Genomic DNA, 57,671 nt, shown 5'->3' with positions numbered 1-57,671 from the left:
TAAAGTTAGCAATGCCTCCCAATGTTGGGATTTATAGGGGTAGCTTTGAGTCAACCAATCCTTAGACTAATCTTTAGCGTGCTCTGCATTATCAGTTTTTTTACGGTGCCCTCCACAGGCTTGGCATTACCTTTAAATGCGGCTAACACACAGCTGAAATTTGAACACATTCGTAGTGAAGACGGGTTAAACCAAAATACGATTACTAGCCTTTTTATGGACAGTGCTGGCATGCTGTGGATTGGCACTCAGGATGGTCTCCATAGCTATAACGGCTATAACTTCAATCTTTTTATCCACTCACCTAATGATCCTAAAAGCATTTCAGAAAGTTATGTATCGGATATTATCCAGGATGCAGAAGGTTATCTCTGGGTGGGGAGCTTTAGCCAAGGAATCAACAGGCTCGATTTAAAAACCGGCACCTTTAAACGTTTTGGAGTAGAGCAAGGCCTCACTGATCCCAGAGTGACGAAACTCAATATTGTCGGCAATACACTGTGGATTGGTACTCAAAGTGGGTTATTTTCATTCTCCACGAGAACGAATCGACTCACCAAAGTATCTCTGGGCACTAGCATTGAACCCTATATTACTAGCCTTGCTAACGTAGATAATACCTATTTACTCGCAGGAACGAAGGGCAGTGGCACCTTTGCCGTCAGTGCAAATACAATTACGCGGCTCAATATACCGCAGGATGCCATTGCCTATCAGGTTAAAGCCAATTCAAGTCGCGCAATAACTTTAGCCCTCGGCAATCAACTCTGGCACTATGATCTTGCTACTCAGCAGGGAAAAGCTCTCTGGCAAGCTGACAAAAATATCCCATATATCAAGGATTTTATTCAAACGCCCGAAGGGCAATTCTGGGTTGTAGGGCCAGAGGCGGGCTTAATCCAGTTAGAACGTGAAGCAGATAAATTCGTAGCGACTTATCATCAATACGATATGAAGCGCACAAACAGTATCAGCGAAAACAATATCTTAAGCCTTCTTGAAGATCCTTTCGGTAACCTGTGGCTTGGCGCAAGTTATTCTGGGTTGAATAAGATCAACACTCGACGCCAATATTTTCAGCATTTGTTTGAATATACGAACGAATTACCGCTGCAGAGCAACAATGTCCGCACCATTTACCGCAGCCAAGATCAGGCGCTATGGATAGGAACTGAAGGAGCAGGCCTTAAGCGCTTAGCCGTCAATAGCACGACATTTGAGCACTACACCTCCTTTTTTGCCAAAGCGTTAGGGCAACAGACTCAGCACTTAAATTTAATCCTGCGCTCGATTGTCCAAGATAAGCAAGGCATTCTCTGGTTTGCCAGTAATTATGGATTAGGGCGCCTCACTCCCAACGGTGAGTTTAACCTGCTTAATGTTGCTGATAGCCGAGACACTTCAGCAGAAGCTAACTATATCCGTAGTCTAGAGTTAGATAATCAAAATAGGCTGTGGGTGGCGACATCCCATGCGCTATACCGAAAATCCAGCGTAAATGATGAGTTCACCCCAGTGCCACTCACTGGAATTGAAAATTTCCATCCAATTCAAAACCTGTTGCTGACGCTTAAATCGGATAAAAATATCCTATGGATTGGCTCGCTTAATGGCCTAGTGAAATTGGATATGCAAACGGGACATGGCGAAGTTTTTTATCATGATCCCCATGATAAAAATAGCATTATCAACAATCGCATTAGAGACATTTTTGTCGCAAGTAATGGTGATACCTGGTTTGCTACCCATGGGGGCATTAGCAGGCTACCAGCTCAAGCCTTATCCCCTATTTTTAGCGACTATACCCGCGAGCAAGGCTTGCCCAGCGATACGATTTACGCCCTGTTGGAAGATGATGACAACCACATATGGTTCAGCAGCAATGCAGGAATTGGCAAGTTGAATCCTCATAATGGCAAAATCATCAATTTCAACGAACAGGAAGGCCTGCAGGCGCTGGAGTTTAACGGTGGCGTTAAACTTAAAGACAGTGATGGCGATCTTTGGTTTGGCGGGATTAATGGCATCAATCGCTTTAACCCTAAAACCTTACCTAATCAAAGAAGTGAAGCAAGGGTCGCACTCACTGCGTATAAAATTGCCGGTCAAAAACAGACTATCTTAGATCTCAGCCATCCTCCGCAAATCGTGATGAACTATGCAGATCAATTAATCAGCTTTGAAGTGACCTCACTGGATTTCAGCTACCCAGGAAAAAATCGCTTTAGTTATTTTCTCGAGGGATTTGATAACCAATGGCACGATTTACCCACAGGTAATGAAATCACCTTTACCAATATCGATCCAGGCAACTACCTACTGCACGTGCGTCACTCTCTAGAGTACAACAGCAAAGGTAACTATGCGCTTTTGGTCAATTTAACCGTCAAAGCCCCTTTTTATCGCACCCCATTTGCCTATGCGTTTTATGTCCTATTTACGCTGGTTTCAATGGGGTGGGCTTTGAGGTGGCGTAAGCAGAAACGCTCACAACAACAAGAGTTTGAAACCAGCATTCGCGCTTCGGAGGAGCGGCTTAAACTAGCCCTTTGGGCTTCTGGCGACGGGATGTGGGACTGGAATATCCAAGAGCAACAAGTGTATCGAACCAATACGGATATTGCGGTTCCGCAATGGAACGGCCACCAGCTGCTGCACGACAATGCTCACCCCGAGGATAGGGAAAGATTTAAGTATGAGCTGACCGAACACTTACAAGGCCGCTCTCCATTCTTTGAAGTCGAATACCGTATTGAGCATTCACCAGGTAAATGGGTTTGGATCCTTGAGCGGGGCAAAGTGGTCGAAACCAATGCACAGGAGCGCCCCATTCGGATGACGGGGACGACCCGTAATATTACCTCGCGCAAGTTGATCGAAAATGAACTGGTGCTCTCATCCCAAGTACTCAACAGCATGAACGAAGCTGTAGTCGTTGCAGGCTTAGACTATCGAATTCGCTCGGTCAATCCGGCCTTTAGCGCTATCACGGGTTATTCTGAGGGGCAAATCAGCGATAAATTCTTAATCCATCTAGCCTATAGCAGGCAACAACGGGATCTGTTTAATAGCATTGAGCAGCAGTTACTGCGCCATAAACATTGGGCGGGGGAAATTTGGATCCGCAATAAGGCTCGCCGGGCGATTCTCGTTTGGCTCGAGATTAACCAAGTTATCGACGTAAAAGGCGAAACCAGCCACTTTGTAGCGGTATTTACCGATATTACAGAACGTAAAAAGGCCGAGGAAGATTTACGCTTTCTTGCCAGCTTCGATACGCTCACAGGACTACCTAATCGCACCCTATTTCAAGACAGGCTTAACCACGCGATATCTCAAGCACATAGGTCGAATAATATTGTCGCCCTGCTGTTTTTAGATCTCGATCGTTTTAAGCATATCAACGACTCCATGGGACATCATATTGGCGATCTGCTGCTTAAAGCGGTTGCCCACAGACTGCAAAGTGCCGTCCGCGAAGGGGATACGGTTGCCCGCTTAGGAGGGGATGAATTTACCATTATTTTGGAAGGTGTGGCAAAAACCAAAGCCGCCACCTTGATCTCGGAGAAAGTGCTTAAAGCTTTCCAAGCGCCCTTTTTATTAGATGATAAATCGCTCAACATCTCCACTTCGATAGGTATTAGCCTGTATCCAAATGATGCAAAAGATGTAGATTCATTGATTAAATTTGCCGATACCGCCATGTACCACGCTAAGGCGCTCGGACGGAATAACTTCCAGTTTTATACCAATAAACTCAATGAGATGGCCACTCGCCATATGCAACTCGAAACCGGACTAAAACAAGCCATCTCACACAATGAGTTAAGCCTTGTATACCAACCTAAGTTTTGCCTACGCAACGGTTCTCTGACTGGGCTTGAAGCGCTACTGCGCTGGCAGCATTCAGAATTAGGTCCCATCTCACCTGCAGAGTTTATTCCACTGGCGGAAGAAACAGGCATGATCAATCAAATAGGCCATTGGGTGATTAACCAATCTTGCCAGCAGCTGGCTGAATGGAATGAGTTAGGTTTTAGCGATATCAGTATGGCCGTCAACCTGTCGGCTCGGCAGCTAAAGGCCGATATTATCTCGACCATTGAAGTGGCCCTTGCAGTATCAGGGCTGCCCGCCAAGGCGCTTGAGCTAGAGCTAACCGAATCGATGATCATGGGCAATCCGCAGGAGTCGGTGAATATTCTATCTAAACTCAAGGCGCTAGGTTTAACCATCGCAGTGGATGATTTTGGCACTGGCTACTCGAGCTTGAGTTACCTTAAACGTTTCCCTATCGATACCTTAAAAATTGACCGCGAGTTTGTGCGCGACATTACCAACGACCCCGATGATGCGGCCATTACCAGTGCAATTATCGCCCTCGCCCATAGTCTGGAGTTGAATGTGGTGGCAGAAGGGGTTGAAACCCAAGAACAGCTGAACTTCTTAGCGCTGCAAGGCTGCGATCAGGTGCAGGGCTTCCTGCTGAGTAAACCGCTCAGCGCCCAAGATTGCCAAACGCTATTACAACAACGCACAAAAGATCGGCAAGATGTAAAAAAATAAGGCTCCACAATGGAGCCTGATTCTTTCAATTTAGCCGCGATTAAGGCGCAACACGCTCGACGCGTTTGACCCATCCCTCAGGGCCTTGAACATGACCTTTTTGGATATCGGTATACAGTTTGTAGATGCGTTGAATATGCTCACCCACCTCGCCGTTGCCAACAGTCACCACTCGGCCATCTTCAAAAATATAAGAACCAACAGCAGACACTACGGCGGCAGTTCCAAAACCACCCGCCTCGATAATCTCACCGGATTCGATATCGGCAATAAACTTATCGAGCATCACCGTCTCTTGGCGCACTTCGCAGCCGAGTAGCTCACTGAGTTCCATAATAGATTGCGAGGTAATCGATTTTAAGATGGTGTCGGTGAATGTCGGGATAATCACAGTGCCATCTTTGAGAATGTGGAAGTGGTTCATAGCCCCAGCTTCTTCAATCTGCTGATTGTTGGCATCTAAATACAACACCTGTGAGGCCCCAAACTGTGCGGCAGCTTTACCCGCACGTAATGAGGCGGCATAGTTACCCGCCGCTTTAGAGGCGCCAGTACCACCCGATACAGCGCGATGGTAAGTCTTGCTGATCAGTAGACGAATGCCTTTATTCACACCCGCCGCGTAGTAAGCACCACTTGGGCTTAACACCACGCAGAATGTGTAGCGCGAACTTGGGCTTACAGACAGACGGTCTTCGGTCGCAAAAATAAAGGGGCGAATGTATAAACAGGCACCTTCTTGCATCGGGAACCAAAGACGATCCACATCGATCAAGGCGTTGATCGCATCGATTTGCATCTGCTCATCGATATTAGGAATACAGACAATATCCGCAGAACGATTCATACGCTCAGCGTTTTTATTAATACGGAACGTGTAAATTTCGCCATCTTCATGCATAAAGGCTTTTGCACCTTCGAAGATTGACTGGCCATAGTGCAGCGCCATTGCACCCGGAGCCATTTCAAATGGGCCATAGGGCACAATACGAGGATCGCGCCACTCACCATCGTGATAATCCATTAAAAACATATGATCGGTTCTGAGGCTACCGAAGCCCACATTTCCTTCGGGCTTGAATTGCTCAGTACGGCGTTCGGACGCAGGTTTTAAATCGTATTTTATTTCCATCGCATACCACCTTGATTACTGAACAAGCAGACTAGGTAGCAGCAAGAATAAAGTCAATAGGTGACATTCATCTTAAAGTCTTAGGCGATAAAATATCCTGATAATAAATGTGTTATCAGCTTGCCATTAGGGCATGAACCCTGCAAAAGATAAGGTTCGATAATCTTCAGACGGTTCGTTAAACTCAGCCTCTCCATCGCGCTTAAATATTTATGCGAGAAACAAGATGATATCTGACTATAAAATAATCCCCTGTGCCCACTACGACTACCTTGAACTGGCTTGCCTTCGCGGCTATTGGCTCAAAATTGAGTTGCAAGACGGTAGCCTTTGCTTAGCACGGGCAATCACCATCCAAACCCATGCCGATAAGAGTGAATGGCTGGCCATCGAACAAGAACATAAAGGCCTGCAAACACTGAGGCTAGATACGATTATCGCAATTACACCCACCGAGCTCGATGCCAGCTTTGGCCGTGTTATGATTGCGAGCCAATAGCAAAAGAGGATAAATAAATGGCAAGGATGATTCTATGGGTGGATTTAGGGGATTGGACTGGCGGTCACCATGGCCAATATCCCTATGTAGTGGAATTTGATAGCAAGCGACTCGACGCACCATTTAGCGCCAGTGAGGGCTGGGGCCATGGATTGGGCGGCGCTGCCTATTCATTAGCGCAGTTTGTCGAAACCGAGGCTTATACTCGACTCAAAAACCATGCACCTTGGGCGGTAACCATCATAGAACAAGGTTTAACAACACAGAATATCGAGGAAATTTCCCGAGCATTACAGGCACAGTATGAATCGCACATTCCCGCCATTCCGGCAAATTTAGCCCGCTATTTCTAATCACAGATTGAGTGCTAACCAAACTCTCGCGATAACTGCACCTAAGATTGTGGTGCGCCTAAAATAATTGCTCTGCCTTGGGGTATCACTGCGTATTTAGGACTGCAATCTATGGCATTAATAACCTGAAGACAAATAAAGCCAAGATCGACTCGGCTTTACTTCTTACATGGATGCAGATAGCAGTCTACGCCTTGGCTACCGCCGCAATCACTGAAACTTCAACCAGATATTCAGGCTCAGCAATCGCCGCCTGCACGCAGGCACGAGCTGGCGCATGACCCTTTGGCACCCATGCGTCCCAAACGGCATTCATAGCATCATAGTCATTCATATCTTTTAAATAGAGCGTTGCAGACAGCAAGTGCTCACGGGAACTGCCCGCTTGCGCCAACAAAGCATCCACCTCTTCTAACATGGTGGTCGTTTGTTCAGTGATGTTTTGATACTTATCCTTTGCGACCTGGCCACACAAGTACACAGTACCTTGATGGATCACTATGCTGCTCATACGTGTGCCGACATCTAAACGGGTAATGCTCATAGGGATAATCTCTTCAATCAAATGGTTAATTCTGCGGCCATGTTACCCCGAAAGGCTCAGTTTGTCTGTGAACGAGCCGCCACCCAAGGAGGATAAAAGCGCGCCATTAACACCAACAACCCAAGGGAGGTGCCGATAACACCAAGCCAAACAAACACAGTTGCCACGGATAAATTGACTAGCTGAAATCCCACCAATGCCGCAAAGGCAGCAATAAGTGCGAAGGGTAACTGAGTCACCACATGATCATGGGGCAAACAGCCTGAGCTGGTCGCGCTCAGCACACTGGTATCGGAAATTGGCGAGCAATGGTCGCCAAACACCGAGCCCGCCATCACCGCACTTAATACGGGTAACAGTAAGCTTGCATCCATATTATGGGCAATTTCACCGCCAATCGGGATCATAATCGCAAACGTCCCCCAGCTCGAACCTGTGGCAAAGGCCATGATGGCGCACAGTAAAAACATACCCGCCACCAGCAAACTGGGGGATAAATACCATTTTGCCCAATCGGCCAATAAACTCGCCACGCCGAGATCTTGGATCACCGCGCCAATCATCCAAGTACAGAGCAATATTGCAATCGCAAACGCGATCATACGGACCCCATGGGCTAGGTCACCCAATAACTTACCTATGCTTCGGCCTGACATTATTAACAAGCCAAGTGTCACCAAGGTCGATAACAAACACGCATCCCGCATCGCAGCACCAATATCAGCGCTGGCTAACCAGGCCGAAATATCCCATGCAGGCACCTGCTGCGCCCCCGACCACAGGGTTAACCCAACAGACGCACACAGCAAAGTCAGCATAGGAATCGCCAGCAACCAAGGATTACCTTGGGAGCTAGGCGGCGCAATGTCCATCTGAGTCACCTTACTCGGCTCTGCCGCCATTAGCACTGCACTCTCGATTGGGCGAAACCCCACTCCAAACCAAGCCACAATCAGCGATAACCCTAAGGTCGTAATCGCATAAAAATTGGATAAAGCCACCTCGATAAAGGCCTCAAGCGCAGAAACCGGTAAGAAACTTAATCCCGCCAGCAGCGCCATCACATAGGGCCCCCAACTAGAAAAAGGTAACAAGGAACAAAGTGGTGAGGCATTAGAGTCAACCAAATAAGCCAGTTGCTCCTGACGAATGCCGTAACGTTGGCTCAAAGGCTGGCACACATGGCCCACGGCAAGGCAACTAAAAATACCATCAATAAACACTAACCAACCTAGCAGCACGACACCAACACGCGCTTGGCGTCCCGTGCGAATACGGCGATACAACCAATCACCAAATAACCCTACTGCGCCGCTTCTGGCAAGTAGTTGCGTCATACTCCCCAACAGCAACATGGCCGTTAATACGTTTAAATGCCACCATTGCCACGCATCTTGGCTATAAAACTGTTTAACACCTATCTCGAGGAGATAACTCACGCTTTGCACGATATCGAAGTGAGCAATAATCAAGGCGCCAGAGAGTATTCCTACGCCTAACGCGACTAAAGTACGTCGCAACCAAAGGGCTAATACCAAGGTTAAAAACAGAGGAAGTATGGCGAGCAGATTCGACAACATGGGCCATTCCGACAATAAATAAAACCAAGAATACTAACGAGTTAATAACAAATGCAAAAAAACTTAAATTAGCACTCGGTTATCGGACATTTTTTAGCCAAACGACAAAGACTGCTATTCCTTATGCTCTTGGCACTGCTAGAATCACAGTCCCATCCAGAAACTATAGGACTCTCCAGATGAGCCTTGAATTACTGTCCAAACTGGAAACCAAGATCCAGGCTACACTCGAAACTATCGAGCTTCTAAAAATGGAGCTAGAGGAAGAGAAGCAAAAGACGTCGACCTTGAGTGAGCAAAACAATCAATTAATCGAGCAAAACCAACAATTGCAACAGGAACTGACTTCTTGGAACGAGAAAGTTACCGGACTTGTTGGCTTGCTCAATAGTGAAATCTAAGCTGTTTTAGTTTGATGATTCTGCGCTTCAATCAATTCGTTCAGCTCTAAGATAGCCTGCTTCACTTTTGGCAGGCTTTTTCTCGGCAATAAAAATCGCCCTTTTTCAAATTCTAATCGGCCTAAGTCTTTTACCCATATCACGCCAGTGAGAAAAATACGCGCATGCTTAACAATAAGCTTAGGTGCGTAGACAGGGAAAACTCTCATATAACCCCCTACATGCATTTTTGTTGTTATAGATCACAGTATTTGACCGAAAGATGACCTATTGAGTTTCATCCACAAAGGATTTTTTTCAGTATTTACAATATAAATAACTTAATCATTTGATTTTAATCAGTAATAAAATCATTCAATAGCACCTAAAAATATGTCAATATTTTGACTATTGACATTATTTTGACGCGCAACTAGAATCAACCACGTTACTCAGGGTAAAAATGAGCCCTATGGCTCAAGTCCGTACTCTCCATTATCGGAAGTACGGTTTTTTTTGCCAAAATTTTAATACGCATACTCCGCAATACTGGTTCAACGTATTTTGGGCGGGTCACTCGCCAATAAAAAAGGAGCACTAGGCTCCTTTTTATAATTCATTTATTATCAATAAATTAAATTACAGATAGATGACTAAATCACTGCAATCCGGTAATAATTACTTTCTCGCTAAGTAGTAAGCGATGTCTAATAGCTCGTCATAGGACTTAATCGCACCCGTTTCGACACGGTATTTGCCATTAACAACCAGAGCGGGTACGCCTGTCAGTTTAGCGTTCTCGGTATCACGCTTCATTTTCGACATTTGGGCTTTGACCATAAATGAATCTGCAGCGGCATCAAAGGTTTTACCATCAACACCATTTGCCACAAACAAAGCACGAACATCATCACGGCTGGTGAAGTGTTGTTTCTTATCATGGATGGCGGTAAATAAAGCGGTATCGATTTTTTCATTCACATTGAGTTGATGAGCTACCGCAAAAGCACGTGACATTTCGATGCCCATTTCTTTACCAATAAAGTCAACGTGGGCTTGGTTAAATTCCACACCCGCTGGCTTCTCGGCCAAAATTTTAGGCACTACGGTTTTAGAAAAAGTGTAGCAATGTGGGCAATAGAAAGAGAAAAACTCGGTGATTTCTGGCTTAGCGGTCGCGGGACCATCATTAATCACCGTGTAATGTACGCCTTCTTTGTATTCAGCTGCCGAAACAGTTAATGGAGCCAATAACAGCGCTGCCGCCATAAGTAATGCTTTTTTCATGAATTTTCCTTAAATCAATTATCTAAAATAGCTGGAGCCTAATATATTTCTGTTTTTGAGTGTAACTCAAGCGAAGAGTTCAATCTGCCAAACAATTGAACCACTTAATCCGCGCCAGTTACACATCTAATAAGGGATCAAACTGAGCGGAGGTTCATCGAGCGCCGCGAGTTGCTCCTTAAATGCCAAAATCTGCTGCTCCCAATATTTTTCATCCCCAAACCATGGGAAATGCATCGGGAAAGCCGGATCTTGCCAACGTCTGCCAATCCACGCGTTATAGTGCACCATACGTAGCGCCCGCAGAGGCTCAATCAGCGCCAGTTGCCGCGTATCGAATTCACAAAACTCCTCATAAGCTTCGAGTAAAACTTCCAATTGCAGTTGCTGCTGCGCCCGGTCCCCGGTGAGCATCATCCATAGATCTTGAATGGCCGGCCCCATACGCGCATCATCTAAATCCACAAAACCTGGGCCATCGGGTGTCCACAAAATGTTCCCGGGATGCAAATCGCCATGTAAGCGAATCGGCTTGAAGCGTTGCTGGGCCCAAAGGGTATTAACCTTCGCCAATACTTGTTCAACCACAGTGAAAAAAGCCACTCGCAGCGAAGTTGGCACTAATTCAGACTGCTTCAACCATGCCAATGGCTCATCACCTAAGATTTGTGGATTGAGTGGCTCACGGGCCTGAAAAACCGACTGCGCACCATACTGATGCATACGACCGATAAAGCGCCCAACAAATTCCAGCTGCTCTAAATTATCCACTTCAAAGGCTCGCCCGCCAATAGAGGGAAACAGTGCAAACCGAAACCCTTGAAAGTGATGCAAGGTATGGCCTTGGACTGCCGTCGGCACGGCCATGGGAATTTCCTGCTCGGCAAGGGCGAGCGCAAAATCGTGTTCCTCCTGAATTTGCGCATCGCTCCAACGATCGGGGCGATAAAACTTAACCACATAGCGTTGCCCTTCATCGCTACGGAATTGATACACACGGTTTTCGTAGCTGTTGAGCGCTAATAACCCAGTTTCGGGATACACCCCAAGACTTTCGATCGCATCTAAAATCAAATCAGGTGTTAAGGCTTGAAAAGCAAAGGCGGCACCCGAATGAGTATCATCCGCGGCACTCTTTCGTAGGTCTAACTTCTCTTGGTTCATTGGGCTCTCTCATAAACATAAAATAGTGCTTTCAGAACACTCATAGGTGGGATGTTAGTAGTGTGGCTAAGTATTCTAGCACCTCAACATCAGCCTCTCGCTCCACACTGAGCCAACAGATATTGCCGTAAAACTCATAGTTAAGCCAAAGCGGTGTGCCTTCAAACTCCAATAACCATTGGTGACGATCGGCCCCCCATTGGCGCTCGCGCAAGCGGCAATCTAAGGCATAGGCTAACGGCTCTGCAAAGGCTTCGAAATGATCAAAGTCGATATCGCCGCTCACGCTTAAGCTTAAGGCGGATCTATCTAACTGAATGGCGTTTAATTTCATTGTGGCTTCCATCAACTGCTGCATGACATGATCAGCCCTTGCCCCCAATCGGGTGGACGCTTGGCCAGCTCCTCATGCTCAATTTGCTCGGTAAAAGGCTGGCGCAATACCTGATGTAAACGCTGTAGCTGCGCTAAATTGCCCTCATCTACCGCGATAATCGCCTCTTGGGCCAAATAGTTACGCAAAATATACTTGGGATTGACTCGATTACACTGCTGTTGCCACGCCTCGACATCGGTCACCTTTCCAAGCCGCGCCTGATACACCTGATACCAAGCATCAAACTCGTTGAGATCGATAAAATCATCCCGCAGGCTCGAGTGTAAACTACTGGGATCAAGCTGGCCGAAGCGACGCCAAGTATGGCTGTAATCGAGCTGATTTTTCTCCATCAACACGGTAAAGCGGCCAATGAGTTCTAAGTCCTGCTGATCCTGCTCTGCACTTGAATCAGCTTGCTGCACTAACCCCAACTTAGCGCGCATCAGCGCCAAATAATGCTGCACTAAGGCGTGTTGATATTGATTCAGGGCAGCGATTAAATCATCGGAGGCAATCACAGGTGTCAACGCCTGCGCTAAACGTTGCAAATTCCACAGACCAATACCGGGTTGCTGGCCAAAGGCGTAACGTCCATCGGGGTCTGAATGATTACAAATAAAGTCTTCTTGGAAGGTATCGAGGAAGGCAAAGGGGCCAAAATCGAAACTATCACCAAGAATCGACATATTATCGGTGTTCATTACCCCATGGGCAAAACCGATTGCCTGCCAATGGGCGATCATCTTGGCGGAATCTTGCACCACTTGTAAAAACCAGGCTTTATAACCCGCAGGATCACAGCTCAAATGCGGATAATGCTGCTTCAAGGTAAAGTTGAGCAGCTGCGTCAGCTTATCAGCTTGGCCACGCTCGCTATGGCTGAAAAATTCGAAATGACCGAAACGGATATGACTGCGTGCCAAACGTACGGTAATGGCTGCGGTTTCTTGGCTCTCGCGCCAAACGGGCATATCTGAGCCAATCACAGCCAAGGCACGGGTTGTCGGCACACCTAAATGATGCAGCGCTTCGGAGACTAAAAATTCACGCACCGCTGAGCGCATTACAGCCCGACCATCACCATGGCGAGAATAAGGCGTCGGACCGCCACCTTTAAGCGCCACATCCCACGCACCATTAGGGCCAATCGCTTCACCGAGGATAATTGAGCGGCCATCACCTAATCGAGGAGTGTAACCACCAAACTGATGCCCGCTATAAACCTGTGCATAATAGCTTGCACCTTCAACAGCCGCGTTACCCGATAAGCCCTGTAATAACTCATCTGTTGGCTGATGCAAACCAATTAACGCCGCAGCATCGTCACTCCAAGCAAGCCAATGGGGATTGCTAATCCCCTGCGGATAAACTTGGGAATAAAACTCAGGCAATTGGGTGAAAAAATCCTGTTTGAACTTCATCGGTGATTTCCCTATGGCGTCCTATTGAGTGAGTTGCTTACATATCAGCACTGACTGGTCGTTTAACTCACACTGCTGGCCACATTGGTAAACGCCGGCGCCATTACGATTAGCGTCAGAATCAAAGCCATTCATGCCGGAGCGAGTCAAACGTTGTAGGCCATGGGCTTTACTCTGACACTGTTCAAGCGTGTCGTAATAGCCATTAATTGTATCGGGTTGTAATGGTGCATCTGGCAGCACACTTAGTTCTGGGTAATAGAATAACGTCCACTCGGGCGTTTTAGTGCAACCACTTAATCCAAGGGTGAGACAAATAACCAACATTGCCAAGGAACACCTGACCTTGGCGGAGTGATAACAGGATTGAGCAATACCATTCATAAAAATAGCCCATAAAAAAAGCGAACCTTAGTTCGCCTTTTGCGCATTAAGTCTGTGAATTCTACACGGCTTTTAGCTGTTAAATAACCGCTTTTAGGTTAAGGGCTTTTGAGGCTTGAACTAACAAGCTTGTGCCTATCGCCCCTTCACGCTCTGTCAGGACAACATAGCGATTCACACTATCGCTATTACGCGGTTGCGGCTTTTGCCTGTGCCTTCTCAATACGGCTGATACGGCCTTCGTATCCAGTGACTGTGCCATCGGTTAATCCAAGCGCAATAGCCTCCTTACAGAGTTCAATTGCTTGATCAAAGGCTTGTGTATCATTTAGCAGTGTTGCTAACTGCAAAAATCCTGTAGTTTTAAGCTCAGTCTCTTTAGGTTTTGTGGCGCTCGCCCTGTGGAACAATTCGAGGAAAAGCGTAGCAAGTGCTGCCCCATACTCTACATATTCGGTTGATTTTCGCTGCTTATAACATTCTGCAATCACGTTCAGTAGGGCGTTATAGCGCGTCAATTCCGTCTCTGCACCTTGGTATTCTTCTACCGCACGCTGAAGTGTTACATTCGCCCATGGGCCAGGCGTCACAAGCTGCGGAACACTTTTCGCTGAATCTTGCTTCGCCCCATCAGAAAGACTCCCGCTACTCACCTCGACTGTAGCTGATGATGCAGCAGACTCTACTTTTACCACTGCCGCACTTGCCGCTAGGATAGCAGCCTGCGTGGATACAGGTGTTGTAACATCGTCGGCTTTCAGCGTTTCTTTGCTGGCATCGGCTAAGATAATCACGCTTTGTTCGTTCGTTTCGGCGGGAACATCCACATCGATAATATCTTCAACCATCTCGACACGCCCAAGGTTGGTCTCAGTCTGTCTTGGCATCAGCTCGGCTTCAAGGGATTTAGTATCAATTGAGGTATCTGTTTTAGAAGGGATGTCAACGCCTTGCGTAGGCTCGACTGCTTGTGGCGAAGTGGTCATATCCACTGCGTTATCAGAGGTTTTTTTCGCCATCATTGCCGCTTGCTCTTCCCTCGCTAAACGCTGGGCCCGAACAAATAAAAACACTCCGATTGCGATCAGTATAAAAACGACAATGACCTTCATTCTTCTTCACCTTTTATGGCAGCTTCCAGTCTGAAGCTATTTCTGTTGGCTTGCCACACCGGGGGAGTTATCTATGGTTGGCAAGAGGTTTTGTCCAAAAATCGAGCAGAGATTAATCGCTATTAAAGTCCATTGTGTCTGAATAAATCAAGTATTTATGCCGTTTTATCCGATCTTGCACGCAAATCTATATGATCAATTCGGCTAGACTATGAGGCGCTATCACTGTTTGCAAAATTAAGGAAAGCCTAATGCAAAAAATTCTTATTGTTGCCCATGCCAGTCCTTACGGTACAGAGAAACTGTTTAACAGCCTACGTATTGCCTTAGCACTCAAGGATCAAACTGACCAAGCTGTTGATCTAAAAATATTTTTAATGTCTGATGCCGTATTTGGTGCGCTTAAACATCAAACAACTCCTGATTTAAGCTATAACTTGCAACAAATGTTTGAGATCCTAAGTGCCCAACAAGTCCCTGTTTTACTATGCAAAACCTGCGCTCAAGCAAGGGGCGTCAGTACCGCAATGCTTATTGAAGGCACTCAAATTGGTACTTTGCAGGATCTTACCCGCTGGACACTTGATGCCGATAAGGTGATGCATATTTAAAGTCTTATTTTGTGCGCACCTTCATAAATTGATACTTACGTTTTGAACAAGCCTGCGCTGCTGCTTATGATGGGATTATCCGAGTCACAGACTAAGGTATTCCCATGAATTCAGCGACCCTACTCACAGGTAAACTGCGCTACGAGCATCAAACCATTAGCGCGATGGCCAAAATTTATTGTCAGGCCAAACACCAAGAACAAACGGAATCAGGTCTGTGCACCGATTGTGTTGCGCTATTAGACTATGCAGCCGTTCGTCTCGACCGCTGCCCCTACGGACAAGAGAAACCTACCTGCAATAAGTGCCCAGTGCACTGTTACAAGCCCGCGCAAAAAGCGCAGGTAAAACAGATCATGATTTTCGCAGGCCCGAGAATGCTGTTACCGCATCCCATTCGTGCAATCAAACACTTACTGGCAGAACGCCATCCCGTGCCAACATCTGTGCCCGAAGCGGCCTCAAACCGCCATCAACGCATCGCCATTTCACAGAAAAATACCTAGGAACGCTTTTTCGCCTCGAGTTTCCCTGCTATAACAGAACGTCGAGGTGACAAAATGAACCAATTTGATACGTTTTTTGCTCAAGCCTATTGGTGGTTATCCCTATTTGGTGGCTTACATTGCCTCGCGTTAGCTATTTATATTCGCTACTTCTATCATTCGGGCAGTAATCAAAAGCTGCTGGCGGGTTTTCTCAGTCTCGTCGCCTTTTATTTTCTGACTGGTATGCTCAACCACGAAAATACGCCAATTCCTATCCATGTGTTATTTAACCTGATCACCCCAATTTATTTTTTACTCATGCCATTACTCTATCTCTACTGCAAACGTAGCTTAGAGCAACGCACTGAACCTATTGGGTTTTCATGGCATTATTGGCCAGCTATCATCACGTTATTGCTCGCGGTGCTGGACATCATTTTACGGCTAAATTTACATAAAAATGCCGTTGAGTTTCAGACAGAATTCTTTAATTATCGGCAGGATATCGACCTCAGCCACTGGAGTTTAGTGCTGCCGTTACTGCTATTTATCCAAACAGCAGCCTACTTTGCCGCTCTCTGGCGGCTACTTAAACAATATAAATTACATCAACAGCTAATCAGCGATACGCCACAGGACGCCTTAAGAGTCATCCGCTTTCGCTGGTTATTCGGCCTCACTCTAGCCATGTTATTTAACTGGCTACTGCGCGTATTTCTGGTAGTACTGCCCTTTTATTTAGGGGACACCGTTTTACCCCTATCCCAAGCCCTACCGCGCTTAAGCTTACTGTTAAGCTTTTACCTGCTTGCTGCCTACGGTCTTAAGCAGATCACTCGCACCGCCTACTTAAAAGGGCATTTATCTGCACCACAGCCTAAGGCTGAAATTCAATCCTCGGTGATACTAACGCCAGAAGAGTTTGAGTTTATTCAAAAAGTACAGCAGGAATCGAACGATAGTTCAGATAAAATAGCCAATCCCCCTCCAGAGATTAAGAACTAAATCGCCACAGCGTTATCAAAACAAGCAGCATATGTCGCTGCATAAACTGAATCTGAGCTGACATTAACGCAGCTTTAGGCTGTCATTTGTGGCAACACAGGGTAGTCTGATAGAACGAGAAATTAAGGAAGGAACGCCATGAAATCATTTTTATCCCTTATAGCCGCATCAACCTGCTTGATTGCCAGCTTGATGACGCCAGCTGTGCAAGCGGATGACAGTTACACAGAGGCTTTAAAGAACTTTCACCAAGCCAAGGAAACCCGCAAGTTTTTTGATACCGCCTATGGTTATGCCATCTTTCCCACTGTTGGCAAGGGCGGGATTGGGATTGGTGCGGCCTATGGAAAAGGTCAGGTCTTTCAAGCTGGTCAATATATGGGAGACTCAAGCCTGACCCAGCTCTCCATTGGATTCCAATTAGGTGGACAAGCCTATAGTGAGATTATCTTCTTTAAGGATGCCAAATCCTACAATGAGTTCACCAGTGGCAGCTTTGAATTCGATGCCCAAGCTTCAGCCGTTGCCATTAATATGGGCGCCAATGCCAAAGCGGGTACCACAGGGAATTCCGCAGGGGCAGGTCAAGCCGGTGGCAATCAATCGGCCACCGCAGCCTATATCAATGGCATGGCGGTCTTCACGGTAGCGAAAGGCGGGTTGATGTTTGAGGCCGCACTGGCGGGACAATCCTTCAGCTTCGAGCCGAGGGGGAACTAAGTTTTTTGATCTACTAAGTTTTTTGATCTTTTCCTGATAAAAAAACCTCTGCTATCGAAAGATGCAGAGGTTTTGTATTAGTTTTAGTATCGGTTTAGCCTATTCATGCCCCCAAGGCGCTGGCGGTAAAGGCTGTGGTTGGCTTAGATCAAAATCCACCTGAAAATGGCGGTTTGCACGAGTTAGCAAGTAGCTAAATGTGCTGGGAGTAACCTCCATATGCCACACATTGGTGACTGACTGGTTTAGACCATTTTGGATAAAGTTGGCAATCGATTCTTGATCAATAGGAAATGATTGCTTTTGACTCGTACCCGCTGTCATGGTATCGCCGCCATACATAGTGACTTTATCTTCAGTCCCATCTTGATGGCGGTGATCATGCTTTAATCTTAAGCCCTGAGTCGTTTTCGTGATCACCCAAGTACGGGAGTGGTCATCACCCACATGGAAAGGAATTTTTAGCTCAGTATCACTGCACTCTCGCACATGCATCACTAATGATTTATCACGAAAAGCCGCATCAGCGCCGTCCTTTGAGACGACTTTACCCGCAAACGCTTTACCACAATGGGCGGCCAGCTGAGTAAAAAAGCTATCTTGCTCTTTTGCAAGTGAATGCTCAGGCGCAGGATTGGCCAATACTGGCGTGGCAATAAACAGGCTAAGGAGCCCGAATCGGGTAAGAAGAATGGGGGGCATGCTGTTTTCCATGGCAAATTTGATGAAAACACGCTAACACAGGGGAATAAATTTAAACTTAATTCCCCTGTGTTGGTATAGCAATTTTGTGAAGCATTACCAACCGATAAACAAGCGAGAACGGTTGCCTAAACGTTTTTTAATCAGGCGCGCCGTCATCATACTGCTCACCATAAGAAATAGGAAAATACCAAACGAAAACAATATGCTAGTAACCCATGAATCAGGAGGGAAACGATAACGGAATATTGTTGCAGTGGTATTAAACAGCATATCGAAGAGTGGATGAATAAAGAAAATCGCAAAACTCATCTCTGCGGTTTCGATAAGCCAAGGTAAGCGGCTACGTTGTGACAACCAATCACAGAAGTTAAGCACTAAGACGCACAGACTCAGTTTTTGGATAAACTGCCAGTCGATGCCGTTATATTCAAAGGGCGCTTTATGGTAATTACCTACGTGCTGCACTATGTAACTCTGTTCAACCAAACTCACAACGAGGAAAATCCCTGCTAACGCACTCAATATAGAGCCATAGCGCGTCACTATATGTTCATCTTGGGAGTATAAAATACCAATCAAATAGAAAGGTAAATAGTACACCACAGAATGGATAAAGTTGACGTTACCTATAGGCCTGTGAAGCAGGATAGCCACCACACAACTCAATACGAATAACGTCCAACGCATCTGCTGCGAACAACGGATAAACCACAAAAATACTGGTGAGAATAAAAATACCGCCATGATAAAAGGGATATACCAGTGCGGATACAAAATGTAACCGTTTCGCACGGTATAAAAAATGCTGAGCAGCACTTGTTCAAGCGATTGATGCTCCATAAAAACCCAGCGTAAACTCAAGCAGAATAGGCCTACTATGGAAACAAATAAGAAGGGATAAAGTACGTTTTGTACTTTATTCTTCATAAACTTACCGTAATCAAAGTCCTTATAAAAAATTCGATGGAAAAAATAACCTGAGATAAACACAAATAACGCAGTGCCCCCCCTCAGCAAATTTTCTAGTAGTACAGGAAACCCTTCCCCAGAGTTATAGATGCTATGACCAAGCACGATAAAAATAATCGCTATGCCACGCATGTAGGTAAATTCGAGCTGATTTTTTCTCATATTAATTCATCGCACAGTAGAGAGTTCTTCCCTCAACAACACTTGCAGAAACCCTTATTGTTCCATGGATTTCCGGCTCATTGAACACCAGATACTGACCTTCTCGTTGGAAGGTAAACCCCAAAGGTAACAGAGTTGCGGCTTCAATGCCCTCACAATAATTTTGCAAAGGCACATCCAACAAGGGACTGCCACTCACATTTAAGTTGCTAAATTGTGCGCTCATCCCTAAATAGGCCTGGGTCACATCCTCTTGATAGGGCACCACATAAAACCCAGAGCGAACTGCGCCCACATCAATAAAACTGCTGCTATCACTCACGCTCGGAATCACTAATAATGGCACTTTAGGATCCTGAACATCCTTGAGTAGTTGGGCCAACTTTTGTTGCGTTGCCGGATAGTAGGACAGCATGTCTTGCAGACGTTTCTTCTGCACCGAATCTTGTCCAACTGGCGCAATCGGCTTAATACGCCCGAGTAGCAAATCCACCGGCAACATGCCCGACATCACCGACTCTTTCCACACATTGGCATCTTGAGTGCTATCTAACAACACTCCCGCAAGCGCACCGATATTCTCGGCCTCAACCGTCCATCCGCCGAGCATTTGCTGCTGCTGATAGTAATCCTGTACATATCGCAGCAGTATCTGCTGGTAACCGAGGTAGGTTTGGTTTTGACTCAAAAAACGTGCCCCCGCAATTAACTCAACGTATTTTGCACTGCCTTCAATCAAGTCATTTACATAACTGATTTTATCTTCGTTAGGTGCCGTTTGACGCCATAACTGCAGCCAATAGGCAGCATGGCCTAAGTACAACGCCTGTTGCTCAGGTTGTTTTAAGGCCGAGATTAACGCATTGAATAACTGTAAACGGGAATAACGCGCATCCAGATTAAGCGGATACACCTCCCCCTCGTAACGGCGAGTATCTTCTAACACGCGCCACTCTGACTGGGCATAAAAATGAAACGCCTCATGCACACTGTTGCCAGCCCAAATCACAAAAGGTAAATCGGCGGTTTTGGTTGTGCTATCAAATTGAATCGTGGGAGACTCGAGCTGGATCAGCACACCTGCCTGCCCTTGATATTGGGGAAAACCAAAATTAATCGATAGGCCAGAGTGCAGATTAACTGACTCTAATACACTGTTATCTTGAACAATCTCACCGCCAGGCTGACGTAACCAAACGTTGCCCGCATAACTGAAGAGGTGCACTTTATCGTCGAGACGAAATCCCGGCCACAGAGCTTCACTTTGGCGACTGGTTTGAGCCATAAAATCGAGGTATAGACGAGCGAGTTGTTCTGGCGAGGCCTTATCGGCGAACACAGGAGTGGCGGCAGAGACTCCTAAACACCACAGGATCACCGCCATAATATTTTTCATTTCTTTGCCTAAACACACACAATGGGTTCACAAAACAGCGCTAGCATATAGCGCAATGCCGTAATAGTGAAACGTTTAACCAAAAATATTTTTCCCCTCAAAAAACTAGGCCAACGCCTGTTCATTATCCACGAATAAAATCATATTTTTAGCATTTAAGGCTCATTGCACTTCGGCATTAGGACTTAGGCGTAGTCGGCTCATCGCCAAACCACAGCGCTAACTTAGCCGCAGCTTGGGATTTTACCTCATCATCGATATAAAGCATTACCATGGTCAGCGCAGCGGCTAAAGCACCTAAATCATCGGTAAAGCCCACTAACGGCGTCAGATCAGGGATTGCATCTAAAGGTGAGATAAAGTACGCCAGCGCCCCAAAAATAACCGACTTAGCCCATTTGGGGGTATTGGGCTTTTGCGCCGCATAGTAAAGCCACAAGGCACGTTCAACTACCTCACGCCCTGCTTGGCGACCAAAAATTTTGATTTTGTTCCAAAAACCTGTTTCGGTAAATTGCTCTTCTGCCATATTTACTCCCCAATTTAGCGATAGTTACCGCTCACAGTGTACGGCGATATGCGGCAGGTGTCAGGCCAAAAGCTTGTTTAAAGCGTGCCGAGAATTTTTCTGCTGACAAGTAACCACAAGACAATGCGACTTGCAAAACTGAATCGCTAGAGTTTTGCAACAGCGCTAACCCCTGACACAAACGCACTTCGGCGAGCAATTGCCTAAAGCTGGTGTCTTCCTGCACCAGTTTACGCCTTAAGCTAGCACTGCTCATATGTAACTTTTCGGCGAGCTGTTCTTGCTGCCATTGAGCTGAAGGATGCTGGCTCAGTATCGCCAATACGGCTTGAGTGACACTCGATTGCTTATGCCCATAAAGCCAATTCACGCTACTTTGCTGCGGCAAACTTAACAGTAATGCGGCTAAATAGTGCATCTGCACCGATGTTGGCAACGCTAACGTTAGGCTATGCAATAACGCATTCCAAGCAAAATCAACCGAGCGCGAAATAGCTTGGGTAGGTTTAGACATTGTCCTATCGGTTGGCGCAAGTATCACGCCAGACGGTAACTCGTAGGGCAAGAGTAACTGCACCGCTCGATAGCGCCCGCCCATCGGACGATTCACAAAACTGATATGCGTACCAGCGGGCAATAACAGCAATTGGTCAGCATTGACTGATAGCGCATCATCTTGCCAAAGCAACGACTTCTCCCCTTGGATCACCCGAATAATCGAGGGCTGATGCACTGGTACCCGTGAAAGTGGTTGCGCCAGTTTCGAGTCATATTCAAACATGCGGATCATACATCAGCCCTGCAATATCAGCGGTGGTAGACAGCAGTCAACTTAGCGCTACCCAAAGCCTGCGCCCTGAGCATAAATCCCAACAGTGCGGGTGAGGCATCCTTTGGCAATTCCAATGGATTAGGTAATGCCCACACTGTGAACTCATATCGGTGCATTCCATGCCCCTGTGGCGGACAGGCGCCGCCAAAGTCGGTAGTGCCAAAATCATTCTTTAGCGCAATCGCCCCCTTAGGTAGGCCATTGTGCTTAGAGCCAGCACCTTGCGCTAATTGCTGTTGATCGCCACCAATATTGTAGACGGCCCAATGCCACCAGCCACTGCCCGTGGGCGCATCGGGATCATACGCCGTCACCGCATAGGCTTTCGTACCTTCAGGGGCATCACGCCAAGCAAGTTGGGGGGAAATATTCTCACCCGTGCAACCAAAGCCATTAAAAACAAATTGATTGGATAATAACTGACCTTCGCCAATATCTTTGCTCGATAAGGTCATGGCTTGAGCCGACCCTAATACCGCGGTAAATAAACCAATTCCTACTATCCACTTATGTAAATTCATCATCATTATCTCCTTTAGATAGGTAACAGGATTAATTTACGTCAGTCTTAAGTAACAAACCTGCCTCAAAACGCCAAGTTTCTTCCCTAAATGCTCAAATTTGAGAAAAAGAGTACGCTTTTTGCCATCTTTAAGCACTCAAGTGATTTTGTAAAGGCTATATCTGCATTTTTATGCAAACATGGCGTGCTTTATAAATTTCAAAATGAATTAACACAGTATTTAGAGAGTAATTAGATATTTATTATTTATTAATTTATGCATTTTTTAATTTAAAAGATAAACTGACAATATTTACTTTCGTTATTTAGGTAATGATACTTAAGGATGATTGACTGTATTTATTTTTATAAAAACATTGAAATAAATAATTACAGTTAATTAAAAATAAGACACGGATCATATTTTTATTGATAACACACAGATAAAATCCACCCCGTAATAAAAACCAATAATTTTCTCTACTTTCATAATGGAGTTGTATATGAAGAGGAAATCTAAGATCATGGCACATATCCGACGTACTAGACATATCATGATGCCTAGCCAACGTGACTATTTCGACCATTCATTTATCTTCCTTCGCTAATCTTCGCGTAGGTAGTAGGCCAATTAACAGGTCAAAAGTGGTATTGCCATTATAGGCTTATGCACTTACTTTACTGTTTTACAAGGCTTATTGTCTCGCATTCAAATCAAAGCATTTTTGTTAGTGCAGTAAAACTGCGGCTAAGTCACTCACTTGGAATAAATCTATTTATTTTATTCTAAAGCGACTTATTGCCTCATCATATCTGCACGCGGAATAGCCATATCTAATTTTAATGCCATTAATATATTTAATTAGGTATAGGCATTGTTGTATCCAAAGCTTTTTAAAGTAAAAAGGAAATTAACGATGAAATCATTAAAAGTTGCCGCAAGCTTATCTGTTAGATCTTGTTTTGATATAGACAGAGAAGTTGTCAATGTATTAACCACTGATTTTTGCGATGTGGGTGCGGCTGTAGTCTCTGTTGATGATGTTAAAGATGGTATTGTTGAAAAAATTAAAAATACCGGATTAAAACTGCCTATTTTCGTATCAGTTTGCTGCGAAGAAACCTTCCCAGATGATATTTGTTCCTCGATTACCGGGGTATTTGAACTCTGCGGTAGCAATACCGATTTCTATGGTAAGCAGGTCGAAACCGCTATCAAGAAATATGAGCAAGCTCTATTACCGCCCTTCTTTGGCACTCTGAAAAAATACGTCGAAATGGGTAACTCCACCTTTGCCTGCCCAGGCCATCAGGGCGGACAATTCTTTCGTAAACATCCCGTAGGTCGCCAATTTTTCGATTTCTTTGGCGAAACCATTTTCCGCTCCGACATGTGTAATGCTGACGTAAAACTCGGTGATCTGTTAATCCACGAAGGTGCACCACTGGATGCACAAAAATATGCGGCAAAAGTCTTTAACGCCGATAAAACCTACTTTGTGCTTAACGGCACTTCCTCCTCGAATAAAGTCGCCACCAATGCGCTGCTTGCTAAAGGTGATTTAGTATTATTCGACCGTAATAACCACAAATCCAACCACCATGGTGCGTTAATTCAAGCCGGCGCAACACCGATTTACTTAGAAACCGCCCGTAACCCCTTCGGCTTTATTGGCGGTATCGACGCCCACTGCTTCAAAGAAGCTTATTTAAGGGAACAAATTCGCGAAGTTGCACCAGAACGTGCCGATGAAAAACGCCCGTTCCGTTTAGCGATTATCCAACTCGGCACCTACGACGGCACCATCTACAATGCTCGCCAAGTGGTTGATCGTATTGGTCATCTATGTGATTACATCCTGTTTGACTCGGCTTGGGTTGGCTATGAACAGTTTATTCCTATGATGAATGACTGCTCGCCACTGCTGCTGGAACTGACGCCTGAAGATCCCGGTATTATCGTGACTCAATCAGTACATAAACAGCAGGCAGGTTTCTCACAAACGTCGCAAATCCATAAAAAAGATAAACATATCAAAGGCCAAGCGAGATATTGCAACCATAAACGTTTCAACAATGCCTTTATGATGCACGCCTCCACCAGCCACTTCTATCCACTGTTTGCCGCATTAGATGTGAACGCTAAGATGCACGAAGGTGCCAGCGGCCGTTATCTGTGGCGTGAAGCCGTCAAAGCCGGGATTGAAGCCCGTAAGTTACTGCTTAAAAAATGTAAGTATATCAAGCCATTTATCCCCAGCATGATCGATGGCCGCCAATGGCAGGATTACCCAACCGAGCAAATGGCCGATGATTTGCGCTTCTTTGAATTTGAACCAGGACAAAAATGGCACTCATTCGAGGGCTATGAAAAAGGCCAATATTTCGTTGACCCTTGTAAGTTCCTATTAACCACACCAGGTATTGATGCCGAAACCGGTAAATATACTGAGTTTGGTATTCCAGCGACTATTTTGGCTAACTTCTTACGTGAAAATAATATTATTCCCGAGAAGTGCGACTTAAATTCGATATTATTCCTAATGACACCTGCGGAAGATATGGCAAAAATGCAGCACTTAGTGTCGCAAATATCCCGCTTCGAGAAATTAGTCGATGAAGATGCGCCATTATCGGAAGTATTGCCAAACGTCTATAACGCCAATAAAGCCCGTTATAAAGACTACACCATTCGCCAACTCTGCCAAGAAATGCACAACCTTTATGTCAGCCATGACGTAAAACAACTGCAAAAAGAAATGTTCCGCCATGCTCACTTCCCAACCAAGGTGATGGACCCGCAGGAAGCCAATCTTGAATTTATTCGTGGCAATGTCGAATTAGTGCCACTGTCGCAAATCGAAGGTCGAATTGCCGCAGAAGGCGCCCTGCCATATCCACCAGGGGTGTTATGTATGGTGCCAGGTGAAATATGGGGTGGCGCAGTACAACGTTATTTCTTAGCTCTCGAAGAAGGCATCAACTTATTACCCGGATTCTCCCCTGAATTACAAGGTGTTTATCTCGAAAGCACCCCTGACGGAAAAATCCAAGCCTTAGGTTATGTGTTAAATAAATAATTGAACCTGACTGCAGAGTTAATAACCCCGCTCTGCAGTCAATTTCAACCTTCTATAATGAATTACATTATTAGGTCATTATTATGAGTAAATCAGAAAATAAAATTGGCGTTGTCCAATTAACGATTATCACCATAGTGAATATGATGGGCTCTGGGATTATCATGCTGCCCACCCAATTAGCACAAGTCGGTACTATCTCTGTGCTTTCTTGGCTTGTTACCGCTGCAGGCTCAACCGCGCTGGCCTTTGCATTTGCAAAATGCGGTATGTTCAGCAAAAAATCCGGTGGGATGGGCGGTTATGCCGAATATGCCTTTGGCCGCAGCGGTAACTTTATGGCGAACTACACCTATGCGGTTTCGCTACTTATCGCCAACGTCGCCATCGCCATCTCCGCTGTAGGTTACGCAGCCGTATTACTCGAAGTTAACTTAAGCCCTATGGCCATCTGTCTTGCCACTATTGGCGTCCTTTGGTTAGCCACAGTCGCAAACTTTGGCGGTGCTCGCATTACTGGCCGCGTGAGTAGCGTGACCGTGTGGGGGATTATTCTGCCAGTGATTGGCGTGTCATTGATCGGTTGGTTCTGGTTTGATATTGACCTCTATAAAGGTGCTTGGAACCCACATGATATGCCTTTCTTCAAAGCCTTAGGTGGTTCAATCGCGATGACCTTATGGGCATTTCTTGGCTTAGAATCTGCCTGCGCCAACTCAGAGGCTGTTGATAATCCAGAGAAAAATGTTCCTATCGCCGTAATGGGCGGAACCTTAGGTGCAGCACTTATCTATATTGTTTCCACTAACGTGATTGCCGGTATTGTACCCAACGCTGAACTTGCCAGCTCAAATGCTCCTTTTGGTTTAGCTTTCGCGCAAATGTTTAACCCAGTTGTGGGTAAAATCGTGATGGCCTGCGCCATTATCTCCTGTACTGGTTCGCTGCTCGGTTGGCAGTTTACTATTGCGCAAGTGTTTAAAGCCTCTGCCGATGAAGGTTTCTTCCCTAAAGTGTTCGCTAAAGTCAGCAAAGCCGATGCACCAATTTGGGGGATGACCATTATTGTTTCGATTCAAACCCTGCTGTCTTTGATGACTATCAGCCCATCACTGAGCAAACAGTTTGAAGCGCTCGTTAACCTTGCGGTGGTAACTAACATTGTGCCTTATATCCTGTCGATGGCAGCCCTAGGCGTAATGCAAAAACAACTGAAAGTGCCCGCAAACAAAGCCCGTGTCGCCAACGTGATTGCGGTTATCGGTGCCCTTTATAGCTTCTACGCCCTCTATAGTTCTGGTGAAACAGCTGTGATGTTAGGCGCTATCGCGACCTTCTTCGGCTGGACTATCTACGGGGTGATCTCAAATAAAACCCCAAGCGTCGAGATTAAAGCGGCGTGAGCACAATGCCCCTGCGAGTCTCACCCGTTAATACATAAGAAACTTAACAGCAATCCGTCATTAGGGACCTTAAGCCACAGAGCCTGAGGTCCCCAGACAAAACTTGCCTAATTTCGGTGGAATGATGAAAAAAACCTGCATCGCATTAATGCTTCCCATGCTGTTAGTGGCCATCAACAGCCAAGCGATTGAACTCTATAACGATCAAAAAAACTCATTAGATTTAAGCGGTTGGTTAGGATTCGCGGCACTCAACGACAGTCACGATACCTCAGTAATCGATGACTCCTCCCGAGTACGATTTAGCTTTGAACGCAGCGAGAGAAATGGCTGGACCGCCTTTGCCACCACGGAATGGGGCATTAACATGGTATCCAGCGATGACAGTTTAGTGATGCAAGGTGGTAAACTCGCCGCCGAAAAAACCGAAGACTTCCTCTACAACCGTTTAGGTTACGTCGGTATGTCCCACGATAAATGGGGTAGCCTCAGCTTTGGTAAACAATGGGGCGCTTACTACGATGTGGCAGGCACCACGGACTTACCGAACGTCTTCGCCGGATATAGTGTCGGCGCCTATGCCTTTAGCGATGGCGGTTTAACCGGAACAGGCCGCGCCGACTCCGCCTTTATTTACCGCAATAATTTTGGCCCTGTGCAAATCGCCCTGCAATACGCCGCCAAAACCAATGGTGATGTCACCTTGAAAAACGATGACGGCAGCGAGATGGTGAATTCAAAACTCAATTTCGACAGCAGTTACGGCGCTAGTCTAACCTACTCGCTAACCGACAAATTTAAATTGCTCGCCGGCGTTAACCGTGGCGACTTTGAAGGCCACCTAGGTAACACTCAAGTCGATGAAACCAATGAAATTGTCGGAATTGGTGCCATGTACGGTGACTATTATCACTATGCCGATAATCGTGAAGCGAGTGGTCTGTATGTCGGTTTTAACGCCCATAAAAGTAAAAACAATGAACTGGTCGGCGGCGATCTCTACGATGCCACGGGTGCCGAGCTGATGACGGCCTATCAATTCGACAATGGCTTTGTGCCCATGATTGTCCTGAGCTATCTCGACCTAGACACAGACGCCAATACGCCCATCCAAGGCAAATGGACCCGCCAATTCGCCATGTTAGGGCTGCATTATCGTTACAGTAACGACACTGTGATGTTTGCAGAAATGAAGTTGAATTTCAGTAACATGGATGATGCTGCGCTCGAAGCGCAGGAAGATAACGGCTTTGCCGTTGGGATTAACTACTTCTTTTAGGGATGGAAAATCTTAGGCGTACATTGAGGGCTAATAGCTCACGTTCCTCATACCCGTGAGCCCATTTGAGACCGGAGTGCGGCGCACGTTCCGTCTACAAACGCTCGCCACACACTCATTGGATGGTACCGCTGGTTTACCATCATCTCTGCGCCACTCCAAATCGGTTTACTGGAGTGGCATTTTTCGCTGACGAGCAACTTATTACTACTTGGCCTGCTGACGGCCAGAAGAGGCTTTACCCGCACGCCCTTGATGACCCGCCTTATTTTGACCCGCTTTCCCCTGCTCAGCTTTGCCCTTAAAGCCCGACTGACCAAATGGCGCCTTAGCTCCAGGACGGCTGGTTTTAGGCTGCTGACTTTGCGGCGCATTCGCCCCAGACTTTGGTCCCTTAGGCTTGCTTGCGCTCGGTTTGCCCTTGGCATCGCCTTTGCCTTTACGCTCATCAAACTGATTACCCGAGAAGCGTGTCAGGGCTTTTTGCCCTTGGTTGGCATCCTTCATCCATTTAGGGCCACGCTCGTTGCGCCCTTCTGGCGGCACGAGGTGATTCGGGCTGTTACCAATCAAATCTTCACGCCCCATGGCAATCAAGCCTTCACGGATAATCGGCCAACCTGCTGGATCGTGGTAACGCAGCAGCGCCTTATGCAAGCGGCGCTGGCGGCCCTTCTTCGGCACTGGCACCACTTCACTGGTGTGCTTAACGTTTTTCAGCGAGTTCAGCTCAGTGTGATAAATAGTCGTCGCATTCGCCATCGGTGATGGGTAGAAGTTTTGCACTTGGTCGAGCTTAAACTTACGTTCCTTCAACCAGAGCGCGAGGTTTAACATATCCTCATCGGTCGTGCCCGGATGCGCCGAAATAAAATAAGGGATCAGGAACTGCTCTTTACCCGCTTCCTTAGAAAACTTATCGAACAGCTCTTTAAACTTATCGTAGGCGCCCATGCCGGGTTTCATCATCTTGCTGAGCGGCCCTTCTTCGGTATGCTCAGGGGCGATTTTTAAATAGCCGCCCACATGGTGCTGGACTAACTCTTTGACATAAGCAGGATCTTCAATCGCTAAGTCGTAACGCACACCCGAAGCAATCAAGATTTTCTTAATGCCGGGCACAGCGCGAGCGGCGCGGTACAAGTCGATGGTATGTTTATGGTCTGTGCCTAAATGGCCGCAAATCGATGGATACACACAGGATAAACGGCGACAGGTTTTCTCCGCTTTTTCGCTAGTACAGCCAAGGCGATACATGTTGGCGGTAGGGCCACCTAAGTCAGAAATCACCCCAGTAAAACCGGGCACTTTATCCTGAATATCTTTGATTTCTTTGATAATCGATTCTTGCGAACGGCTCTGGATAATCCGGCCTTCGTGCTCGGTAATCGAGCAGAATGAACAGCCACCAAAGCAACCGCGCATGATGTTGATCGAGGTTTTGATCATGTCATAGGCGGGGATTTTTTCCTTACCGTAGGCAGGATGCGGCACCCGTTTATAGGGTAAATCGAACACGGCATCCATTTCGTCGGTATTGAGCGGCCAAGCTGGCGGGTTCACCCACACGCCACGGTCACCGTGGGGCTGGAACAACGCTCGCGCACAACCCGGGTTTTGCTCTTGGTGCAAAATCCGCGAGGCATGGGCATATAAGTATTTGTCTTCAGACACCTTTTCAAAGGCCGGCAGCAGCACATAGGTTTTATCCCATGGCTTAGGGCGCGGCGGCTGCACACTGATAGGCTTTGGCGCATCGTTATCGAAAATTTTTGCATCCGATGGGCCAGATAAATTGGCGCAGCCCACATCGTCGGCCCCATAGGGATTGGGGATAGGATCAATTTTGTGTAACTGATCGATTTTGCGTGAGTCCATCCCACGCCATTCGGGCATAGGTTCTTTACGGATCACCGCTGTACCGCGCACATCTTGGATATCCGCAATTGCTTCGCCCGCCGCTAAACGACGCGCCACTTCGGCCAACGGACGCTCGGCGTTGCCGTACATTAAAATGTCGGCCTTGGCATCGAAAATCACGCTGCGGCGGACTTTATCCGACCAATAATCATAGTGCGCGATACGGCGCAAACTCGCCTCGATGCCGCCGATAATCACGGGCACATCTTTAAAGGCTTCTTTGCAACGCTGGGTATAAACCGTGACTGCGCGGTCGGGACGCTTACCGCCCACATCGCCGGGAGTGTAGGCATCATCGCTGCGGATACGGCGATCAGCGGTGTAACGGTTGATCATTGAATCCATATTGCCGGCGGTAACGCCAAAAAATAGATTCGGACGACCCAGCTGCATAAAGGCATCTTTGCTCGACCAATCGGGCTGGGCAATAATCCCAACGCGGTAGCCTTGGGCTTCTAACATGCGGCCAATCACCGCCATGCCAAAACTGGGGTGATCCACATAGGCATCGCCAGTGACAATAATGATGTCACAACTATCCCAGCCCAATTTCTCCATCTCCTTGCGGGACATAGGTAAGAAAGGCGCTGTGCCAAAGCATTCGGCCCAATACTTGGGATGGCTAAACAATGTGGATTCAACTTGCATCGATTTTGACCCAAAAACGTAATGTCAAACAAAGGTGCGAGCAAAAAACAGACCGCACCGATTTAGGGACGCGGAGTATAGCAGGCAAACAGGGATAAGCGCGATTAAAAAAGCAGCAGCCGAGGTGTTTTTAGGGGTATTTGCGCCAATGCGCTTAATACCCCTAAAGTGCCTAAGGACATGGCGTAGACTGCGATTGCCCTATCCTTACGCTTACATACTTTGGGCAAAATGCACTAAGTTGACCAGCGCGAGCGAAAGAGTCACTAACCAAGTGAGTAATACTCCCCAAAAACGCCCGAAATGATAACCTCCTTTGCCTTGCGTGAGGCCGATAGCATGGAGCAAACGCGCCACAATCCACACGGTACCAAAGCAATGCAAATAGAAATGCGCTAAGCCACCCGCCTCAGCCACCAGCATTAAAATCAATACGATGGGCGCATTCTCAATCAGATTCGCATGCACTCTGTCCGCCAGCACCAAGGCATTGTTACCACCATCGCCGATGCCGATTTTTTGGCTTTTTCTTATTTTCACCACTCGATACGCTAAAGCGACGATCAACAATCCCGTCAAGCTGGCGTAAAATCCTGTAACAATTAACGGCATAGCAACTCCCTTTTAATTAACACAACTGCGGCATACACCGCACAAATTCAGCAATTTATTTGTATTAAGGTTAAAAGCCATTAACCTTTTAGTGACGAGATAGGTTAATATGCGCGCGCAATTTCTTACAACTTTTTATACAGTGAATACCCCGATTGGATAACGAACAGTTTCTCGAAAAGCGTAAATTTATCATTAAGCTAGGCAAGGCTTTACATAAGTTTGGCACCCCCGCTTATCGTCTTGAAACCCATCTACAAACCGTCTCTCGGACACTGGGCATCGAAGGGTATTTTTTAATCTCGCCAACCTCGATGACCTTCGTACTACAACACGATACCGATCAAGAATATAACCATGTTGCGCGGGTAAAACCCGGTGAGTTGGATTTAGGCTCCCTCGCCCGCACCGATGAACTGGTGGATGAACTCACCTCGGGCAAACGCACGCTCACCGAAGCCTTAGACAGGCTAGAGGAAATTGCCAATAAACCCAACCCCTATGGTCCAGTTTTAACGTGTTTTTCCTTTGGCACCTCGGCAGCGGCCTTTGCTATGCTGATGGGCACAGGGTGGAACGATGTCTTTTGGTCAGGCTTATTAGGCTTATTAGTTTATGGCTTTGTTTACCGCGCCGAACGTTCGAGCCGTATGGCTGAAGTGTTAGAGCCCTTTGCAACTATCGTCTGCGCCATTGTCGCCTGCGCGATTGCGCGTATTGATCCCAATATTAATATTCCAGTGGTGATCCTCTCCTCGATCATCATCTTTATTCCCGGTTTAGCCTTAACCTTGGGGCTTGCGGAGTTGGCCGCCCGCGACTTGATTTCGGGCACGGCGCGGATCATGGACGCCAGTATGCTGTTGTTTAAGCTGTATTTTGGTGCAGTGCTCGGCATGGCGATAGGTAAAGCGATGTTTGGCGAAGCGATTTATATCGAACCAGAAGGCTTGCCCCGCTGGGCGATTTGGTCGGCAGTCCCCATTCTCTCAATGGCCTTAGTGTTTATCTTTAAAGCGCGCATGCAAGATTCACCTTGGGGCGTGCTGGCAGGGATTGTCGCGTTTTTCTCTGCGATGTTAGGCGGACACTTTTTTGGGGATTCGGTTGGGATCTTTTTCGGCGCCTTAGCTGTGGGGGTTTACTCCAATCTTTATGCCCGCTGGATGAAGGCACCAGCCTCGATTGCGCTCCTGCAAGGGATCGTTATCTTAGTCCCCGGCAGTAAAACCTATATTGGCCTTAATGCGCTAATATCGGGTGAAACCATGCTTAACCAGTCCCATATTGGCTCGCAGATTTTTTTGATTTTTATGTCGCTTATCGCCGGACTGATTTTTGCTAACGTCGTGGTGCCACCAAGGCGTACGCTATAACCGCTCCCCCTAGGGCTGGCGCCAACTCCGGCCCGATTCTTAAAACAACCTTATGTAAAATCATAATCTTATTAAAATGTTTACTTGACTAATTGTCGTATCCCGTGTGTTATTAAATTGTGAAACGCAGCAGAGTCTTAGCCTGCTGCTATCCATTTTGCGGGAGTGGCTTTTATGCAAAAGTTTACCCAGTATGCGCTTATTCCTTGTTGCCTCTGTGGCCTCGTCAGCCTAGCCAGAGCGGATGAAGCTGTGCCCAAAACCACCACGGATAAAGCCCCTAAAAAGGTGAGTAAGATTGTGGTGGTGAGCAACCCAATCTTCGATGAATCCGACCCCGATGCGTTTTTTATCCACCGCTGGGCAAACTATTTACATATCAATACCAAGGAATATGTGGTTCGCGACAAACTGACCTTTAGTGAAAACGATACAGTCACCCAAAAAGATCTCGATGAATCACAACGTTTACTGCGCGCAGAACCCTATATTCGCGATGCAAAAGTCTATTTTAGCGAGAAAGATCCGCAGGCCGATGTGCAGCCCAACGACGAGTCCATCATTATCGAAACTTGGGATAACTGGTCGCTACTGCCAACCGCCAGTTTTGGTAGCTCAGGAGGTGATACTCGCTTTTCCTTTGGGGTAAAAGAAGACAACCTCTTCGGTACCGGTATTCGTACCCGCTTAAAGTATCAATCCGACGAGTCGCGCACGGGTTATAAATTTGCCTTTGAAGCCCCCGTCAGTTTTATCGATCACGGCATTGTTGCCGCCGAGTTTTACGATAATAGCGACGGCCAAGCTAAGCATGTGTACGTAAGTAAGCCTTTCTATTCATTGAATACTGAAACCATGTACTCGGCGGAATATTTAGATGACAGCCGCACCGACACCCTGCGACAAAATGGTGAAGACATAAACGAATATGCCCATGCAGTCGATTACCTTAAGCTGCAATATGGCTGGTTAATCAATCGCAATAATGATCATCTATCCCGCGTGATTACAGGCGTGACACAAGACAGACACGAATTTGCCCATTCAGCAATTTACCCTAACGCTGAATTACCGCAGGACCGGGATTTTATGTATCCCTGGGTTGCCTATGAATATGTTCAAGATGATTTCCACATACTCAATAACGTGCATCTGATCCGTAATAACGAAGACTTTAACTTAGGCTGGCACCACTACATTCAACTCGGTATCGAAACCAATGATATCCGCGACAATCAGCCCGTGGGTTACCATGTAAAATGGCAAACCAGCCGCGGTTATAAATTTGATGAACATCTCTGGCTACTGGCAATGGGCGCCACCAGCACCCTAGGCACCACTCAAAAAGACAGTTATCAAGCCAGCGTCCAAGCGGAATACTTCTATCAAATCAATCCTAAATGGACTGGCTATGGTAAAGCGTGGGCGAGCCTGTCGAACAATACTTACCTCGACCTCACCAAAGGGCTTGGGGATGAAACTGGTGTGCGCGGTTATCCCAACGAATATCAACAAGGAGATAATCAATGGTCATTGACCGCCGAAATCCGCAACTATCCCAATATCAACTTGTACCAATTAGCCGAACTCGGCTGGGCTGTCTTTACCGATATTGGCCAAGCCTCCGGTGGCCCGTTAGCGGCCAATAACGAGGTCAGCGGCCCGCTCGGTAGCATCGGCATTGGCGCACGAATTTATTCCTCCCGCTCCAGTTACGGCAACGTCGCCCATATCGACTTTTCAGTGCCTTACACGGGTGGAGATTCAGTCAACAGCTGGGAATGGCGCTTCTTAGTCAAACAAAGCTTTTAAGTGAAGTGGTTGGGTTAACAGACTATCGGCCTTAGCGATTCAACTCTTTGGCCGAATAGGCGCTCTCTTTGGCTCGCATTATCCGTTTTAGCCTATATTTCGCCACATTAGCTGGGCACACAATAGTAAGCCGTCTCTACTGACATTTTCTATTTCGCTAAGGATCTGCTGCACGAAAACAACCATACCTAGATAACGCAACGAACGCCAATGCCCTGCGGCATCTCCGAGGGGATAGTGTATTCCTTTGACTCTAATGTTATTGGCCAATTTTTTAAGGAAGAAAAGTTATGCCAGTCCGATCTTTTTTTCTAGTTCAACGATTAAGCACTGTCATTCCAGTGACACGCAGCAAGCACATCCCTGTGTGCTCGACCGTGACATCCATGTCACGGATGGTCACTTCCATGACAGTGCTTAATCTTGCCAACCCCTACAGTAATCTGAATCCCTTCTTACAAGCATGCACCGTGTAAATTTAACGATGGATGGCTCGTTAATTTAGGCTAATTGACTAGGGCGTGAAGTGCATGGCCAATGATGTTTCATACATCATACTGACATTGTCTATTTCGCTAGGGATCAGTTGCACGAAAACAACGACGCCTAGATTACGCAACAAACACTAATACCCCGCGGCTCTCCAAGGAGATGGCGTATTCCTTTGACTCTAATGTTATTGGCCAATTTTTTAAGGAAGAAAAGTTATGATTGTCCGATCTTTATCTCAATCAGCTATTTGCATAATAAAGTGTCAACAACCAGCATCGGGCTTGTTCAACACTTGGAATAAGGCCGCGGCTACACGGCCTATGCTTATTTGTTAGAGCGTATTGTCATACAGAACCTCTGGCAGCAATTTATCCGGAGCCCATATACCGGACATCGCCTTTACATATGACTGACATAGCGTGACAACCTTGTTTTCTGTTCCAAAGCGCAGAGATTTCCGCTGAATTTCTGTTAGTGACTCAATGGAGTTAGAACAATAACCATAAGTTGAAAGGTATAGGCCGCCATCAATTTGCTCGTTAATTATAACGTTTAGAAATTCAGTTATTGCTCCAGAACCAACACGTTGCCCTGAACGCCAGTGCTTTACTTCAACATAGTATGTATGATTTTTTGTTGCAACCTGGCAAGTTAGAATGATGTCCTTCCCACCATCTTTGCTACCCGGTGTAAGACGAACCGAAAAACCTAAACCTTCAAAAACCTCTGCGAGAAGCCGCTCCATTTCACGCCACTCAATTTCGTCCAAGTAACGAGGATTCTTTAAGATTAGCTCAATAAGCCTACGACTAAACTCACGCCTGATGATATTAACCTGAACTACATCAATTGATGGAACCTCCTCAATACGTCCAATCCAGGATCGCAGTGCATCAATGTCAAGAAGTTCAACACCAACAGGGGAGCTTCGACGGATTGCCTCACGTGCTGCATAGGTAAATCGGGAATTTGTAATGACCATTGCGCGTGACAAGCCCATACTCATAGCTGCACCAAGTACACGATGGACTACATCTAAACCAACAGCAGCTTTTCGATAGTGCTTGTATTCAATGGCTATTTCTTCTGGAAATTGCTCTTCGTGTTTGTCTTTGCGGGCAATAAAATCAACTCCAAAATCTCGCTGATCGCCAACCGCTTGAATGGAGTAACCATCCTCTGCTAGGAGTGGCACAAGAATTTCACCCATCAGGTACTCGGCCTCTTGTGGCGAAGCAGATTTTTCAAGGCTTCGAATTAGGTTTTTTAATTTTTCTTGCTGGATGTTATCCATGTATGAGCTCTAACAGTGTATTACCCGCACTTCTAATAAAACCCAAACCATATAGAGTTGGACACTGGAATAATACGAATAAATAATTCAATTATGCCAACAAGTTAGCATTAACCTCAGTGTGCTATCAACATTTTCATCTAGAAAAATCGAGACCTTATTTACCGAGAAGTTTATTGGGACACCCACTGTTAAATTTTTAAAAAGCTGGAATGTTAGTGCTCTTTTTAAATACTAAAAAACAACACAAAAACTACAGAAGTTCACCTTCCCCTGCGAAGTTGCTGAAGGGCGTTGAAGAAAATCGCGTGAGCGAGGCATGGATGCCTCGCTAGCTTTCGGGGTACAGGATGTACCATCGGAAGCGTTAGCGATTTTCGAATAAGCACGAAGCCACTAACCAATGCATGTAACTTCGCTAGGGGCGTCTTGGAGCATCCAAGGAGGATAGGACGAGCAGTCCTCCTTGGTCGGGTGTGGGGTGAAGCCCCACGACTTTGACTTTTCTTTTAAAAGCAGTGAGTTTATTAAAACACCTATTGTTAAATTCCAAAGACTCACTTGAATACCAGCAGCAAAAGTCTCAGTCGATGAAAAGAAAGCCCACTACAAGGGGTTAGCGGCATAAAGTACATAAGAATGTTCATGAAACGGTAACGCTAAAAGGGTGGCAGAAGACTGACATTTAGCTGGAAAGTTTAACGGTCATATAGGATACCCCTGTGAGCAAAGACAATACTCTAGCCGAACGTTTTTTAGTTTTCATTTTCGGCTAAACAATCTCACTCTACTCGTTGTTTTGATGCGATTCATTTATCGCTAAGGACGCAGTTTTAGCAGCAAACGCTTGTCAGCCACCGACAAAACGCATAGCGTTGCTTAGCGTTCAACGGGAATAAGGAACTAAAATGAAAAACTTCGCGGCAGGGTTCAACAATTTTTGGGTGGGATTGTTTACTGGGGTCATGCTGCCGATAATTATCATCGCGGTGTTGTTGTATGCCACTGTCGATAAATTCACTGGCCTTATACAAGACGCCGCCATCACTCCCTTAATTAGTCGTAGTGAACAAACCTTCGACAAAGTCGATAATCTATTAATCACCTTAGACAATAAAGTCGACGATGCGAATTTAAAAGATTTAGCATTATTCGCTCCACTAAAAAATGCGCAGTTATTCCCAGAGCTACAAGCCCTCGCCAGCGCTGTCGCCAACCTTAAACAGACAGTCACAGCTATAGATAAACAAGCTGTATTGGTAAACCTGCAGGAAAAACTACAAGCTTCATTGGCAACGAAATTCCCCGAAGATAAAGCAAAAGAGCTCGCTCAGAATCTCATCAATATTGCGCAGGTGCTTGCTAGTGAGCAGAAACTCACATCGATGGAGATGGGACAAATATCTAACAATTAAGCCTGCTATCGTACATAGGTCAGGCGAGTAGAATCACCATCTTATTGATAGATAAGATTCTATAAAACATGCCAAACAAAAAGCCCGCTTGTCATTACGACAAACGGGCTTTTTATTGAATGAGGTTGAGTTGGCCGATAAGCCGGGTCCTGTCGTGGACAGTCATTCATCTAGGCCTGCAATCGCTCACAGGCTCAAGCGACCTACCCGGTTCCAACGCGAGCCACGCCATACGGAACCCTATTTGGTCTTGCTTCGGGTGGAGTTTACCTTGCTACGGACTATTGCTAGCCGCACGGTGCGCTCTTACCGCACCCTTTCACCCTTACCACCTTAGCCGAGGCTATGATGGCGGTCTCCTCTCTGTTGCACTTGTCGTCGGTTCACACCGCCCAGGCGTTACCTGGCACCCTGCTCTTTGAAGCCCGGACTTTCCTCCCCGTTCTTGCGAACGCGGCGACTGTCTGGCCAACTCGGCGCGGATTATAGCCTAAGCCTTCTACCTGCACCACTGTTAATCCTGCCTGTGTGTGCCTATCTATTAGATCTGCTTATAAATCAGACTCTAAACCGAACTTATACAGGGCATTCTTTTTAAGACCGTGAATTTGCGCGGCAATGGCAGCGGCCTTTTTAAGGGGTAATTCTTCACAGAGTAACTTAAGTGTGTTGATGGCAACGGTTGGAATGGCTTCATCATCCTCGGCCGCACGGTGACCATGCACCATAAGGACAATCTCACCTTTTTGCTGGTTAAGATCGCTACTCACAGTGGCCAACACCTCAGCCACGGGGCCGCTGAGGAAGGTCTCGAAGGTTTTAGTCACTTCACGCGCCATCACCACTTGGCGATCGTCCCCTAACACTTGAGCCATGGTCGTTAGGCTATGTTCGATACGGTGGGGAGATTCATAAAAAATCAGCGTGCGCGGATCTTCTTTTAGTTCTAATAACTTATCGGCACGAGCTTTTTCTTTCGAGGGCAAAAAGCCTTCAAAGGAAAAACGATCCGACGGCAAACCCGAGGCACTTAACGCCGTAATCGCCGCACAGGGGCCCGGCAGCGGGATCACCTTAAAGCCAGATTGGCGCACATGGGAGACTAAGTGATAGCCGGGGTCGGAAATCAGCGGCGTGCCCGCATCGGAAATTAGCGCAATCGACTGCCCTGCGGCTAGTTGATCCACAATCCACTGGGCGCGAGCGCGTTCATTATGGTCGTGCAGTGCGATGGTCTTAGTTGAAATACCAAAATGACTCAATAACTTGCCGCTATGGCGGGTGTCTTCACAGGCAATTAATGCAACCTGGCTGAGCACGTCAATAGCACGTGGGCTCATGTCCCCCAAATTACCAATAGGAGTGGGAACGATGTAGAGTGCGACGCTTTGGTCCATATATACCTCTGTAATGACAGTGCCAAGACTTTCGTCAAGCGCAAGAGAAGGTTAAACTAGAGGCAGCATCTTACCAGAGTGAAGCCCAGTGTTAAAAAGCCTGAATACAACTAAGTTCGTTTCCGTGGCCATTTTATCCGCAGTGTTGGCGGGTTGCGGCAGTCAAGCGCCCACCTCAACGAATACTGCGCCCACCGTGGCCACCTCATTAGCCTCTGCCCCATTGGCGCCTAATGTGTATTTAGCACAGGCCGCCAATAGCAAAGATCCTCAGCAGCGTGATACTTATCTGCTGCTGGCGGCGCATTCCTATATTAATGCGAATGACTATGCGGCGGCGCAAAAGCTGCTCAAGCCGATGCTGCCAAGCCTGACTCAGATCCCGACGCTAGTGGCTGAGCATAAGTACCTAACTGCGCGGGTGCTAGAGCATACATCGACGCCGCTTGATGCACTGAAAACGCTAACGTACCCAAGCACTTGGGTATTACCCGGCTGGCAAATGGCTGCGTATCATCAATTGAGAGCGCATTTGTTCCAATTGAATAAGCAACCTATCGATCAAGTACGCGAATTAAGCTTATTGACCACCTATTTGCCTCCCGCTGAGGCGAGTGAAGTCAATAATCAGATCTGGCAAGTATTGCAGCCAATGCATGAGCAAACCTTGCTCGAATTCACTAAAGATGCCAAAAGCCCGGTTTTTGCAGGTTGGTTACAGCTGGCGTATATCGCTAAGCATTATGCGGTTGACCCTAATCAACTGGTCCGTTATTTAGGCGACTGGCAAAAACAAAACCCTTATCACCCTGCGGCGGCGAAGTTGCCCGCGGATTTAGATCATGCGTTAAACGCTAAACCTTATACCCCCAAAAATATTGCGGTACTCTTGCCGCTCACAGGCCAGCGCGCCAGTGCCGCCAATGCGATTCGCCAAGGCATTTTGGCCAGTTATTTAGCCAAACCGAATGAGCAAGTCTCGGTGAATTTTTACGATACCGCCAACGATGCCGTTTCCGCTTATCAGCAAGCGGTAAACGCCGGTGCTGAGTTTATTATTGGCCCGTTACTGCCAAACGAAATCGATCAATTATTGGCGTTAAACACCAGCGCAACACCTACTGCTACCGCGCCCGCTGCAAGCGCGCCGATCCCGCAGCTGTTTTTAAATCAAACTGACAAGTTTGCTCCAGATGCCAATAAGTTTTACTTTGCATTATCGCCAGCTCAAGAGGCGGCCGATGCTGCAACCCGTATGTACCAAGATGGTGTCACTATGCCACTGCTGCTCGCCAGCAACGATGCGATCGGCAAACGTATGGCAGAGAGCTTTATTCAAGCTTGGAAAAAGAAAAGCGATGCGCCCATCGAAGTCTATTACTACGATGGTGGCGATAAGATGAAAACGACTGTGCAAGATGCGCTCGGCGTACGTGATAGCCAAGCCCGCATTGCACGCATCAAAGAGCTGCTAGGCAACTCAGTACAGGCCGATTTTCGCTCTCGCCAAGATATAGATGCGATTTACATGATCTCGACGCCGCAGGAGTTAACCCTGCTCAAGGCCTTTATCGACGTCACCTTTAGCGTCTTTACTCAGCCTGTGCCACTGTACACCTCGAGCCGTAGCCGTATCGACAACGAATCGAGCCAAACCGCGCAGGATTTAAATAACCTAACCCTCAGTGACGCACCTTGGCTGATGCAAAATAGCGAAGAAAACCTGATGGTTAACACACTATGGCCTGGCTGGAACAACGGCCAAAAACGCCTGTTTGTGATGGGTTATGATGCGATGGATTTAATCAGCAAACTCGCGCAAATGCGCTCATTTACCGGTTACCAGTTCAATGGTCGTAGCGGCGTGTTATCCGTCAATCCCGATGGTGTGATTAACCGCCAATTAAGCTGGGGACGCTATCAAAGAGGCAGTTTCCGCCAACTATGACACTCGGACAGCAGGCAGAGTCGCTCGCCCAAAGTTACCTTGAACAACAAGGTTTGAGCTTTGTCGAGCGTAATGTCCGCTATCCCTTTGGTGAAATAGACTTAGTCATGCGCCACAAAAAATACTGGGTATTTGTTGAAGTAAAATACCGCTCTGCAAATCAATTTGGTGGCGCAATACAAGCACTTAGCAAAGCACAAATCGGCAGGATCCGCATGGCGGCCAGCCATTATTTACAGAGCCATAAACTGGATGTACCCTGTCGATTCGACGTTGTCGCCATCGAAGATACGCAAATCCAATGGTTGGTCGATGCCTTTTAAACGACGCACTCGACTCAGCTAATCGAATAATTTTTAACGCTTATGCCTCAACTCCACCGTGGAAATATGGCATCATAGCCACACTTTATCCTGAAAGGATGTATCCATGTTAGAACGCATTAAAGACAGCTTTACTGAATCTATCCAGACTAAAATCGATGCAGCCGAAGCACTGCCTGAATCCATTGCCAAAGCGGCGGAGATGATGGTGCAATGTCTTTTGGGTGGCAATAAAATTCTTGCCTGTGGTAATGGCGGAAGTGCGGGTGATGCTCAGCACTTTTCGGCTGAACTGTTAAACCGCTACGAAATTGAACGTCCACCATTGCCCGCGATTGCCCTGTCAACCGACACATCGACCATCACTGCGATTGCCAACGATTACAGCTACGATGAGATTTTCTCAAAGCAAATCTTAGCCTTAGGTCAGCCTGGTGATATTCTGTTAGCCATTTCCACCAGCGGTAACTCAGGTAACGTGATTAAAGCAATGGAAGCTGCCCTTAGCCGCGATATGACTATCGTTGCTCTAACCGGTAAAGACGGCGGCGCGATGGCAGGGCTGCTTAGCGTGGGTGACGTTGAAATCCGTGTACCATCCAACGTGACAGCTCGTATTCAAGAAGTGCACTTACTGGTGATCCACTGCCTGTGTGACAATATCGATCGCACACTCTTCCCACAGGACGAACAGCAATGAGATATGCTGCCCCACTGTTAATGGTTTGCATGCTGCTGCAGGGTTGCGCCGGTGCCGTTATGGTGGGCGCAGTCAGCGGCGCCATGATGGCCAACGACGAGCGTTCAGTGAAGACACAGCTCGATGATACTAATACCGATTTCAAGATCACCAGTGCGCTACTTGAGCATGAAGATCTTAAGAAACAAACCAATATCACAGGTGTGTCGGTAAACGGTAATGTGCTGATGATAGGCCAAGCCCCCAACTCAATGCTGAGGGATAAAGCAGTTAAAGTCGTACAAGACCTTAAGCTTGGCGGTAAAATCCACAATCAGATCCGCATCGGTAATCCAACGTCTTTCACGACTCGCAGTAACGACACTTGGGTAACAACCAAAGTAAAGGGCCGGATGCTCAACGAGAAAGCACTAGATGTGACACGGATTAAAGTGATCACTGAAAACGGTGAAGTCTTCCTGCTAGGACTTATTCACCGCTCACAGGCAGAACTGGCTGTCGACATCGCCCGTAATACCGCGGGCGTGCGCAAAGTCGTTAAAGTGTTCGAATATATCGAATAACCGATTGAGCCTAAACACTTAAGGTTTAGGCTCACTCTCTACCGCCGCATCAATCCCTAACGACTTCACCTGCAAGTTATCCATCACTTTGGGTGACTTCGCTACCCACATCCCTATCCAAGGTAAAAACAGCGAGGGCAATACAATCAGCGCCGCGCCCAACCAACTTAAGCTATCTAACCATTCATCGAACAACAGCCAGCCTAAGAAGACGATAAATAACAAACCAGTATATTCGGCAATCGCAATATCACTCGCCTGCGCCCGACGATAAGCCAGCACACATAACCAGTGATAAATCAGTAAGAAAGCATTGCTAAGTAGTGCAACCACAAGCAGTTCCCAACTCAGTCCCTCAAGCCCTTGAAAGGCCGCAATCACTAAGGTGGCGGGAATACCCAGCAGGTTATAAAGCATGAGGGTTAATACCGGATGCTCAGTACTGGGGACTTTTTTCAGCGTCAACTGATTGACTGCAAAAGTAAATGCAGAAAATAACACGGCAAGACCAAACCAGTTCATTTCACTCGGCCTTAGGATAATTAAGATACCCACGAAGCCTAACAATGTGCATATCACCTGCCCTGTGGTGATCCGCTCCTTTAAAAACCAGTATCCCATTAAAATAATCATTAGGGGGGCGGAATAAAACAACGAACTCACCGTAGCTAAAGGCAGTGCCATGAGTCCAATAATTAAAAAAAGCGCGCCAACCGAGCCTATGTTGGCACGCCAAAGGTGAACCGAAATATGTTCCGTCTGCGGTCGCTGCGAGTACAACCAAATCGGGGTTAACATGAGTACTGAAGTGATTTGTCTCACGAGCAGGAAAGTGGCCGCATTCGCATCCTCTGGCAGCCATTTGATCGATACATCGTAAAAAGCACTAAATAGATTACCCACTATCAATAAAATCAGACCGATAACAACTGGGCGCTGCATGTTTGACTATCCTCGAATCTCAATGCTCGCATGATAATGTCCACAAGACTTAAGCTAAAATGATGCTTTCTCATGCTAGATGAATTAAATTCATAATAAATCTTTTAAATGTTGAAAATTATGCGAAAGCTCCCTCCCTTACGTGCACTTCAAGTCTTTGAAACCGCAGCGAGGCAACAGCATTTTTCCAAGGCGGCCACTGAACTGTGCATTACCCAAAGCGCGGTTTCACACCAAGTGCGTGTATTGGAGGAGTACTTTGGCGAGCAGCTTTTTGATCGTCAGGGACGAAAACTACAACTCACTCCAAAAGGCCAGAGCTTATTTATTGAGTTAGAAAGGATTTTTAATGAGTTAAGCGATCTTAATCTCAAAATCCGCGACACGCCGAATCAACAACTCTGCTTAGCGGTATACAGCTCTTTTGCGGTCAAATGGCTGATCCCGAGGTTAGCGGATTTTCGACGCCAATATCCCAGCGTTAAAATTCGCCTCGAAATGATTACTCAGGACCCCGACCTAAGCACCAGCACAGCCGATATCTTTATTGCGGGTAAACTCAATCAACGGGGCTATTGGCAACAATTACTGCACAAAGAACGGCTAATCCCCGTATGCAGCCCCAATCTTTACCCCAAATGGCGTGAGATTAACTTGGGCAATTTTCAGCAACAAGCATTACTGATTGTGGATGAAGGTCCACTTGGACTCGATTGGCACAAATGGTCATCGGCCCATAAAATCCCCCTTAACAACGAACAACAACATCTTTTTAGCCATATCGTAATGGCAATTGAGGCGGCGATTGCCGGACAAGGTATCGCCCTCGCCCCCGATTTTATGGTGGCAGGCGATATCAGTACCGGGCGACTGGTGGCGGTAAATCTTCCCGATGTTCATACGGGTTTTGAATTTTGTTTTTTATGCAAACAGCGACGCCTAAATGAGCCTGCCATTGCTGCTTTTTCTTCTTGGTTAAAATCGCAGGCATAAACGCTTAGCTCTGTATCAAACAGCCCAATGAATAACAGACATAAAAAAGCCGACCTAAGAATAGGTCGGCTTAATTAAGTGCTATCTAACGTGCTTTTTAGGTCAAATTACACCAATAAACCAATCTTCTCGTATACCTTTTTCAAGGTGACTTCAGCACGAGCTTGAGCATTTTCAGCGCCCGCTCTCATCACTTGGTCGAGGTAAGCACGGTCGGCACGCAGCGCACGGTAACGCTCCTGCAGCGGCTCTAACATGCCAACTACCGCTTCACCCGCAGCCCCTTTTAAGTGGCCGTACATCTTACCTTCAAACTCAGCTTCGAGGCTGGCAATGCTTTGGCCTGTGATACCTGACATTAAGCTCAGCAGGTTAGATACACCAGGCTTATTCTCTATATCGAAACGCACCACTGGTGGCTCGTCACTGTCGGTCATGGCTTTTTTGAGCTTTTTCATTACCGCTTTTGGATCTTCAAGCAGACCAATCACGTTGTTACGGTTATCGTCTGACTTTGACATCTTCTTCAGCGGATCCTGTAGCGACATAACCTTCGCGCCATGCTCAGGGATAAAAGGCTCAGGGATGGTAAACGTCTCGCCGTACGCGTTGTTAAAGCGAGTGGCGATATCACGCGTTAATTCAAGATGTTGCTTCTGATCTTGACCAACAGGGATTTCATTCGCTTGATACAGCAGAATATCCGCCGCCATCAATACCGGATAACCAAACAGACCCACGTTAATATTGTTGGCGTGCTTTTGTGACTTATCCTTAAACTGCGTCATACGGCTCAGCTCACCCATTTGGGTATAGCAATTTAATGCCCAACCCAGCTGGGTGTGCTGCGGCACTTGAGATTGGATAAATACCGTGCTCTTTTTCGGGTCGACGCCGCAGGCTAAATACAGTGCAAGCGTATCTAAGCAGGCCTCACGCAATGCTTGAGGGTCTTGGCGCACGGTAATGGCGTGCAAGTCCACCACACAATATAGGCAATCGTGGCTATCTTGCATGGCAACCCATTGACGCAATGCACCCATGTAGTTACCTATGGTTAATTCGCCGGACGGCTGTGCACCGCTGAGTACTATGGGTTTGGTCATTACGTCATTGCTCCAAATAAAGATAAAAAGAATCGATTAAACTGCCTGGCCGACATTTAGCCAGCTAAGGATCTCGGCAAACTGCTCGCATACTGCGTCAGGGCCAGTGAGCCCAATATCTTCACCGTAGTTGTAGCCATAGGTCAAGCCGATTGATGCAACACCTGCTGCTTTCGCCGCTAAAATGTCATTTTTAGAATCGCCCACCATCAACAACTCACTTTTATCGAGTTGCCATTGCGCTAATAAATGCTCTAGCGGTAATGGATCCGGCTTCATCTTCGCCAGCGAATCACCGCCAAGCACTAAGCTAAAGAAGTCATTAATCTTAAAGGCTTCAAGCAGCGGCAAAGTAAAGCGGTAAGGTTTGTTCGTCACCACTGCCAGCTTAAATCCAGCGTCAAACAGGGTTTGTAGCACTTGGTGCACATCGGCATAGAGTGCGCTGTGCTTTTCAAGATTTTCTTGATAGTGGTGCATAAAAATCGGCATGGCGGCATCCAATGCCGTTTGCTCGACATCCGCGCCCAACGCATGGCTCATGGCGCGGCGCATTAACATCTCAGCCCCATTACCCACCCAGGTTCTCACCTGAGCTTCGGTACAGGTCGCCAAACCTAATTCGGCGAGTGCCGCCTGTGTCGCAACAGCCAGATCAGGCACACTGTCAATCAGCGTGCCGTCGAGATCAAAGGCAATCGCTTTAATCTGTGCTCGCATTATTTGGCCTCAACTTTTGCTAACTCGACGCGCATTTCATCTACCACGGCTTTATAGTCTGGCTTACCGAAAATGGCAGAACCTGCCACAAACATATCGGCACCTGCAGCAGCGATTTCGGCAATGTTATCCACTTTAACGCCACCATCGACTTCTAAGCGAATATCAAAACCGCTGGCATCGATACGCTCACGCACTTGGCGCAGTTTATCTAAGGTTGAAGGAATAAAAGATTGACCACCAAAACCAGGGTTAACCGACATCAGCAGGATCACATCTAACTTATCCATCACGTGGTCAAGATAATGCAGCGGTGTTGCGGGATTAAACACTAAACCCGCCTTACAACCGGATTCTTTAATCAGTTGCAAGGTACGGTCGATATGCTCAGAGGCCTCGGGATGGAAAGTAATAATAGAGGCGCCAGCCTTGGCAAAATCAGGCACGATGCGATCAACAGGCTTAACCATTAAATGCACATCGATATCGGCGGTAATGCCATAATCGCGTAGGGCTTTGCACACCATAGGGCCAATGGTTAAGTTCGGCACATAGTGGTTGTCCATCACATCAAAATGAACTACGTCAGCCCCTGCATCTAACACGGCTTTAACGTCATCCCCTAAACGGGCGAAATCGGCGGATAAAATCGATGGAGCAATTAAAAATGGACGCATAGGACACTCGCTGCTATTGAACAAAAAGTGCCTCATTTTACCCTTAGCTAGGCCACGCCTCTATAGCCAATGCCACATTTATCGCGATTGAAACTCTATTGAAACCTAATTCAAGCGCTGATAATGAACCGTATCTCTCAGAAAATACTGAAGCGTTAGAAAGATTTTAGTGAAGATTGATAAATTATTGTTCATAAACTAAGCGAGTTTGTTATACTCGGGTCGCTAGCGCGGATCATTAAATGATTTCAAAGGAAGTATCATGAAGGGGCGGTTAACTCAGTTTTCACACATTCTTGGTTCGGTGACATTTAAGTCATCGATGATGTTGGCATTTACCGCTGTGGTAGTCGCCTCATTAGCCTTTGGCGTGGAACAACTGACCGCAAGCAATGATTCCAGCGCCTGTGCTTGCAATAGTGAGACTCGCTATAACAGTAGCCTACCTAGCAGCCATCCCAATAACCGTTGTGCTGAACAAGCGCAAACTTTAAGTTGGAAAACTTGGCTCACGGGTAAAAATCGTTCAAGCCAATTCCATTTTGTCGACTTACTTGAACTACTGCATGGTCATCAAGATAAACCTATTGATGACATGAAGCCTGCCAATTCAAAACAGTCCTATTGATGCTTAGCCGGATCTGGCAAGTCTTTCACAGTACCATCGCCGCCTTCTTTGGGGTACAGTCAGATAAAAATCGCCAAAAAGACTTCCAAACCAATTCACCTTTACCGTACATTTTGATGGGAATCGCCTTAGCGGTTGTCTTAGTCGCCAGCCTTATTTTGCTGGTTAGCCAAGTCGTTAGCTAGGTCGCACAATATCTACAAACAAACAGCAGTAATCAGTCATCCTGCGGATCGTAAGTCTCATCGTATAAAGCAATCAGCTCGTCGACTTTATTGCGGCCACTGCCATTTTGGCTAATATTGCGCTGCACTTGGATCTTAGCAAGATGAGCACCGCGATACAGCTCACGCGTCAGCGGAATATCATGGTTACTAATCACAACAGGAATACGCTGTTCCAGTGCCATATGCCGAGAATAGCGCGCCAGCAATGCCTGATCATCCAAGCTAAACCCAGCACCGACATAGGTCGTAAAACTCGCCGTTGTCGATAGCGGCGCATAGGGCGGATCGCAATAAATCACATCACCAGCGCGGATTTGTTCGAAAGCTTTTTCATAGCTAATACACTTAAATTCGGCGCGCTGTGCTTTCTTTGAAAAGGCCAAAATCTCCTTCTCTGGGAAATAAGGTTTTTTGTAAGAACCAAAGGGCACATTAAAGCCGCCTTTGCGATTGTAACGGCACAAGCCATTAAAACCATGTCGATTTAAGTACAAGAAATAGACTGAGCGTAAGAAAGGGTCATTGGATTTGTTAAAGTCAGTCCGAACGCGATAGTAGGCTTCCTTTTGATTCATCTCATCAACAAACAGCTTCTTAGCAGCCGCGATATATTCCACGGGCCTTTCTTTGACTATGTTGTAGAGATTGATCAGATCTTGATTGATGTCGCAGAGTAAATAACGGGGATAGTCAGTATTCAAAAATACCGAACCAGCGCCAACAAAGGGCTCAACTAAACGCTCACCTGTCGGTAAGTAGTTCGCCAGTTCATCCACCAATTTAAATTTTCCGCCGGCCCATTTCAGGAAGGCTCTATGTTTTTTGATCATTTAACTTGATGAATGCCGACAAAAATAAAGGTCATGATTGTACTCTGTTTATTCTGAAATTTCACCGCTTGGGAGCGCATCTTGTAACTCATATCCCTTCAATTCACTCCACTTTCTTACCCAAGGTGAATCAATTCGATATTGTTTAGCCAACTGAGCTGCAGCTTCATGAGCCAACTTACTGCTTTCATAATGTCCCACTAATATCACCCAACGCCGCTTGTATTTAGCAATAGAGATATCTTGGACACCCTCTATCTGCGCTAAGGTAGAACGTAATGACTTGAGCTGCGCGACGCTCGCAAGCTGTATAGTGAAGCCTTGCATAGGTTTGACTTGAGTATTCAGATCCTTAGATTTGGCCGCACGCTCTGCGGCTGACGTCGATTGGGCTTGAGGACTATTGACTATAGGCTCTTGTGTTGATGCAGCTTGTGCTAGAGCATCTTCTGATTCTGCCTTCATTTCTCTTTCTGTAAGCAGTTGTTCTTCATTCATATCTTCAGCTTGAGGCGCTTCACCATGAAATGCTACCAATGGATCGGCTTGAATAGCCGCCTGCGCTAACAAAGCCTGTGCTAATGACTCCGCTCGTTGCTGGAAATACGGCGTTAATATTTGTTGGCCATGCGCCAGAAACTCATCGGAATCTAATGCCGGATAAGTAAGCGCTTCAGCCGAGGGCTCATCGGAAAAGGGTTGAGCCAATCCAAACCAAATCAAAAAGGTAATCAACAAACTGCAAAGTCCAAGCACTGCGACCTTATAGTGCGCCCAGACTGACTTCCTCTCACTCTGACCATGCAGCGCCAACTCCAATAAGGTTACAACCTCCTGAGGAGTACCGTTCTGCTTTTCAAGCTGTGCGCGCACAATGTCTCTTGGAGTAAATGGGTTTTGATCGCTGTATCTTAACAAGGTTTGATACAGCGCCTCCCGCTCCGGTAGACTTATCGGTTCAACACTCATCGGCAGGATTTGTCGTCTGAGAGACTCAGGCAATTGCGGCAATAAATCGGCTAAAAACGCTGGGGGAACCGATAAGGTCAACGCAATTCTCTGACCCGCGCACAAAACTTGATTAAGAATGATGCATTCTGCCCACAACTCCTTTGACAGCAAATGAGCATCATCGATGATGATATGTAATGGTTTACTTTGGTTAGGAGCAACACGCAGGATAGTTTCAGCGAGGGGGATCTCATCATCAAAAATGGGAGACGACATCAGCTGCACTAAAATCTTGCGACGAATCTCAGCGTTATCGGCATGCATTGGACAAATAACCAGCGCCGTATTAGAGTCATCAACGTCAGTGGCTAACGCAGTGAGCAGTGTTGTCTTGCCCGAACCTTGGGCGCCAACAAGCACCAGTAATTGGTCGCTATAACTGGCAACATGATGCAATCTTTGTATGAGGGCTTCCTGTGAGGGAAGCAAGACTTGCCCCTGAAATGTCACTCATCCACCACACAAGGTTTATGCGCAGCAGATAACCTGTTCTAGGGTAGATTCCGGGACTTGGCTAAATACTTCTGCTCGACCAATGGCCGTCGGAAGTACCAACCGGATCTGACCGCCTAACACTTTCTTATCGCGACGCATATGTTGAATAAAACTTTCGAAATCCATGGATTCCGGCGCTTTTACAGGAAGATCGAATGCTTGGAGCAATTGCACAATACGACAGACAATTGACTCATCAATCAATCCTAAAGACTTAGCCGTTTGTGCAGCAAGGACTGTGCCAGCCGCAACCGCTTCGCCGTGCAACCAATTACCATAGCCCATCTCAGCTTCAATGGCATGGCCGAAAGTATGTCCAAGATTCAAAAGCGCGCGCACGCCCTGCTCTGTTTCATCTTGGCTCACCACATCCGCTTTAATCTCACAACAGCGGGAGATGGCATAGACTAAGGCTTGAGTATCTAAGCTTTTCAGTGCCTGAACATTATTTTCAAGCCATTGAAAAAAATCAGCATCCCACATAATGCCATACTTAATGACTTCCGCCATCCCAGCCGCAAATTCACGCGCCGGCAATGTCTGTAAACATTCAGTATCGATAATGACAATTTGCGGTTGGTAAAAAGCCCCTATCATATTTTTGCCCAGAGGATGATTGACCGCCGTTTTGCCACCGACCGAAGAATCCACCTGAGATAATAGCGTTGTAGGGATTTGAATAAAATCGATACCACGTTGATAACATGCCGCGGCAAAGCCCGTCATATCACCAATTACCCCACCTCCGAGGGCCACCAGCACTGAATCACGGCCATAATTGCGTTGCAGCAAAGCCGTAAAAATTGAATCTAAGTGGGTTAAATCTTTAAACTGTTCGCCATCGGAAAGAATGACGCTAGATATCTCACCAAACGAAGCCATCGTGTCTTGCACCTGCTTTAGATACAAGGGCGCGACAGTTTCATTGGTGACGATAAGGATACGTTTTTTCAGCAGGTAGCGAGACAAGGTCTCGCTATCACTCATCAAACTCTGGCCAATGTAAATGGGGTAACTACGTTCACCTAAATCAACCTGAATTTGTTGTGCCATTCTGCCTAGAAACCTAATTTCTCTATGATTTGATTCGCAACTACCTTTGCACTTTGATCGTCAGTTTTAACGACCACATCAGCAATTTCTTCGTACAGAGGGTTACGGATTTCTGCGAGGCTCTCTAATACTTCTCGCGGATCATCTACTTGCAGTAATGGGCGGCGCTTGTCTCGTTGAGTTCGCGCTACCTGTTTGTCGATAGTGGTTTCGAGATAAACCACAATACCGCGAGCAGATAAATGATTACGGATATCTTTGCTCTGAACTGAACCACCACCAGTGGCAAGGACAATACCCTGTTTTTCAGACAGATCAGCAATAACCTGAGCCTCACGACGGCGGAAACCTTCTTCGCCTTCAACATCAAACACCCAAGCAATATCAGCGCCAGTGCGTTGCTCAATCTCTTGATCTGAATCGTGGAATTCTAAATGCAGCATTTGGGCCAGATGGCGACCAATTGTGCTTTTACCTGCGCCCATTGGGCCTACCAGAAAAATATTACGTTTTTCAGCCATTTCTTGTACGTCTGAATCTTAATGAAAAGTATGCCTATATCGACTCATGATCAAGCCGACCTACTGTATGTTACCTTGCTCTTATGAGACTTGACCGTGGATTATCTCAGTTTAATGTCTAGTCTGGCAAGTGATGCTCGCTATTTATGATAAGAATTGTATTGTTGATACAGTAAAGCCAGCAAGTTGTGCTGGCTTTATTTGAATGGCTACATAGCGTTAGAGTTTCTCGTTCACGATTTTTGGAGTCACGAAAATTAACAACTCTTGGCGCTCATTCTTATCCGTGGTGTTACGGAATAAGAAACCTACCAAAGGAATATCACCAAGAATAGGTACTTTACTGACACGGCTGATCAAATTCTGCTGGTAAATCCCCCCCAGCACAATGGTCTCGCCATTATCGACCAGAACTTGCGTACCAATGCGTTGTGTATCAATCGCAACCGCCGGCCCCGTAGGCGTATCCACGGTTTTACCCTGGGAATCTTGCGTAATCTCAAGATCCAAAATCACACGGTTATCCGGTGTAATTTGTGGCGTAACCCTTAATGATAATACCGCCTTTTTAAAGGTTACCGACGTTGCACCGCTGGATGTAGATTGCACATAGGGAATTTCCACCCCCTGTTCAATATACGCCGCTTTTTGGTTAGAGGTAGTGATACGAGGGCTAGCGATAATTTCACCTTTGTTTTCTTGCTCTAGTGCACTGAGCTCTAGATCCAAGATAGTACCATCGGCGAGCTTAGCAACATGGAAAGCAATGCTTGTAGGGTTAGTCACGGCCGCAGGTAAATTCACATTCAAGCGATTATCTAAACTCGGAACTTTGCCATTAGCAATATCACCCGCGCCCTCTAAAGAGCCAGAGGTCCCTTTATTACCCTGCTGATCAGTAACGCCCCAACGGATACCCAGATCTTCAGAAACGTCGTCTTTTACGGTAACCATACGTGATTCAATCAATACCTGCCGAATAGGAATATCAAGCACTTCCACCAAACGATGAATATTCTCTATAATTTCAGCGGTATCTTTTACGAGAACTGTGTTGGTGCGCTCGTCAACGGCCACTGAACCACGGGGAGACAATAAGCTTGAGTCGGCGCCTTTTAACAGCTCAGCAATATCGGTCGCCTTGGCATAGTTAATCTGTAGGTACTCAGAATAAAGTGGCGCCAGCTCTTTAACCTCTTGTTTATTTTTAAGGTTTTGGCTTTCACGAATCGCAAGCTCTTCACTCGGGGCCACCATCAAAATGTTCCCTTCAATGCGCTTATCGAGTCCTTTTGTTTGTAAAATTAAATCCAACGCTTGATCCCAAGGCACATCGTCAAGTCTGAGAGTAATATCTCCCTCGACGGAATCACTGGTCACTAAGTTAAAGTTGTTATAGTCAGCAATAATCTGTAATACCGTACGAACAGAAATATTCTGGAAGTTTAAAGAAAGAGTTTTACCGTTATACTTCTTAATGTCTTTAGTAGCTACAACCCGTTCAACCTTGTTAATAGAAAGGATAAAGAGATTATCTTCCTGCTTAAAATTGAACTCATAGTTGCCAGTCACATCGACTAAAATGCGAGCCGTTAAATCATCTTTAAAAGTTTCAAAGTTCTTAACTGGTGTAGAAAAATCCTGCACATCCATGACATATAACAAGTCGTTATTGATATCAGTGTTATAAAGCTGAACCTCAAGTTTGGCACCAATTTGCTCAACGTTAGCCGCAACGGAGCGATTATTGAGATAGACTAATAAATCTCCACCGCCATTTGAATTGCGACGAAAATCGATATTTTTAACACTATTCACGAAAGGATTATTGCTCGCTTGAGAACTTGCAACGCCATCATTAATCGTCAAACGGTAGGAGTTACCGACTACGCTACCTTGGTAAGGTTTTACTTTGGATAAACCTAAAGTGACTTTCAAACGGGCATCATGCTGCGAAGTTACAATATCCTTCACCCCGACTTGATTAATCGGTAAGCGATCTTTAGAAAGACCCGAAATACTGTTATCAAAGGTCAACACCAACTCGGCGGGTGAAGCATTAGAGTCAATTTTTGGGGCAGAAATTGCGTCCTCAAATACCAACTCAACCGCTAATTGATGGTCGACTAAGGCATGGTATTTCACATCGATGAGCCGATTTTCCGCAAAGCTCGATGGCAAAAATCCAAATAGTAATGCGATCCCAATAACAGACTTAACTAAGCCTGAAGTTAAAAACGATAACGGGATTTTTATCGCGGCAGAAGATTTCATTATTCCCTAATCCTTCGCTTGTTATTTTCCTGAAAGTTCAATGTTGTTTGTACGCTCTGACCAACAACCTGAACCATCGGGAATTAATTCTACAACTTCCACATTTTGTGGAGCCACTTTAGCTATACGTCCGTTAAACAACCCTAGATACTCACCCACACCCATCCGATATACACTGCCATCATTCGTTTCAATCAGAGCCCAGGTCAAATTTGCCTCACTTAAAGTGCCGCGCATTTTCAGGTTATCTAAAGCATAAGTTTCTAAACGTCCCTTACGACGTTTTAAATCAGGTTGTAAGCAGTTTTTACTGGTATCAACCACTTCTTCCGTTAATTCTCGAGAAGGAGGAACAAAGGGACTGCGCATCAATTCTGCCTGATAAGCAAAATGCTCAAACTTAGGTGGCTCTTTTAACGGGGGGATATGGGCCACATGTTGCGCTTTGGTTGTAGTAACAAATAGCTCTAAATCACTACGCTCGCCAATGCACCCCATTAAAAAAAGGCTTATCGCCAATAGAGGTAAGGTCTTCATTATTTACCTCCTTTATTTGGCTTTTCAGGAGGTAATTCTGCACCTTCTTTGAAACGGTAAGTCTTCGCAAGGATATCCATGGCTAAATTACCACTGTCATCACGCTTAATGGTAAAATCATGCAAGCTTACAATCCTTGGTAATTTAGCGACTCCGCTCACCATATTGCCAATCTGATGATAATCACCAGTGACAGACATCTTTATCGGGAATTCAATATAAAAATCCCGCCCAATTTCCGCTTCCCAATTTAAACTTTTTATCCGCAAGCCTGCGTCAGTTGCTGCGAAAGTTAAGTCATCGAGCAATCCTGGCATCTCGTTTTCTGAAGGTAACATTTTAAGCAATTCTGCAAATTGCCCTTCCATCACGGCTAATTGTTCACGATAAAGCTTTAAGTTTGCGGCCAGCTGATACTTGTTTTTAAAATCATCTCTTAACTGTAGCTCTTTGTCTTGCTCGCTACTGAATATATCAATAGCATCGGACAATACAACGAAATAACCCGCTGCAAATACGCAAAGCGCAAGCAAAATCGCGAAGAAAACTTTAACTTGGTTTGGCCAACCGCCAATATTCTCAAAATCGATATCGTTAAACTGACTTAGATCGAGCTTCATTTACTCGCTCCTTTTGCCGGTTTTGCAGGCTCTTCAGCGATGGCTCCTTTGATACTCACCCTTAAACTAAAGCGTTGTAGCTGCCTTAACTCATCATCTTGAGTCACAATGGATTGCATATTGGGATCAGTTAACCACTCAGAGGCCTTCACCTTACGCATCATGTTCGCCACGTTGTTGTTAGATTCACTTCGTCCTTCAATCAGCAATAAACTACCTTTTTTCTCAAGACTCGATAGATATATTCCAGGAGGAACAATGCGAACCAACTCATCTAATACGTGTGTCGGCAAATTACGGGATTGCTGAAGGTTCAAAATAATTTCAGTTCGACGTTCAATGTCTTTTTTACGTTCTGTGATCTTTTTGATTTCGGCAATTTGCGTTTCGAGCTGCTGAACCTCTGACTGTAAATAAGCATTTCGCTCACGCTGCTCATCGGTCATTATTTCGAGTAAAGAAAGCGCTACATAGACTAAGATCCCAGAGCCTAAAAATACCGCTGCCAATATCCCAATATAGTCGCGTTTCTGCTTTTCTCTCGCCTCTTCACGCCAAGGAAGCAGGTTTATGTTCGCCATTGACCGTAGCTCCTCAGCGCTAAGCCACAAGCAACCATATATTTGCTGATGCTAGGTTGCAGTATATTTTTAACGGACTCATCTGCATGCAGACACCCTTGGAAAGGATCGGCAATAATGGTGTGGACACCTAACTCATTGGTCAATAAGTTAGCCATACCTTCCAGTTTAGAGGTTCCACCGCATAAAACGAGATAATCAACTTTATCTTTGCCGCTCGAGGTGCAATAAATTTGCAGTGTTCGCTTAATTTGTTGCAGTAATTGCGTTTGGAAGGGAGATAACACTTCAAACATATAATTACGCGGTAAATCCCCCTCGATTTTGGCTTTTTCGGCTTGCTCGTAGGACATGCCGTAAAAAGAGAGAATCGACTGCGTAAATAACTCACCACCAAAGGCTTGCTCACGGATAAAGGTGGTTTCGCCGGACTCTACCACGCAGAAAGTCGTCATATTCGCACCGATATCAACCATTGCGACGGCTTTCTGTCTAGCTCCTTCGGGTAATTGCCCAAGGACTAACTCAACTGCTCGACCTAAAGCATAACCTTCAACATCAACGACTTTGGTTTCTAGCTCAACCTCATCGAGCGCATCGACTCTGGTATCGATATTGTCGGTACGACAAGCACTGAGTAGCACATCGACCTTAGATGGATCGGTGCTGTTGACGTTTAGCGTTTCAAAATCAATGCTGACTTCATCAAGGGAATAAGGGATCAGGTTATCGGCCTCAATCTCGATTTGCGCTTCCATTTCCTCTTCGCTAAGCGAAGCATCCATATAGATGACCTTGGTCATCACCGCTGAGCCAGAGACCGCAACAGCCGCATATTTTACCGATTTAGGCAAAATGCGCTTAATCTGTCTTAAACATTCAACAACGGCATCAGCATCACGAATATCATGATCATTAATTGCCCCCTTTTTTACGGGAACCGCTGCATGACTTAAAATTTTGTATCCATCAGCTGTCTTACCCAGCAAAATGGCCTTTACTTCATGGGAACCAATATCAATCCCGACCATTTGCGGAGCCTGACGCTTCCATAAATTTGAAAGCATAATCCGTTGTCACTTTATTATTTATATTTCAATAAGAGAGATTAGCACAAAATCAACCCGTTATACGTATTTGTATAGAATGTTTCAATGTTTTACAAACGCTATTTTAGGGCCGTCACGTTTTTGCTTCACCCAAACGTGCGCGCCTTATATACTGTCGCACTTAACTGAACATTAGGATCAATTTAGGTGAAGTGGTTAAAACGTATTGTTATAGCTCTATTCAGTCTAGCCCTTTTGGGCGTGGGCGCCATTGTTGCAGCATACTTTTATGTTTTGCCGGATCTGCCGGATGTTTCGACACTAAAAAATGTGCAATTACAAACACCTTTGCGCATTTACAGTAGCGATGGCAAACTCATCTCTCAGTTTGGTGAGAAACGACGAATTCCGCTAAAACTGGA

Annotated in this window: 56 protein-coding genes and 1 other RNA gene (1 of these 57 running past the window's edge); 23 read left to right on the top strand and 34 right to left on the bottom strand. The window is 46.3% G+C overall.

What is annotated here, in order from left to right:
* Window positions 1-21: 21 nt before the first annotated feature.
* A complete protein-coding gene (locus SO_RS01630) occupies window positions 22-4,569 on the top strand; it encodes an EAL domain-containing protein (protein ID WP_011070706.1) in 4,548 nt (1,515 codons plus the stop codon).
* 40 nt (window positions 4,570-4,609) lie between these two features.
* Here SO_RS01630 and SO_RS01625 read toward each other — a convergent pair whose 3' ends face one another.
* The gene (locus SO_RS01625) at window positions 4,610-5,701 is read right to left on the bottom strand and encodes a branched-chain amino acid aminotransferase (protein ID WP_011070705.1); all 1,092 of its coding nucleotides are present in this window, start codon (window positions 5,699-5,701) and stop codon (window positions 4,610-4,612) included.
* A gap of 229 nt (window positions 5,702-5,930) precedes the next feature.
* Between SO_RS01625 and SO_RS01620 the strand changes: the two genes are divergently transcribed.
* Together SO_RS01620 and SO_RS01615 are read left to right on the top strand one after the other, a co-directional pair.
* Window positions 5,931-6,200 (top strand): Rho-binding antiterminator, encoded by a 270-nt coding sequence (locus SO_RS01620; protein WP_164925808.1) that lies wholly within the window; start codon window positions 5,931-5,933, stop codon window positions 6,198-6,200.
* A 17-nt stretch (window positions 6,201-6,217) separates the two neighbouring features.
* Window positions 6,218-6,553: a hypothetical protein gene (locus SO_RS01615; protein WP_011070703.1), complete on the top strand. Its 336-nt coding sequence runs from the start codon at window positions 6,218-6,220 to the stop codon at window positions 6,551-6,553.
* Between the two features lie 187 nt (window positions 6,554-6,740).
* On the opposite strand, the gene SO_RS01610 is transcribed toward SO_RS01615, so the two are convergent.
* Together SO_RS01610 and SO_RS01605 are read right to left on the bottom strand one after the other, a co-directional pair.
* Entirely contained in the window at window positions 6,741-7,097 is a 357-nt protein-coding gene (locus SO_RS01610; protein WP_011070702.1) for a RidA family protein, read from the bottom strand.
* A 56-nt stretch (window positions 7,098-7,153) separates the two neighbouring features.
* Window positions 7,154-8,677, bottom strand: coding sequence for a Na+/H+ antiporter NhaC family protein (locus SO_RS01605; RefSeq protein WP_011070701.1), 1,524 nt, complete (start codon window positions 8,675-8,677; stop codon window positions 7,154-7,156).
* A 179-nt stretch (window positions 8,678-8,856) separates the two neighbouring features.
* Between SO_RS01605 and SO_RS01600 the strand changes: the two genes are divergently transcribed.
* Window positions 8,857-9,078 carry a cell division protein ZapB gene (locus SO_RS01600; RefSeq protein WP_011070700.1) on the top strand — a complete coding sequence of 74 codons (222 nt, stop codon included), beginning with the start codon at window positions 8,857-8,859 and terminating at the stop codon, window positions 9,076-9,078.
* Here SO_RS01600 and SO_RS01595 read toward each other — a convergent pair.
* The 7 genes from SO_RS01595 to SO_RS01565 all read right to left on the bottom strand — a co-directional run bounded on the left by SO_RS01595 (window position 9,075) and on the right by SO_RS01565 (window position 14,804).
* Window positions 9,075-9,287, bottom strand: a complete 213-nt coding sequence (locus SO_RS01595; RefSeq protein ID WP_011070699.1) for a DUF1107 domain-containing protein — start codon at window positions 9,285-9,287, stop codon at window positions 9,075-9,077. The two genes, SO_RS01600 and SO_RS01595, sit on opposite strands and share 4 nt — an antisense overlap.
* Window positions 9,288-9,735: 448 nt before the next feature.
* Window positions 9,736-10,344 (bottom strand): thiol:disulfide interchange protein DsbA/DsbL, encoded by a 609-nt coding sequence (locus tag SO_RS01590; protein ID WP_011070698.1) that lies wholly within the window; start codon window positions 10,342-10,344, stop codon window positions 9,736-9,738.
* Between the two features lie 126 nt (window positions 10,345-10,470).
* Complete coding sequence (locus SO_RS01585; protein ID WP_011070697.1) at window positions 10,471-11,508, bottom strand: serine/threonine protein kinase; 1,038 nt, start codon at window positions 11,506-11,508, stop codon at window positions 10,471-10,473.
* Window positions 11,509-11,548: 40 nt separating this feature from the next.
* Window positions 11,549-11,842, bottom strand: coding sequence for a DUF3630 family protein (locus SO_RS01580; RefSeq protein WP_011070696.1), 294 nt, complete (start codon window positions 11,840-11,842; stop codon window positions 11,549-11,551).
* Window positions 11,843-11,853: 11 nt separating this feature from the next.
* Window positions 11,854-13,308, bottom strand: a complete 1,455-nt coding sequence (locus SO_RS01575; protein WP_011070695.1) for a protein adenylyltransferase SelO — start codon at window positions 13,306-13,308, stop codon at window positions 11,854-11,856.
* Between the two features lie 21 nt (window positions 13,309-13,329).
* Entirely contained in the window at window positions 13,330-13,635 is a 306-nt protein-coding gene (locus SO_RS01570) for a hypothetical protein (RefSeq protein WP_164925590.1), read from the bottom strand.
* A gap of 245 nt (window positions 13,636-13,880) precedes the next feature.
* A complete protein-coding gene (locus tag SO_RS01565) occupies window positions 13,881-14,804 on the bottom strand; it encodes a hypothetical protein (RefSeq protein ID WP_011070693.1) in 924 nt (307 codons plus the stop codon).
* A 251-nt stretch (window positions 14,805-15,055) separates the two neighbouring features.
* Between SO_RS01565 and SO_RS01560 the strand changes: the two genes are divergently transcribed.
* The 4 genes from SO_RS01560 to SO_RS01545 all read left to right on the top strand — a co-directional run bounded on the left by SO_RS01560 (window position 15,056) and on the right by SO_RS01545 (window position 17,628).
* Window positions 15,056-15,415 carry a DsrE/DsrF/TusD sulfur relay family protein gene (locus tag SO_RS01560; RefSeq protein WP_011070692.1) on the top strand — a complete coding sequence of 120 codons (360 nt, stop codon included), beginning with the start codon at window positions 15,056-15,058 and terminating at the stop codon, window positions 15,413-15,415.
* A 104-nt stretch (window positions 15,416-15,519) separates the two neighbouring features.
* Entirely contained in the window at window positions 15,520-15,921 is a 402-nt protein-coding gene (locus SO_RS01555) for a nitrous oxide-stimulated promoter family protein (protein ID WP_011070691.1), read from the top strand.
* 54 nt (window positions 15,922-15,975) lie between these two features.
* Complete coding sequence (locus tag SO_RS01550) at window positions 15,976-16,908, top strand: hypothetical protein (RefSeq protein ID WP_011070690.1); 933 nt, start codon at window positions 15,976-15,978, stop codon at window positions 16,906-16,908.
* Between the two features lie 138 nt (window positions 16,909-17,046).
* The gene (locus tag SO_RS01545) at window positions 17,047-17,628 is read left to right on the top strand and encodes a YSC84-related protein (protein WP_011070689.1); all 582 of its coding nucleotides are present in this window, start codon (window positions 17,047-17,049) and stop codon (window positions 17,626-17,628) included.
* Window positions 17,629-17,727: 99 nt separating this feature from the next.
* Here SO_RS01545 and SO_RS01540 read toward each other — a convergent pair whose 3' ends face one another.
* From SO_RS01540 to SO_RS01515, 6 genes are all read right to left on the bottom strand, one after another.
* Window positions 17,728-18,342 (bottom strand): hypothetical protein, encoded by a 615-nt coding sequence (locus tag SO_RS01540; RefSeq protein WP_164925589.1) that lies wholly within the window; start codon window positions 18,340-18,342, stop codon window positions 17,728-17,730.
* A gap of 84 nt (window positions 18,343-18,426) precedes the next feature.
* Window positions 18,427-19,464, bottom strand: coding sequence for an acyltransferase family protein (locus SO_RS01535; protein WP_011070687.1), 1,038 nt, complete (start codon window positions 19,462-19,464; stop codon window positions 18,427-18,429).
* Window position 19,465: 1 nt separating this feature from the next.
* On the bottom strand, window positions 19,466-20,860 hold the full coding sequence (locus SO_RS01530) for a DUF1232 domain-containing protein (RefSeq protein WP_011070686.1): 1,395 nt from the start codon (window positions 20,858-20,860) through the stop codon (window positions 19,466-19,468).
* A 178-nt stretch (window positions 20,861-21,038) separates the two neighbouring features.
* A complete protein-coding gene (locus tag SO_RS01525) occupies window positions 21,039-21,389 on the bottom strand; it encodes a YkvA family protein (RefSeq protein ID WP_011070685.1) in 351 nt (116 codons plus the stop codon).
* A gap of 31 nt (window positions 21,390-21,420) precedes the next feature.
* On the bottom strand, window positions 21,421-22,179 hold the full coding sequence (locus SO_RS01520) for a helix-turn-helix transcriptional regulator (protein WP_011070684.1): 759 nt from the start codon (window positions 22,177-22,179) through the stop codon (window positions 21,421-21,423).
* Between the two features lie 17 nt (window positions 22,180-22,196).
* Window positions 22,197-22,745 carry a YbhB/YbcL family Raf kinase inhibitor-like protein gene (locus SO_RS01515; RefSeq protein ID WP_011070683.1) on the bottom strand — a complete coding sequence of 183 codons (549 nt, stop codon included), beginning with the start codon at window positions 22,743-22,745 and terminating at the stop codon, window positions 22,197-22,199.
* Window positions 22,746-23,214: 469 nt separating this feature from the next.
* On the opposite strand from SO_RS01515, the gene speFL reads away from it, so the two are divergent.
* From speFL to SO_RS01495, 4 genes are all read left to right on the top strand, one after another.
* Complete coding sequence (speFL, locus tag SO_RS23480; RefSeq protein WP_367303096.1) at window positions 23,215-23,331, top strand: leader peptide SpeFL; 117 nt, start codon at window positions 23,215-23,217, stop codon at window positions 23,329-23,331.
* Between the two features lie 309 nt (window positions 23,332-23,640).
* Window positions 23,641-25,803, top strand: a complete 2,163-nt coding sequence (gene speF, locus SO_RS01505; protein WP_011070682.1) for an ornithine decarboxylase SpeF — start codon at window positions 23,641-23,643, stop codon at window positions 25,801-25,803.
* 83 nt (window positions 25,804-25,886) lie between these two features.
* Window positions 25,887-27,206 (top strand): putrescine-ornithine antiporter, encoded by a 1,320-nt coding sequence (gene potE, locus SO_RS01500; RefSeq protein ID WP_011070681.1) that lies wholly within the window; start codon window positions 25,887-25,889, stop codon window positions 27,204-27,206.
* 124 nt (window positions 27,207-27,330) lie between these two features.
* The gene (locus tag SO_RS01495; RefSeq protein WP_011070680.1) at window positions 27,331-28,485 is read left to right on the top strand and encodes a porin; all 1,155 of its coding nucleotides are present in this window, start codon (window positions 27,331-27,333) and stop codon (window positions 28,483-28,485) included.
* Between the two features lie 207 nt (window positions 28,486-28,692).
* Here the strand turns inward: SO_RS01495 and SO_RS01490 are convergent, their stop codons facing one another.
* Together SO_RS01490 and SO_RS01485 are read right to left on the bottom strand one after the other, a co-directional pair.
* Complete coding sequence (locus SO_RS01490) at window positions 28,693-31,053, bottom strand: YgiQ family radical SAM protein (protein WP_011070679.1); 2,361 nt, start codon at window positions 31,051-31,053, stop codon at window positions 28,693-28,695.
* 213 nt (window positions 31,054-31,266) lie between these two features.
* Window positions 31,267-31,665, bottom strand: a complete 399-nt coding sequence (locus SO_RS01485; protein WP_011070678.1) for an MAPEG family protein — start codon at window positions 31,663-31,665, stop codon at window positions 31,267-31,269.
* 155 nt (window positions 31,666-31,820) lie between these two features.
* Here SO_RS01485 and SO_RS01480 point away from each other — a divergent pair, with 155 nt between their 5' ends.
* Window positions 31,821-33,041 (top strand): threonine/serine exporter family protein, encoded by a 1,221-nt coding sequence (locus SO_RS01480; RefSeq protein WP_011070677.1) that lies wholly within the window; start codon window positions 31,821-31,823, stop codon window positions 33,039-33,041.
* A 174-nt stretch (window positions 33,042-33,215) separates the two neighbouring features.
* A complete protein-coding gene (locus tag SO_RS01475; protein ID WP_011070676.1) occupies window positions 33,216-34,853 on the top strand; it encodes a BamA/TamA family outer membrane protein in 1,638 nt (545 codons plus the stop codon).
* A gap of 823 nt (window positions 34,854-35,676) precedes the next feature.
* On the opposite strand, the gene SO_RS01470 is transcribed toward SO_RS01475, so the two are convergent.
* Window positions 35,677-36,639 carry a restriction endonuclease gene (locus tag SO_RS01470; RefSeq protein ID WP_011070675.1) on the bottom strand — a complete coding sequence of 321 codons (963 nt, stop codon included), beginning with the start codon at window positions 36,637-36,639 and terminating at the stop codon, window positions 35,677-35,679.
* 908 nt (window positions 36,640-37,547) lie between these two features.
* On the opposite strand from SO_RS01470, the gene SO_RS01465 reads away from it, so the two are divergent.
* Window positions 37,548-38,054, top strand: coding sequence for a hypothetical protein (locus SO_RS01465; RefSeq protein ID WP_011070674.1), 507 nt, complete (start codon window positions 37,548-37,550; stop codon window positions 38,052-38,054).
* 122 nt (window positions 38,055-38,176) lie between these two features.
* On the opposite strand, the gene rnpB is transcribed toward SO_RS01465, so the two are convergent.
* Window positions 38,177-38,530: RNase P RNA component class A (gene rnpB, locus SO_RS01460), an RNA gene on the bottom strand.
* A 75-nt stretch (window positions 38,531-38,605) separates the two neighbouring features.
* Entirely contained in the window at window positions 38,606-39,451 is an 846-nt protein-coding gene (gene rsmI / locus SO_RS01455; RefSeq protein ID WP_011070673.1) for a 16S rRNA (cytidine(1402)-2'-O)-methyltransferase, read from the bottom strand.
* Between the two features lie 88 nt (window positions 39,452-39,539).
* On the opposite strand from rsmI, the gene SO_RS01450 reads away from it, so the two are divergent.
* From SO_RS01450 to dolP, 4 genes are all read left to right on the top strand, one after another.
* Window positions 39,540-41,399 (top strand): penicillin-binding protein activator, encoded by a 1,860-nt coding sequence (locus SO_RS01450; protein ID WP_011070672.1) that lies wholly within the window; start codon window positions 39,540-39,542, stop codon window positions 41,397-41,399.
* Window positions 41,396-41,722, top strand: a complete 327-nt coding sequence (locus SO_RS01445; RefSeq protein ID WP_011070671.1) for a YraN family protein — start codon at window positions 41,396-41,398, stop codon at window positions 41,720-41,722. Before SO_RS01450 ends, SO_RS01445 begins: the two co-directional genes overlap by 4 nt.
* A gap of 106 nt (window positions 41,723-41,828) precedes the next feature.
* Window positions 41,829-42,422 (top strand): phosphoheptose isomerase, encoded by a 594-nt coding sequence (locus SO_RS01440; RefSeq protein WP_011070670.1) that lies wholly within the window; start codon window positions 41,829-41,831, stop codon window positions 42,420-42,422.
* Window positions 42,419-42,985, top strand: a complete 567-nt coding sequence (gene dolP, locus SO_RS01435; RefSeq protein WP_011070669.1) for a division/outer membrane stress-associated lipid-binding lipoprotein — start codon at window positions 42,419-42,421, stop codon at window positions 42,983-42,985. The genes SO_RS01440 and dolP overlap by 4 nt, the downstream gene beginning before the upstream one ends.
* 18 nt (window positions 42,986-43,003) lie before the next feature.
* Here the strand turns inward: dolP and SO_RS01430 are convergent, their stop codons facing one another.
* Window positions 43,004-43,927, bottom strand: coding sequence for a DMT family transporter (locus SO_RS01430; RefSeq protein ID WP_011070668.1), 924 nt, complete (start codon window positions 43,925-43,927; stop codon window positions 43,004-43,006).
* A 120-nt stretch (window positions 43,928-44,047) separates the two neighbouring features.
* Between SO_RS01430 and SO_RS01425 the strand changes: the two genes are divergently transcribed.
* On the top strand, window positions 44,048-44,920 hold the full coding sequence (locus SO_RS01425) for a LysR substrate-binding domain-containing protein (protein ID WP_164925588.1): 873 nt from the start codon (window positions 44,048-44,050) through the stop codon (window positions 44,918-44,920).
* A gap of 107 nt (window positions 44,921-45,027) precedes the next feature.
* Here SO_RS01425 and trpS read toward each other — a convergent pair whose 3' ends face one another.
* From trpS to rpe, 3 genes are read right to left on the bottom strand one after another with little or no spacing between them, the layout of a single operon-like run.
* Window positions 45,028-46,026: a tryptophan--tRNA ligase gene (gene trpS, locus SO_RS01420; RefSeq protein ID WP_011070666.1), complete on the bottom strand. Its 999-nt coding sequence runs from the start codon at window positions 46,024-46,026 to the stop codon at window positions 45,028-45,030.
* A gap of 36 nt (window positions 46,027-46,062) precedes the next feature.
* Window positions 46,063-46,746 carry a phosphoglycolate phosphatase gene (locus SO_RS01415; protein ID WP_011070665.1) on the bottom strand — a complete coding sequence of 228 codons (684 nt, stop codon included), beginning with the start codon at window positions 46,744-46,746 and terminating at the stop codon, window positions 46,063-46,065.
* Entirely contained in the window at window positions 46,746-47,423 is a 678-nt protein-coding gene (rpe, locus tag SO_RS01410) for a ribulose-phosphate 3-epimerase (protein WP_011070664.1), read from the bottom strand. Before rpe ends, SO_RS01415 begins: the two co-directional genes overlap by 1 nt.
* A gap of 262 nt (window positions 47,424-47,685) precedes the next feature.
* Between rpe and SO_RS01405 the strand changes: the two genes are divergently transcribed.
* Both SO_RS01405 and SO_RS01400 read left to right on the top strand, forming a co-directional pair.
* On the top strand, window positions 47,686-48,051 hold the full coding sequence (locus SO_RS01405; RefSeq protein ID WP_011070663.1) for a hypothetical protein: 366 nt from the start codon (window positions 47,686-47,688) through the stop codon (window positions 48,049-48,051).
* Window positions 48,051-48,236, top strand: a complete 186-nt coding sequence (locus SO_RS01400; RefSeq protein WP_011070662.1) for a DUF2970 domain-containing protein — start codon at window positions 48,051-48,053, stop codon at window positions 48,234-48,236. The genes SO_RS01405 and SO_RS01400 overlap by 1 nt, the downstream gene beginning before the upstream one ends.
* 32 nt (window positions 48,237-48,268) lie before the next feature.
* On the opposite strand, the gene SO_RS01395 is transcribed toward SO_RS01400, so the two are convergent.
* The 9 genes from SO_RS01395 to SO_RS01355 form a co-directional block, all read right to left on the bottom strand.
* Window positions 48,269-49,108, bottom strand: a complete 840-nt coding sequence (locus tag SO_RS01395) for a Dam family site-specific DNA-(adenine-N6)-methyltransferase (RefSeq protein WP_011070661.1) — start codon at window positions 49,106-49,108, stop codon at window positions 48,269-48,271.
* A gap of 48 nt (window positions 49,109-49,156) precedes the next feature.
* Window positions 49,157-50,569, bottom strand: a complete 1,413-nt coding sequence (locus SO_RS01390; protein ID WP_011070660.1) for an AAA family ATPase — start codon at window positions 50,567-50,569, stop codon at window positions 49,157-49,159.
* Window positions 50,570-50,587: 18 nt separating this feature from the next.
* On the bottom strand, window positions 50,588-51,667 hold the full coding sequence (aroB, locus tag SO_RS01385) for a 3-dehydroquinate synthase (RefSeq protein ID WP_011070659.1): 1,080 nt from the start codon (window positions 51,665-51,667) through the stop codon (window positions 50,588-50,590).
* 5 nt (window positions 51,668-51,672) lie between these two features.
* A complete protein-coding gene (gene aroK / locus SO_RS01380; RefSeq protein ID WP_011070658.1) occupies window positions 51,673-52,188 on the bottom strand; it encodes a shikimate kinase AroK in 516 nt (171 codons plus the stop codon).
* A gap of 219 nt (window positions 52,189-52,407) precedes the next feature.
* Window positions 52,408-54,462 (bottom strand): type IV pilus secretin PilQ, encoded by a 2,055-nt coding sequence (locus SO_RS01375; protein WP_011070657.1) that lies wholly within the window; start codon window positions 54,460-54,462, stop codon window positions 52,408-52,410.
* A gap of 21 nt (window positions 54,463-54,483) precedes the next feature.
* On the bottom strand, window positions 54,484-54,999 hold the full coding sequence (locus SO_RS01370; protein ID WP_011070656.1) for a pilus assembly protein PilP: 516 nt from the start codon (window positions 54,997-54,999) through the stop codon (window positions 54,484-54,486).
* Window positions 54,999-55,619 carry a type IV pilus inner membrane component PilO gene (locus tag SO_RS01365; RefSeq protein ID WP_011070655.1) on the bottom strand — a complete coding sequence of 207 codons (621 nt, stop codon included), beginning with the start codon at window positions 55,617-55,619 and terminating at the stop codon, window positions 54,999-55,001. Before SO_RS01365 ends, SO_RS01370 begins: the two co-directional genes overlap by 1 nt.
* The gene (locus tag SO_RS01360) at window positions 55,616-56,200 is read right to left on the bottom strand and encodes a PilN domain-containing protein (RefSeq protein WP_011070654.1); all 585 of its coding nucleotides are present in this window, start codon (window positions 56,198-56,200) and stop codon (window positions 55,616-55,618) included. The genes SO_RS01365 and SO_RS01360 overlap by 4 nt, the downstream gene beginning before the upstream one ends.
* A complete protein-coding gene (locus SO_RS01355; RefSeq protein ID WP_011070653.1) occupies window positions 56,188-57,267 on the bottom strand; it encodes a pilus assembly protein PilM in 1,080 nt (359 codons plus the stop codon). The genes SO_RS01360 and SO_RS01355 overlap by 13 nt, the downstream gene beginning before the upstream one ends.
* Window positions 57,268-57,456: 189 nt before the next feature.
* Between SO_RS01355 and SO_RS01350 the strand changes: the two genes are divergently transcribed.
* A protein-coding gene (locus SO_RS01350; protein WP_011070652.1) for a penicillin-binding protein 1A crosses the window boundary here: on the top strand, window positions 57,457-57,671 show its 5' end (the start). 2,305 nt of this gene lie beyond the right edge of the window; 215 of the gene's 2,520 nt are visible here — the first part of the coding sequence; the start codon lies at window positions 57,457-57,459; the stop codon falls past the right edge of the window.

Source organism: Shewanella oneidensis MR-1 (genome assembly GCF_000146165.2).
Classification (GTDB): domain Bacteria; phylum Pseudomonadota; class Gammaproteobacteria; order Enterobacterales; family Shewanellaceae; genus Shewanella; species Shewanella oneidensis.
This window is presented reverse-complemented; position numbering and strand designations above follow the sequence as displayed.

Excerpts from the sequence above, each read along its gene's own strand:
- SO_RS01630 (WP_011070706.1), top strand. The coding sequence starts at position 22 with ATGTTGGGATTTATAGGGGTAGCTTTGAGTCAACCAATCCTTAGACTA.
- SO_RS01625 (WP_011070705.1), bottom strand. The coding sequence starts at position 5,701 with ATGGAAATAAAATACGATTTAAAACCTGCGTCCGAACGCCGTACTGAG.
- SO_RS01615 (WP_011070703.1), top strand. The coding sequence starts at position 6,218 with ATGGCAAGGATGATTCTATGGGTGGATTTAGGGGATTGGACTGGCGGT.
- SO_RS01610 (WP_011070702.1), bottom strand. The coding sequence starts at position 7,097 with ATGAGCATTACCCGTTTAGATGTCGGCACACGTATGAGCAGCATAGTG.
- SO_RS01605 (WP_011070701.1), bottom strand. The coding sequence starts at position 8,677 with ATGTTGTCGAATCTGCTCGCCATACTTCCTCTGTTTTTAACCTTGGTA.
- SO_RS01600 (WP_011070700.1), top strand. The coding sequence starts at position 8,857 with ATGAGCCTTGAATTACTGTCCAAACTGGAAACCAAGATCCAGGCTACA.
- SO_RS01595 (WP_011070699.1), bottom strand. The coding sequence starts at position 9,287 with ATGAGAGTTTTCCCTGTCTACGCACCTAAGCTTATTGTTAAGCATGCG.
- SO_RS01590 (WP_011070698.1), bottom strand. The coding sequence starts at position 10,344 with ATGAAAAAAGCATTACTTATGGCGGCAGCGCTGTTATTGGCTCCATTA.
- SO_RS01585 (WP_011070697.1), bottom strand. The coding sequence starts at position 11,508 with ATGAACCAAGAGAAGTTAGACCTACGAAAGAGTGCCGCGGATGATACT.
- SO_RS01580 (WP_011070696.1), bottom strand. The coding sequence starts at position 11,842 with ATGAAATTAAACGCCATTCAGTTAGATAGATCCGCCTTAAGCTTAAGC.
- SO_RS01575 (WP_011070695.1), bottom strand. The coding sequence starts at position 13,308 with ATGAAGTTCAAACAGGATTTTTTCACCCAATTGCCTGAGTTTTATTCC.
- SO_RS01570 (WP_164925590.1), bottom strand. The coding sequence starts at position 13,635 with ATGTTGGTTATTTGTCTCACCCTTGGATTAAGTGGTTGCACTAAAACG.
- SO_RS01565 (WP_011070693.1), bottom strand. The coding sequence starts at position 14,804 with ATGAAGGTCATTGTCGTTTTTATACTGATCGCAATCGGAGTGTTTTTA.
- SO_RS01560 (WP_011070692.1), top strand. The coding sequence starts at position 15,056 with ATGCAAAAAATTCTTATTGTTGCCCATGCCAGTCCTTACGGTACAGAG.
- SO_RS01555 (WP_011070691.1), top strand. The coding sequence starts at position 15,520 with ATGAATTCAGCGACCCTACTCACAGGTAAACTGCGCTACGAGCATCAA.
- SO_RS01550 (WP_011070690.1), top strand. The coding sequence starts at position 15,976 with ATGAACCAATTTGATACGTTTTTTGCTCAAGCCTATTGGTGGTTATCC.
- SO_RS01545 (WP_011070689.1), top strand. The coding sequence starts at position 17,047 with ATGAAATCATTTTTATCCCTTATAGCCGCATCAACCTGCTTGATTGCC.
- SO_RS01540 (WP_164925589.1), bottom strand. The coding sequence starts at position 18,342 with ATGGAAAACAGCATGCCCCCCATTCTTCTTACCCGATTCGGGCTCCTT.
- SO_RS01535 (WP_011070687.1), bottom strand. The coding sequence starts at position 19,464 with ATGAGAAAAAATCAGCTCGAATTTACCTACATGCGTGGCATAGCGATT.
- SO_RS01530 (WP_011070686.1), bottom strand. The coding sequence starts at position 20,860 with ATGAAAAATATTATGGCGGTGATCCTGTGGTGTTTAGGAGTCTCTGCC.
- SO_RS01525 (WP_011070685.1), bottom strand. The coding sequence starts at position 21,389 with ATGGCAGAAGAGCAATTTACCGAAACAGGTTTTTGGAACAAAATCAAA.
- SO_RS01520 (WP_011070684.1), bottom strand. The coding sequence starts at position 22,179 with ATGATCCGCATGTTTGAATATGACTCGAAACTGGCGCAACCACTTTCA.
- SO_RS01515 (WP_011070683.1), bottom strand. The coding sequence starts at position 22,745 with ATGATGAATTTACATAAGTGGATAGTAGGAATTGGTTTATTTACCGCG.
- speFL (WP_367303096.1), top strand. The coding sequence starts at position 23,215 with ATGGAGTTGTATATGAAGAGGAAATCTAAGATCATGGCACATATCCGA.
- speF (WP_011070682.1), top strand. The coding sequence starts at position 23,641 with ATGAAATCATTAAAAGTTGCCGCAAGCTTATCTGTTAGATCTTGTTTT.
- potE (WP_011070681.1), top strand. The coding sequence starts at position 25,887 with ATGAGTAAATCAGAAAATAAAATTGGCGTTGTCCAATTAACGATTATC.
- SO_RS01495 (WP_011070680.1), top strand. The coding sequence starts at position 27,331 with ATGAAAAAAACCTGCATCGCATTAATGCTTCCCATGCTGTTAGTGGCC.
- SO_RS01490 (WP_011070679.1), bottom strand. The coding sequence starts at position 31,053 with ATGCAAGTTGAATCCACATTGTTTAGCCATCCCAAGTATTGGGCCGAA.
- SO_RS01485 (WP_011070678.1), bottom strand. The coding sequence starts at position 31,665 with ATGCCGTTAATTGTTACAGGATTTTACGCCAGCTTGACGGGATTGTTG.
- SO_RS01475 (WP_011070676.1), top strand. The coding sequence starts at position 33,216 with ATGCAAAAGTTTACCCAGTATGCGCTTATTCCTTGTTGCCTCTGTGGC.
- SO_RS01470 (WP_011070675.1), bottom strand. The coding sequence starts at position 36,639 with ATGGATAACATCCAGCAAGAAAAATTAAAAAACCTAATTCGAAGCCTT.
- SO_RS01465 (WP_011070674.1), top strand. The coding sequence starts at position 37,548 with ATGAAAAACTTCGCGGCAGGGTTCAACAATTTTTGGGTGGGATTGTTT.
- rsmI (WP_011070673.1), bottom strand. The coding sequence starts at position 39,451 with ATGGACCAAAGCGTCGCACTCTACATCGTTCCCACTCCTATTGGTAAT.
- SO_RS01445 (WP_011070671.1), top strand. The coding sequence starts at position 41,396 with ATGACACTCGGACAGCAGGCAGAGTCGCTCGCCCAAAGTTACCTTGAA.
- SO_RS01440 (WP_011070670.1), top strand. The coding sequence starts at position 41,829 with ATGTTAGAACGCATTAAAGACAGCTTTACTGAATCTATCCAGACTAAA.
- dolP (WP_011070669.1), top strand. The coding sequence starts at position 42,419 with ATGAGATATGCTGCCCCACTGTTAATGGTTTGCATGCTGCTGCAGGGT.
- SO_RS01430 (WP_011070668.1), bottom strand. The coding sequence starts at position 43,927 with ATGCAGCGCCCAGTTGTTATCGGTCTGATTTTATTGATAGTGGGTAAT.
- SO_RS01425 (WP_164925588.1), top strand. The coding sequence starts at position 44,048 with ATGCGAAAGCTCCCTCCCTTACGTGCACTTCAAGTCTTTGAAACCGCA.
- trpS (WP_011070666.1), bottom strand. The coding sequence starts at position 46,026 with ATGACCAAACCCATAGTACTCAGCGGTGCACAGCCGTCCGGCGAATTA.
- SO_RS01415 (WP_011070665.1), bottom strand. The coding sequence starts at position 46,746 with ATGCGAGCACAGATTAAAGCGATTGCCTTTGATCTCGACGGCACGCTG.
- rpe (WP_011070664.1), bottom strand. The coding sequence starts at position 47,423 with ATGCGTCCATTTTTAATTGCTCCATCGATTTTATCCGCCGATTTCGCC.
- SO_RS01405 (WP_011070663.1), top strand. The coding sequence starts at position 47,686 with ATGAAGGGGCGGTTAACTCAGTTTTCACACATTCTTGGTTCGGTGACA.
- SO_RS01400 (WP_011070662.1), top strand. The coding sequence starts at position 48,051 with ATGCTTAGCCGGATCTGGCAAGTCTTTCACAGTACCATCGCCGCCTTC.
- SO_RS01395 (WP_011070661.1), bottom strand. The coding sequence starts at position 49,108 with ATGATCAAAAAACATAGAGCCTTCCTGAAATGGGCCGGCGGAAAATTT.
- aroB (WP_011070659.1), bottom strand. The coding sequence starts at position 51,667 with ATGGCACAACAAATTCAGGTTGATTTAGGTGAACGTAGTTACCCCATT.
- aroK (WP_011070658.1), bottom strand. The coding sequence starts at position 52,188 with ATGGCTGAAAAACGTAATATTTTTCTGGTAGGCCCAATGGGCGCAGGT.
- SO_RS01375 (WP_011070657.1), bottom strand. The coding sequence starts at position 54,462 with ATGAAATCTTCTGCCGCGATAAAAATCCCGTTATCGTTTTTAACTTCA.
- SO_RS01370 (WP_011070656.1), bottom strand. The coding sequence starts at position 54,999 with ATGAAGACCTTACCTCTATTGGCGATAAGCCTTTTTTTAATGGGGTGC.
- SO_RS01365 (WP_011070655.1), bottom strand. The coding sequence starts at position 55,619 with ATGAAGCTCGATCTAAGTCAGTTTAACGATATCGATTTTGAGAATATT.
- SO_RS01360 (WP_011070654.1), bottom strand. The coding sequence starts at position 56,200 with ATGGCGAACATAAACCTGCTTCCTTGGCGTGAAGAGGCGAGAGAAAAG.
- SO_RS01355 (WP_011070653.1), bottom strand. The coding sequence starts at position 57,267 with ATGCTTTCAAATTTATGGAAGCGTCAGGCTCCGCAAATGGTCGGGATT.